40 protein-coding genes (1 of these 40 running past the window's edge) are annotated in these 57671 nt (G+C 35.1%); 17 read left to right on the top strand and 23 right to left on the bottom strand.

Features of this window, described 5'->3' with window-relative positions; all coding sequences use genetic code 11:
* Positions 1–3899: M14 family zinc carboxypeptidase (locus FNW21_RS05515; RefSeq protein ID WP_262710614.1), on the bottom strand; the 3899-nt coding region annotated here is incomplete at its 3' end.
* Between the two features lie 869 nt (positions 3900–4768).
* Between FNW21_RS05515 and FNW21_RS05520 the strand changes: the two genes are divergently transcribed.
* The 6 genes from FNW21_RS05520 (at position 4769) to FNW21_RS05550 (ending at position 8989) form a co-directional block, all read left to right on the top strand.
* Positions 4769–5266: a hypothetical protein gene (locus FNW21_RS05520; RefSeq protein ID WP_144255745.1), complete on the top strand. Its 498-nt coding sequence runs from the start codon at positions 4769–4771 to the stop codon at positions 5264–5266.
* Positions 5267–5841: 575 nt separating this feature from the next.
* Positions 5842–6090, top strand: coding sequence for a UPF0175 family protein (locus tag FNW21_RS05525; RefSeq protein ID WP_144255746.1), 249 nt, complete (start codon positions 5842–5844; stop codon positions 6088–6090).
* The gene (locus tag FNW21_RS05530) at positions 6068–6565 is read left to right on the top strand and encodes a DUF3368 domain-containing protein (protein WP_144255747.1); all 498 of its coding nucleotides are present in this window, start codon (positions 6068–6070) and stop codon (positions 6563–6565) included. Before FNW21_RS05525 ends, FNW21_RS05530 begins: the two co-directional genes overlap by 23 nt.
* 807 nt (positions 6566–7372) lie before the next feature.
* On the top strand, positions 7373–7732 hold the full coding sequence (locus tag FNW21_RS05535; protein WP_144255748.1) for a helix-turn-helix domain-containing protein: 360 nt from the start codon (positions 7373–7375) through the stop codon (positions 7730–7732).
* Between the two features lie 616 nt (positions 7733–8348).
* Entirely contained in the window at positions 8349–8690 is a 342-nt protein-coding gene (locus FNW21_RS05545) for a type II toxin-antitoxin system RelE/ParE family toxin (RefSeq protein WP_144255749.1), read from the top strand.
* Positions 8690–8989 carry a helix-turn-helix domain-containing protein gene (locus FNW21_RS05550; protein WP_144255750.1) on the top strand — a complete coding sequence of 100 codons (300 nt, stop codon included), beginning with the start codon at positions 8690–8692 and terminating at the stop codon, positions 8987–8989. The genes FNW21_RS05545 and FNW21_RS05550 overlap by 1 nt, the downstream gene beginning before the upstream one ends.
* A gap of 403 nt (positions 8990–9392) precedes the next feature.
* Here FNW21_RS05550 and FNW21_RS05560 read toward each other — a convergent pair whose 3' ends face one another.
* Entirely contained in the window at positions 9393–14837 is a 5445-nt protein-coding gene (locus FNW21_RS05560; protein ID WP_144255752.1) for a LamG-like jellyroll fold domain-containing protein, read from the bottom strand.
* 725 nt (positions 14838–15562) lie between these two features.
* Here FNW21_RS05560 and uvrB point away from each other — a divergent pair.
* The 3 genes from uvrB to FNW21_RS05575 are packed head-to-tail and all read left to right on the top strand — an operon-like array spanning position 15563 to position 18173.
* Positions 15563–17551 (top strand): excinuclease ABC subunit UvrB, encoded by a 1989-nt coding sequence (gene uvrB / locus FNW21_RS05565; protein WP_144255753.1) that lies wholly within the window; start codon positions 15563–15565, stop codon positions 17549–17551.
* A gap of 17 nt (positions 17552–17568) precedes the next feature.
* A complete protein-coding gene (locus FNW21_RS05570; protein WP_262710615.1) occupies positions 17569–17823 on the top strand; it encodes a DUF433 domain-containing protein in 255 nt (84 codons plus the stop codon).
* Positions 17823–18173: a DUF5615 family PIN-like protein gene (locus tag FNW21_RS05575; protein ID WP_144255754.1), complete on the top strand. Its 351-nt coding sequence runs from the start codon at positions 17823–17825 to the stop codon at positions 18171–18173. Before FNW21_RS05570 ends, FNW21_RS05575 begins: the two co-directional genes overlap by 1 nt.
* A gap of 196 nt (positions 18174–18369) precedes the next feature.
* On the opposite strand, the gene lysA is transcribed toward FNW21_RS05575, so the two are convergent.
* The 4 genes from lysA to FNW21_RS05595 all read right to left on the bottom strand — a co-directional run bounded on the left by lysA (position 18370) and on the right by FNW21_RS05595 (position 24409).
* Positions 18370–19587, bottom strand: a complete 1218-nt coding sequence (gene lysA / locus FNW21_RS05580) for a diaminopimelate decarboxylase (protein WP_144255755.1) — start codon at positions 19585–19587, stop codon at positions 18370–18372.
* 533 nt (positions 19588–20120) lie between these two features.
* Positions 20121–22988 (bottom strand): type I restriction endonuclease subunit R, encoded by a 2868-nt coding sequence (locus tag FNW21_RS05585; RefSeq protein ID WP_144255756.1) that lies wholly within the window; start codon positions 22986–22988, stop codon positions 20121–20123.
* 26 nt (positions 22989–23014) lie between these two features.
* A complete protein-coding gene (locus FNW21_RS05590) occupies positions 23015–23371 on the bottom strand; it encodes a four helix bundle protein (protein WP_144255757.1) in 357 nt (118 codons plus the stop codon).
* A 111-nt stretch (positions 23372–23482) separates the two neighbouring features.
* Positions 23483–24409 carry a site-specific integrase gene (locus FNW21_RS05595; protein ID WP_144255758.1) on the bottom strand — a complete coding sequence of 309 codons (927 nt, stop codon included), beginning with the start codon at positions 24407–24409 and terminating at the stop codon, positions 23483–23485.
* Between the two features lie 139 nt (positions 24410–24548).
* On the opposite strand from FNW21_RS05595, the gene FNW21_RS05600 reads away from it, so the two are divergent.
* Together FNW21_RS05600 and FNW21_RS05605 are read left to right on the top strand one after the other, a co-directional pair.
* Complete coding sequence (locus FNW21_RS05600) at positions 24549–25634, top strand: restriction endonuclease subunit S (RefSeq protein WP_185963890.1); 1086 nt, start codon at positions 24549–24551, stop codon at positions 25632–25634.
* 85 nt (positions 25635–25719) lie between these two features.
* On the top strand, positions 25720–26613 hold the full coding sequence (locus tag FNW21_RS05605; RefSeq protein WP_144255760.1) for a Fic family protein: 894 nt from the start codon (positions 25720–25722) through the stop codon (positions 26611–26613).
* Between the two features lie 3 nt (positions 26614–26616).
* Here the strand turns inward: FNW21_RS05605 and FNW21_RS05610 are convergent, their stop codons facing one another.
* From FNW21_RS05610 to gltB, 6 genes are all read right to left on the bottom strand, one after another.
* Positions 26617–27156, bottom strand: coding sequence for a restriction endonuclease subunit S (locus FNW21_RS05610; protein ID WP_185963891.1), 540 nt, complete (start codon positions 27154–27156; stop codon positions 26617–26619).
* Between the two features lie 66 nt (positions 27157–27222).
* Positions 27223–27768: a restriction endonuclease subunit S gene (locus FNW21_RS05615; protein WP_144255762.1), complete on the bottom strand. Its 546-nt coding sequence runs from the start codon at positions 27766–27768 to the stop codon at positions 27223–27225.
* A 98-nt stretch (positions 27769–27866) separates the two neighbouring features.
* On the bottom strand, positions 27867–28850 hold the full coding sequence (gene rhuM / locus FNW21_RS05620; RefSeq protein WP_144255763.1) for a virulence RhuM family protein: 984 nt from the start codon (positions 28848–28850) through the stop codon (positions 27867–27869).
* A gap of 10 nt (positions 28851–28860) precedes the next feature.
* Positions 28861–30417 (bottom strand): type I restriction-modification system subunit M, encoded by a 1557-nt coding sequence (locus tag FNW21_RS05625; protein WP_144255764.1) that lies wholly within the window; start codon positions 30415–30417, stop codon positions 28861–28863.
* Between the two features lie 217 nt (positions 30418–30634).
* Positions 30635–32089 (bottom strand): glutamate synthase subunit beta, encoded by a 1455-nt coding sequence (locus FNW21_RS05630; protein ID WP_144255765.1) that lies wholly within the window; start codon positions 32087–32089, stop codon positions 30635–30637.
* 69 nt (positions 32090–32158) lie between these two features.
* Positions 32159–36676, bottom strand: a complete 4518-nt coding sequence (gene gltB / locus FNW21_RS05635; RefSeq protein WP_144255766.1) for a glutamate synthase large subunit — start codon at positions 36674–36676, stop codon at positions 32159–32161.
* A 405-nt stretch (positions 36677–37081) separates the two neighbouring features.
* Here gltB and sucC point away from each other — a divergent pair, with 405 nt between their 5' ends.
* Both sucC and FNW21_RS05645 read left to right on the top strand, forming a co-directional pair.
* Positions 37082–38275 (top strand): ADP-forming succinate--CoA ligase subunit beta, encoded by a 1194-nt coding sequence (gene sucC / locus FNW21_RS05640; protein WP_144255767.1) that lies wholly within the window; start codon positions 37082–37084, stop codon positions 38273–38275.
* A 131-nt stretch (positions 38276–38406) separates the two neighbouring features.
* A complete protein-coding gene (locus FNW21_RS05645; protein ID WP_144255768.1) occupies positions 38407–39969 on the top strand; it encodes a protein adenylyltransferase SelO in 1563 nt (520 codons plus the stop codon).
* A gap of 62 nt (positions 39970–40031) precedes the next feature.
* Here the strand turns inward: FNW21_RS05645 and FNW21_RS05650 are convergent, their stop codons facing one another.
* From FNW21_RS05650 to FNW21_RS05660, 3 genes are all read right to left on the bottom strand, one after another.
* A complete protein-coding gene (locus FNW21_RS05650) occupies positions 40032–40496 on the bottom strand; it encodes a DUF1456 family protein (protein WP_144255769.1) in 465 nt (154 codons plus the stop codon).
* 102 nt (positions 40497–40598) lie between these two features.
* Entirely contained in the window at positions 40599–41609 is a 1011-nt protein-coding gene (locus FNW21_RS05655; RefSeq protein ID WP_144255770.1) for a dipeptide epimerase, read from the bottom strand.
* Positions 41610–41683: 74 nt separating this feature from the next.
* Positions 41684–42493 carry an alpha/beta hydrolase gene (locus FNW21_RS05660; protein WP_144255771.1) on the bottom strand — a complete coding sequence of 270 codons (810 nt, stop codon included), beginning with the start codon at positions 42491–42493 and terminating at the stop codon, positions 41684–41686.
* Between the two features lie 59 nt (positions 42494–42552).
* Between FNW21_RS05660 and FNW21_RS05665 the strand changes: the two genes are divergently transcribed.
* The gene (locus tag FNW21_RS05665) at positions 42553–42954 is read left to right on the top strand and encodes an excinuclease ABC subunit B (protein WP_144255772.1); all 402 of its coding nucleotides are present in this window, start codon (positions 42553–42555) and stop codon (positions 42952–42954) included.
* A 297-nt stretch (positions 42955–43251) separates the two neighbouring features.
* Here the strand turns inward: FNW21_RS05665 and FNW21_RS05670 are convergent, their stop codons facing one another.
* On the bottom strand, positions 43252–45759 hold the full coding sequence (locus tag FNW21_RS05670) for a M14 family zinc carboxypeptidase (RefSeq protein WP_235889595.1): 2508 nt from the start codon (positions 45757–45759) through the stop codon (positions 43252–43254).
* A gap of 282 nt (positions 45760–46041) precedes the next feature.
* Here FNW21_RS05670 and FNW21_RS05675 point away from each other — a divergent pair, with 282 nt between their 5' ends.
* A complete protein-coding gene (locus FNW21_RS05675) occupies positions 46042–47025 on the top strand; it encodes a polyphosphate kinase 2 family protein (protein ID WP_221932049.1) in 984 nt (327 codons plus the stop codon).
* A 337-nt stretch (positions 47026–47362) separates the two neighbouring features.
* On the opposite strand, the gene FNW21_RS05680 is transcribed toward FNW21_RS05675, so the two are convergent.
* The 5 genes from FNW21_RS05680 to FNW21_RS05700 all read right to left on the bottom strand — a co-directional run bounded on the left by FNW21_RS05680 (position 47363) and on the right by FNW21_RS05700 (position 54177).
* The gene (locus FNW21_RS05680) at positions 47363–48712 is read right to left on the bottom strand and encodes a DEAD/DEAH box helicase (protein WP_144255774.1); all 1350 of its coding nucleotides are present in this window, start codon (positions 48710–48712) and stop codon (positions 47363–47365) included.
* A 92-nt stretch (positions 48713–48804) separates the two neighbouring features.
* Positions 48805–49161 carry a response regulator transcription factor gene (locus FNW21_RS05685; protein WP_144255775.1) on the bottom strand — a complete coding sequence of 119 codons (357 nt, stop codon included), beginning with the start codon at positions 49159–49161 and terminating at the stop codon, positions 48805–48807.
* A 13-nt stretch (positions 49162–49174) separates the two neighbouring features.
* Complete coding sequence (locus FNW21_RS05690; RefSeq protein ID WP_144255776.1) at positions 49175–50602, bottom strand: glycosyltransferase family 2 protein; 1428 nt, start codon at positions 50600–50602, stop codon at positions 49175–49177.
* Positions 50599–51816 carry a HEAT repeat domain-containing protein gene (locus tag FNW21_RS05695; protein ID WP_144255777.1) on the bottom strand — a complete coding sequence of 406 codons (1218 nt, stop codon included), beginning with the start codon at positions 51814–51816 and terminating at the stop codon, positions 50599–50601. Before FNW21_RS05695 ends, FNW21_RS05690 begins: the two co-directional genes overlap by 4 nt.
* 198 nt (positions 51817–52014) lie before the next feature.
* Positions 52015–54177: a DUF4838 domain-containing protein gene (locus tag FNW21_RS05700; RefSeq protein WP_144255778.1), complete on the bottom strand. Its 2163-nt coding sequence runs from the start codon at positions 54175–54177 to the stop codon at positions 52015–52017.
* A gap of 530 nt (positions 54178–54707) precedes the next feature.
* On the opposite strand from FNW21_RS05700, the gene FNW21_RS05705 reads away from it, so the two are divergent.
* Together FNW21_RS05705 and FNW21_RS05710 are read left to right on the top strand one after the other, a co-directional pair.
* Positions 54708–56345 carry a GAF domain-containing sensor histidine kinase gene (locus tag FNW21_RS05705; RefSeq protein ID WP_144255779.1) on the top strand — a complete coding sequence of 546 codons (1638 nt, stop codon included), beginning with the start codon at positions 54708–54710 and terminating at the stop codon, positions 56343–56345.
* Positions 56338–56727: a response regulator gene (locus tag FNW21_RS05710; RefSeq protein ID WP_144255780.1), complete on the top strand. Its 390-nt coding sequence runs from the start codon at positions 56338–56340 to the stop codon at positions 56725–56727. The genes FNW21_RS05705 and FNW21_RS05710 overlap by 8 nt, the downstream gene beginning before the upstream one ends.
* Before the next feature lie 14 nt (positions 56728–56741).
* Here FNW21_RS05710 and FNW21_RS05715 read toward each other — a convergent pair whose 3' ends face one another.
* Positions 56742–57518, bottom strand: a complete 777-nt coding sequence (locus FNW21_RS05715) for a TIGR02757 family protein (protein ID WP_144255781.1) — start codon at positions 57516–57518, stop codon at positions 56742–56744.
* A gap of 6 nt (positions 57519–57524) precedes the next feature.
* Positions 57525–57671, bottom strand: partial view of an ABC transporter ATP-binding protein gene (locus tag FNW21_RS05720; protein ID WP_144255782.1) — the 3' end only. The gene runs 531 nt beyond the window's last position; only the last 147 of its 678 coding nucleotides appear in the window; the start codon falls outside the window, past its right edge; its stop codon occupies positions 57525–57527.

Consider the following 57671-nt stretch of genomic DNA (forward strand, 5'->3'; position numbering starts at 1 on the left):
GTTGTTGTGCCGGTTATGGTTCCCGAACAATTGTCGGTTGCTGTTGGCGCAGTGATGGACGCTACGCTACATTGAGCGGTTACGGTGGTTAGTGTCGCAGCATTGGCAACCGGCGCAACGGTATCGGTAATGGTTACGGTTTGATTTTGCGTAGCAGTATTTCCTTTAGCATCAGCATACGTCCATATCACAGTAGTTGTCCCTTGAGTTGTAATAGGGAAGGTAGTAGTTGTTGTACCCGTTATGGTTCCCGAACAATTGTCGGTTGCTGTTGGCGCAGTGATGGACGCTACGCTACATTGAGCAGTTACAGTGGTTAGTGTCGCAGCATTGGCAACCGGCGCAACGGTATCGGTAATGGTTACGGTTTGATTTTGCGTAGCAGTATTTCCTTTAGCATCAGCATACGTCCATATCACAGTAGTTGTACCTTGAGTTGCAATAGGGAACGTAGTGGTTGTTGTACCAGTAATGGTTCCTGAACAATTGTCGGTTGCTGTTGGCGCAGTGATTGAAGCTACGCTACATTGAGCGGTCACGGTAGTTAGTGTTGCCACATTGGCTACAGGCGCAACAGTATCAGTAATGGTTACGGTTTGATTTTGCGTAGCAGTATTCCCTTTCGCATCAGTATATGTCCAAGTAACAGTAGTCGTCCCTTGAGTTGTAATAGGGAACGTGGTGGTGGTTGTACCGGTTATGGTTCCCGAACAATTGTCGGTTGCAGTAGGCGCAGTGATTGACACTACGCTACATTGAGCCGTTACGGTGGTTAGTGTCGCCGCATTAGCCACAGGCGCAACGGTATCGGTAATGGTTACGGTTTGATTTTGAGTACTTGTATTTCCTTTAGCATCAGCATACGTCCAGACTACAGTGGTAGTACCTTGAGTGGTAATAGGGAACGTAGTGGTGGTTGTACCCGTAATAGTCCCTGAACAATTGTCGGTTGCTGTTGGCGCAGTGATAGACGCTACGCTACATTGAGCGGTAACGGTGGTTAGTGTTGCCACATTGGCCACAGGCGCAACAGTATCGGTAATGGTTACAGTTTGATTTTGAGTACTTGTATTTCCTTTAGCATCAGTATACTTCCATACTACAGTAGTCGTCCCTTGAGTTGTAATAGGGAACGTAGTAGTCGTTGTGCCGGTTATGGTTCCTGAACAATTGTCGGTTGCTGTTGGTGCAGTGATTGACGCTACACTACATTGAGCGGTTACGGTGGTTAGCGAAGCAGCATTCGCAACTGGTGCAATCGTATCAGTAATGGTAACATTAGATGAGCAAGTACTTGTTTGTCCATCAGCATCTTTTACGGTTAGTGTTACTGCTTTAACTGTACCAACATCGGTGCAAGAAAAAGTGTTAGGTGAAACCGTTAGTGTTGTAATTGCAATATCATCTGTTGAACCATTGTTTACATCGGCAGGTAGTACGGTTAATGTTCCTGCGCTATTTATAGTTAGGGTAGCATCTTTACAAATGGCTACAGGTGGTGATGATTTTATTTCAAGTACCTTAAAGTTATCAAATCTAAATCCTTTGAAAGTGGTGTTGTACCCATGAGTACGATTGTTAGAGTCAGTTCTTAAAATAAATCTAAATTTGACACTAGCTTTATTAAATAATCCTGAATTTTCAGTAGCATTAATAAAGTACTCTTCTAAAACCCATTTGTCGAATTTATTTCCGTCGTATATTGGTTGCCCATCGGGCTGGAATGCTTTGTCAGCAGTACTTTTGGATGTTGACGCTAACGTTGTTGAATAATCTGTCACATCTGTTGTTGTTCCCGGTTTTGTGTATTTTCCATTCATTGGAATCCAAGTAGTACCACCATCTGGGGATCCTTGTAATTGCACATAATCAAAACTTCTTTCTAAATCCCATTTGGAATTAAATTGAATTACAACTTGTTGTTTACTTGCTAATGAAATTGCTGTGGTTTGTGTCAAATTTGCGGTTGTAATGGCACTTGCATAAGAAGCTGCGGTATTTGTAGTAATACCCGCAGTTGCTCCAAAACCATCTGTAGTAGTTATAGCCCAAGATGTTGTTCCCGCTGCAGTCCATCCTGCCAATGCAAGTGTGGTTGGGTCTGCTAATGAAGTAAATAAACTGGTAGGATTATAGTACTTTTCTAATCTTGTTTTATAAATGATATAAGTACCATTAGATAAAGTTACATCGAATACAATTTTTTCTTTGGCAGTAATTCCAGCATTGAGGACATAGCCCACATTAAGATTTCGTTGTTCTAGAACTGTCATTCCAGTTTGAGTGGCTACATTTGTTACCGAGGTTATGTTAGACGAAACGGGTGTAACTGTTAGCGTAAAATCACCTGTAGTTTGTCCCATTCTTTCCAAACCAAAGTTCAAAGACCCAGTTGTAGTTGTTATATCGGATTTAGTTAAATCGTGTAATTTAGCATATACGCCACTGTAAAATCCAGCTATAAAATTCATTCTCATGGCTCTTTTTGAAATAGCCGTAATGTTTACTGGGTCTGGCCAAAAACCATTGTTTAAGTAAGCAGATGTTGACTCGCTTAATGCCCCATTTTCAGGTGTCCAACACAAAGTCGTTTTTCCTGACCCTCCAGACATCCAGTCATTGCAATTACCATTGTTCCAATAGCTAATGTTTGGACTAGAACCATAGGCATATCTGCTATATTGCGTCATATCATGCGAATACTGGTAATATTCATCTTCTCTTCCAGTTGGAACTGCAGCATTTGTTTCTATATTGTCTGTTCTGTAAAATGCGGCTCTTCCATGGAGTGCAGCGTTTTTGTAGGCATGGTGATTGACGGATGTTTTGATATCATGAAGCAAGAAAAAATCCCTGATAGCACTTGTTTCTGCTTCAGAGAATCCTGCTGTGCCTCTATACGTGTCACTGCACCCATCTGGAGATGATCCTGTGTCATCATACCCCCAATAGGTTCCCCAGTTTCTGTTCAAATCGATTCCGTCATAATAAGTTGTACATGCGGTACCTGTTTCTCTTCTATTTTTTCTTTGCATTCCTCCTCCCGCAGGAGATTGCGCTTGATTGTAAGCTAAACCATCAGGATTGACGATAGGTATAAAGTAGAGGTCATGGTTATCAACTAAATTTTTGACATCAGGGTCGGTTGCATAGTTTTCTAAAAGATACCACATGTAAAAGTTAAGATTCATCAAACTAGCAACTTCTCTTGAGTGTGTCATTCCAGTATATAAAGTTTCTGGTTTGGTTCCTGAAATAGCTGAATTTGAAATTTTAACTACATATACTGTTCTGCCCTCGAGTGTTAATTGATTTGTAGGGGATGCATTTGCCTTTACCGTAATTAAGTTTGGATACAAAGAATGCATTAAATCTAATTGTGCATTTGCCTCGTCTACCGTTAAACACCCTCCAAAAGAAGCTCCAAGTTGGTAATGGGAGGGAACAGCCCAATCTATTTCGGCACTTTCAAATCGGTGTGTTATGTTTCCGTATGTTGTTGTTTTTAAGCTACTATTTTTGCTTGCCGCTTTTTTTATCTTTAAAAGTGATAAATTTGATTTAGCAGTAGATAGATTTTTTACCGCTCTTTTGGCGTAAAATTGCTCTAAATTATCAATTACAACTTGATACGAAGTTACTTTTTTAATTTTTTCTTCTTCGTGTTCAGAAACTTCTATCAAGAAATCCCCGTTCGAATCAAATTGTGCACCACAATCTAAATCTAATCCGCATTTGGCTAATTTATTCATCAAATCGGGTGATGGACTGCTAATCTTGATTTTTCTATAGATTTCATTCGCTACTTTTTTTGTAGCTACTTGTTTGGCTACAGTTTGCGCAAACAAAAAAGAGGAAGAGAAAAAAAGTAGTAACAAACAAAGGGTAATTTTTTTCATAAAATTTAATTTTGGAACACCAAATTTAAAATTTATTTTTTAAAAAAACAACACTAAAAACCGATAAAACGCATATATTTTCGGTGAAAAGCATTTGTTTTGAAATAATTAAAGCTATTTCTGTTGTTTTTGCCCCGTTGAGGTTCGTTAAAATTGCCCCAAAGTTACCAAGTCCCCAAGAAAAAATACGCTCGAGAGAATAGACTTGATTCGTAGGGTATTCGCTTTTAACTCCAAACATTTAGCATTATATAAAATTTATCTACGGACGAAACGGATTTAAAAGATTAGCACGGATGTTTTTTGTTTAGTAAAGGATTTAGCCACGAATGGCACGAATTAACACAAATAAGTATCAAAATTTAATAGCACGAATTCTAAAGAGGTTTAATTGGATTTGTGTCATTTGTAGACATGGTTCTTTGGTACAAATTAGCGCAACTTGTGGCATCCTAATTTAGTGATTCTATAAAAATCTACACAATTTGTGGTAGCACCAATTAGCGATTGCATTCAACATCCTGTTTGTACTTTGTGTCTTTTTGGCAGCAAGTAACACCCCAGTTTCACCACCAAGATAGTTATTGCAATTGTCACGAAGTTCTAGAAGAAAAAAAACTTGGAAAACGGATCTGAAAAGAATAAACCTAGCGGCAAAATAAAATTGGTTTTTTAGGAGCTATCATTTAAAAAATACTTTTTTTGTGTGTTATTGTTTTGAAATACAGGTTTTTAAGCATAAAAAGCGTACTTTTTTAGTGCTTTGAAAAAAAATGAAAAATACCCATTTGTAGTGATGTTTTTGAAACTATTTTATTGGTAGCTTTGAAACTAACAATATTCATTTTTAACCCTTTAATTATTTATTTATGTCAAATTTAACCAACAATCGCATTAATGTTACGGCTACTGCAGCCCAAATCACCGCTGTAAAAGCGGCTTTTCAAACCATTTTGACCAACTTGCCTTTTTTGATAGGACTCACTATCGACGAGCGTTCGAGTTTGCCTAAAATGAATGTCAACAACAAGGCTTTTGTTGAAGATGCCATCAATGCGGGAATTAACAATGTAGCACTTATTCCGTCCTATTTGTCCGTTCCTCCTATGCAAAACGACAACATCCTTTTTAATCAATTAGACGAATTAGAGGGTATTGCAAATCAATTGTGTGAGCGTATTCAAGACACTAGAATCTTGGCAGGTAGCGAGGCGTATGTTTCGGCTTTGGCTTTGTACCGTCTTTTTGGTGCCGCCGCCGATGCGGGTGTTCCTGGTGCCGATGCTATTGTAGATCACCTCAAAGAGCGTTTTACGCAAACGGCAACGACAACCCCAACACCGGTAACTCCCACGCCAACGCTTTAATTATTTTTGAAGCTACTATTTTATTTTAAAATGGTTCAACGAGTACAGCACACTTTTTGTGTTTTGTACTCGTTTTTTTTTGTTTGTGGTAATACCAAAGCTGTTTATAGAATAGTCCAATCTACTCTTTCTTTTCCTCCAATACTTCCTCAAAAAATAATTTCGTAGTGAGGGCTATTTTTATATACAATTGTTTTAAAAGCGAATACTTTGAAGCTAAATGATAAGCACAATTTAATGTCGTTTTTTAAAATCTGACGAAATGATAAGTAAGTCGAAAGTTTTAATGTCGTAAAGTCAAAAGAAGCAATATTGTCAATAACAGTTCAAAATCAATCTATTAACATTTTTTCTAATTTTTAAAATACGTCATCATACAATGATTGTTACTTAAATCAATGAAAATATTTTTGATTGGTGTTACCTGTGTGTCATTATTGCATTGTTAGACTATCTAGCGGATTGTTCTATTGTATTTATAATGTGCGACAGCAGCCACGAAAATGGAGAATTCACGAACTTAAAGCTTAATCAATGAAAAATTTCAGTAAATTTGGAATATTAAATATAAAAAGATGTCACAAATCATATCGATAGAATATCCGGACTATTTGGCAAACTCCATGCGAATGAATAAAAGCGAATTTGGACGAGAAATTAAAATTTCTGGTCTTGTAAAACTTTTTGAATTGGGTAAAATTTCATCTGGAACTGCCTCGAAAGTTTTACAATTGTCTAGAATTGAGTTTTTAGAATTATTAGCCAAATATAATGTTGGCTTTTTAAATGTTGAAGACTTAAATGAAGATTTACAAAATGCTTAAAGTTGTTTCAAACACCACTCCTATTATTTCACTTTTAAAAATTGGAAAACTGAAAATATTTAAAGATTTGTACGGAGAAATTTTAATTCCTCAAGAAGTATTTAATGAAATCGAAGCAGGGCAGCATAAAGAATTCTATACCGATTTATCTAAAATCGATTGGATTAAAATCGAAAAAATAAATAATGAAAAGTCATTGTCCTATTTTTTAGATTTAGATAAGGGAGAAGCCGAAGCAATTGTTTTAGCAACTGAAAAAGAAGCTGACTTACTAATTCTTGATGAATCTTTAGGACGATTTCACGCTAAACATACTGGATTAAAAGTTACAGGAACAATTGGAATACTTTTAAAAGCGAAACAACTTGGACATATAAAGGAACTAAAACCTTTGCTTTTTGAATTAAGAACAAAAAACGTTTGGTTAAGTGATAGTTTCATTGAAAACGCACTAAAACTTGCAAACGAAAAATAAAACTGCTAATTTACCTTCACCTAATAGCTAGGGTTTCATTTGGTGCATAGCACCATGAATGAAACCCGTGTTGAACGGAGCCCAAGTACCTGCAGTTAACACTATGAAGTTATCGTAAAGTTATTAAAGAGAATTTCAAGAAGTGTTTACGTCTTGCACTAATATCGTACATAAGAAAGTCCAATCTACCCTTTCTTTTCTCCAATACTTCCTCAAAAAACAATTCCGTAGTGAGGGCTATTTTTATATACTATTGTTTTAAAAGCGAACACCCTGAAGCTAAATAATAAGCACAATTTAATGTCGTTTTTTAAAATCTGACGAAATGATAAGTAAGTCGAAAGTTTTAATGTCGTAAAGTCAAAAGAAGTAATATTGTCAATAATAGTTCAAAATCAATCTATTAACACATTTTTTCTAATTTTTAAAATACGTCATCATACAATGATTGTTACTTAAATCAACGAAAATATTTTTGATTGGTGTGCTATTATTGAATTGCTAATTCGTTTAGCGAACTGTTCTCCTGTTTATGGTTAGTAAAATTATAATTATAGTATAAGGCTCGTTTATTGTAGTTTTAAACTATAATTTAGGATTTTTAAACTATAATTAATTAGTATAAACCTATTTTATTATAGTTTAATCCTAATTAATTATAGTTTAATACTACATATATTGGAGTATAATACTCGGTTATTTAATGTTTATACTATAATAAAATAGTATAATACTTGTTTATTATAGTATAAACATCGTTTTTGATGAAATAAGAGTATATTTGGTTTAATTTTAAAAGAGATAGTTATGATAGATCGACGCAAGAAACACTTGATTGACACCCCGAGCCATTATCCGCATTGTGGGCAGCTGATACAATTTTATATGAAGGAGCACAAGATTACCCAAACTTATCTGGCCAAACAACTGGATGTTTCGCCCAATACAGTAAGGGGGTATCTTACGAATCCCTCGATACAGTTGGGTATTCTTTGCAAAATTAGCCAAGCCTTACACTATAATTTCGTGGCTATTGTAGGGCAACAAATAGGCGTGAGCTACACTACCCCCGAAACGGCAGCACTCCAAAAACTATTGGAACAAAAAGAGGCTTTACTCAAAGAATTAGAAATAAAAATTGGGGTATATAGAGAAATACGAATGTAGCATCCAAAAAAAATCAAGTAGTTTAATTCCAATAACACTTTTGGGGAAGGGGTGTTTTTTTTGATAAACAAAAGCCAAAAGCCAAAAGCCAAAAGCCAAAAGCCAAAAGCCAAAAAACAAAAAACAAAAGTCAAAAGCCAATAAACAAAAGAGAAACTTCATATTTCAAAAGACAGAAAACAATCTATATTTTTTTTTTTTAAACACATGGTACTACAATAGCACCCCCTCTCCTTTGGAGAGGGGGTGGGGGTGAGGTTAAATGTTATAAAAAACAAAAGACAAAAAACAATCTGTGGTATTCTTTTTTAAACACTTGGTACTACAATAGCACCCCTCTCCTTTGGAGAGGAGTTGAGGGTGTGGTAAAATGTTATAAAAGCGGAAAGAGGAAAATCAAATTTCAAATTTTCAAATTTCAAAAGGGACATCTTCAAAAAGCAAAAAAATAATATTACATCTTTTTCAGGATAAAATCAGGTAGGTTAATTATGCAACTACAATGATTGTACAATTGTTGTTTTACATGATTTTTTAAACATTCTACTAAAAAGAAACTTTCCTAAAAATTCGATAAAAATTTGTTAAATGTTAACTTTTAAGATAACTTTGTAAAATGAATAGAGAAATAATTTTTTATGAAAACCATTTTGTAGCATTTTACCAAAAACAAGACGAAAAGGTAAAAGAGAAAATAAAATATGTTTTAGAGCTTGTTAAACAAGTTGAAAAAGTTCCCGAAAAATTCTTAAAACATTTGACAGGAACAGAGGGACTTTATGAAATAAGAATTGAATATCAGTCGAATATTTATAGAATATTTTGCTGTTTTGATAAAGGAAATTTAGTCGTTTTATTCAACGGATTACATAAAAAGACGCAAAAAACACCAATTAATGAATTGGAAAAAGCGATAAAATTAAAAAATGAATATTTTGAAAACAAAAAATTAGGATAATGAAAAAGGATAACAACATAAGTAATTTCAATCAACTTATTGAAGTTGAACACGGAAAAATTGGAACTGAAAGCAGAAATACATACGAACAAAACTCACAAATGTTTATCATAAGTGAAATGCTAAAAGATGCCAGAAAAGAAGCCAAAATAACTCAAGTACAGCTAGCAGAAAAAACAGGAACTAAAAAAAGTTATATTTCAAGAATTGAAAACGGAAAAGGAAATATTCAACTTTCTACATTAATCAGACTTTTTGAGTTAGGTTTTAATAAAAGGATTGGATTAACATTTTTGTAAATAGTATTATATCGCACAACTGGGTAGCTGTTGTGCAATCCCTCCAAGAATTTAATAGTTACATTAAACCATAAAAATAACCTCGTTTAAAGCAATTTATACGAGGTTTTTTTTGGGGTGTAAGTTGTAGGTTTTAAAAATTGAGTTGCTTAAAATAAGTTTTTCAAGTCATAGAAAGAGGTTTTTTTGCGAAGTTGCTTTCAAAGTCAAAAGTCAAAAGACAAAAGACAAAAGTCAAAAGCCAAAAGACAAAAGACAAAAAACAAAAGACAAAAAACAAAAGTCAAAAAACAAAAGCCAAAAGCCAAAAGCCAAAAAACACCCTTCTCATCCCTGACAGAGTAACCACCAAAAAAAAGCTTCCCATTGCTGGAAAGCTTTTTTAACACTATTTAATTGAGCCTTATTTTACAATAAACTTTTTGTTCAAGACTCCTTTTGAGGTTTTTACTTTGGCGATATACACACCAGCAGGCATACCTTTGATTGGGATTTTGATGTTGGATTGCTCTTGGTTTTCTACTTTGTAGGTAGCCAAGGATTGCCCTAATAGGTTATAAAGAATCACTTTCTCGACAGTAATAGCCGTGATGTTGTTGTTTATAGACAGGATACTGCTCGCACGGGCATAACTAACTTTAATGTCGTCAGGATTGTTGTCCAAGAGACCTAATGCTTTGTCGGTAAAACGAAGGGCAAAACGGGTCGTGTTCTCTCCTTCGGGAAGGGTTACTTCATACGGCTCGGTTCTAATGTCGTGATAGGTTTGCGTCTCGTCATCGTATATAAATACGGGTTGGTTGGCATCAAAGTTTTCTAGCCCATCTACTATAAAGGTAACAACCCCCTCGGAATCTGATCGAACGCCTATTGGGTAGGAGGCGGTTTCATCAAAGTAGCCTTCTCCTTCTATGATTAGTTCTTTATCGCTATTGATAAGGAACATATCATTAGGAACATCGTCTATATTCTCGGCATCATAGCCAGGATTGATTTCGCCATTGGCTCTTTCGTCCATGAAGGCCACGACCACTTGACGGTGAAAAATTTCATTTCTATTATTAAACCCTAAACGCACTCGTTTGTAGGTGTCTTTTGCGGTGATATCATCAGTTGTATCTGTCCAATGGTCTAGTCCTTTGGGTTTTGTAGGGATGCGGTAGGTAATTTGCGAAGCGGCATTGTCCTCTTTCACAAACGCACGTTGGCTGTTTTTGAAGGTTACAGTGCCTCCATCTGCATCGCCTATTACAAAGAATCCTTGCCCTACAGGAATATATCGGTTGGGTGCCAAGCGTGTAGTCGCACCAGAAGTATTAATAAAATCGACTCCTACAGAACTTGGAGGCACACCACTAGCAGCATTGCGTACGGCATAGCCACCCTGATAAGCACTCAAATTATGCGAATTATTTGCTGCATAATGCTCCCAGAAATACAACGCACCATCCGTAGAAGCAGGTGTTGTTGTGTCTATGCTTGTGGCATTATCCGCTATGAACGCACTGGCATCCAGAGCTGATGGGTAGGGGTTGCCTACGAGCAATAATTGAGCAGCACCTACCGTACTGGTTATGTTACCGTTATTAGGCTTACCTACAAAGGTTAGGTTTTGTGTGGCCGATGCTGCTCCGCTTCCTTTTAGGGTAAATCCTTGTCCTACAGGAACAGTTCCCGTTTCGTAAATGCGTTGCCAATTGGCATAATCGTTTATGGCATTATCAAACTTAAAAATCCATTTGCTTGCTAAACTAATAGGTGTTGTTGGCGAACCATCATTTCCTGTAACCCAGGTTATTGCTGCAGGAGTTGCAGGAGTGGTACCGTCCTTTAAAACGCCACCCACAGTATACGCTACATTGTTAGCCGTAGTGCTCAATGTTCCTACAGGTGAACTCCAGTAATTGTAATTGTATTTATTGCTTTGCCCTTGTTGGTCTCTTTCTACAGATCCAGAACTGGTTATTTCTAGATCACTACCTAATGATTGTACTAGTTGGGAACGACCTACAAGGTCTAATTTCCCGTTTAGTTTTAGGTAATGCGACACTTCTATTTTGGAACCCGTAGTTTGAGATGGAGAAGCGGTAGTTGCGGTAAGTTTGCTAGCTGTGGTAACCCCCAATGGGGTAACCCCTACATACAATCCCAAAACGGTTTTGTCTCCCTCTGAAGTAATGTCGTGTGTTGCTACTACAATATTCCAATTCACAGGTACCGATGGTGTTACAATAGACATACTATTAGGTAAATCTTGTACGGTATTGTTTAGCCAAGTTCCTGATGTTTGCCATAAACCGCTGGCTTGTGATTCATAAGGTAGTGGAGCAGTTTGTCTGTCTACGGTAGTCAAATTACGCAAAGCGGCTGTATAGCCATATCCTGAAACATCTTTGGCATTGGTATACGCATAGGTTGACATAGGGTAGTAGGCATTCAAATTAGTCCATAAAATGCTACTAATATCATTTAGGGTTATGGTATTTGGTATAGTTACACCATTAGTCAAGGTGCTGTTTTTCAAAATTTCTTGATTCATAACATATCGAAATTGTGCTTCGGTTAGGGCTACTTTCCAAACACGAACTTCATCTATAGACCCTTTGAAAAAAGCTGTTGTAGCAGTTGAAAGGCCATCAGCAGCACCAATTAAAAAGGATTGGGTACTGGCTGCAAGTACATTGCTTAATGCAACCGTTTTGTCCAGAACGCCATCAATATATAATTTAGCATTGGTACCATCATAAATTACTCCAACATTATGCCATATTCCTGACGGAATTGTTGCGTTAGAAGTTATGGTTTGAGTGGTTCCGTTTTTCCAGCTCATTTCAACTTTACCCGTGCTGTTTATTTTAAAATCATAACCCGAGGTAAAAGCAGCATCTTTTTTGGACAAGATGCTTTTGTCAAGCGTTGTAGCATCTCTATTGATCCATGCCGAAACTGTAAAAGAGGTGTTTAAATCCAAAACCTTACCTGCATCTAAATAATCGTTTGTACCATCAAAGTTAATACAGCGAACAAAGGTTCGTTCTGGGGCATAGCCAAAAGTAATGTATTTAGTACCGTCAAAATCATAAGTAGTTTCTAGGTTTGACCCGTTTACTGTCATAACACGATAATCAGCTGTTGGGCTAAAGGTTGGGGTAGTCGAAATAAACATCAAGAAATCTCCAGGAGGAGTAATGGTATTGGTCAACATAGTGGTTGGGATGGATACCTTGGTTGCGGGCATATTTCCGCCAGTTTCTACTACTTTCCATGTTCTACCAATGGAAATAAAATCAACATTAGTTGTTAGTGCTGAAGGACTAGTAATACCAGAGCTTATGTTTACGGTAACTGCGGGTTGTGCGTTTAAACTGCCATCATTATTACCCCAACACAAAAAGTTTTTATTGATACCAAATGTATTCGTGTTTAAATTATTGGTTGTAGCTATATCGGTTAATCCAATGGTTATGTCATCATCAAATGCGGTACTAGTATGTGGGTTAACACTTTTTGACTGCTTTTGGTTGAGTTGTGAATCATCGTCTTTACCGATTCCTGTAATATCATAATCAAAACCAGAATTAGCTGCAGTATCCCATATAATATTTCCTGCCGAATCTATATAATTAACATCATTGAGTCTAGTAGTTGCTAGTGAACCCGTAGTTGCATGTAGTGTTATACCGTATTTTAAGCCTAAATAACTTTGAATTTTTTGCTGGTTAAGCGCACTGTTGGGAGCTGTATATACCACAACCTCTGAAAGTCTTCCGTTTAGACATGAATTTGTTCTACCACTAATTCCGCTTCGTCCAGTTCCTAGATAAAAAGGAAGGTCGTAATAGTCGCTAAAGTTTAGTGGGGTAACGTCTCCACCTGTACCCGTTTTTGCTGTTGTATTATCTATTTTAATACCATTTTTATAAATTTCAGTTTGCGTACTGGTACTATTATTTTTTACATTAATGATTAAAGGCTCGCTGAATGATTGTGTTGTTGAGGTATAGGCTCTACCGTAAGAGTCTGTGCCTGGTATTGCGTCAGTAGCATTTGCTCCAGCAAAGCTCCCTATTGCATGAGAGATAACTTCATCTGTATATCTAGATGAGGTAGCACCTAGACCTAAACCTGTAGGGTCTTCGTGAAATTGATCGTGAGAAGTTTTTCCACCCAAAGGAATTTGTCTTCCATTTGCTCCTGTACTATTATCGACTACATCATTTGAATAAACGACTACAAAGTAATCTTGAGAATACAATCCCCCTTTTCCTTTCATGTAATCTACAGTTGTTAGACTAAAATCAGCTACAGGGTTAAAGTTGATATTTTTGGTGGCATTATCTCGATAAGTAGGAGCGTCAGTAGCTAATGCTTTGACGCTTTCTTGGTTAACCAAATCACTTCTTGTAGTGTCATAGGCTTGGTCATCCCATGTTGTTAAAGCAGTACCGTCAGTTACTGCAATTCCTGCATTGGTTTTGAACCATAAACTTAAGTTTTGGTTTACTTTAGCGGGTGCTACAGGCGATGCCACAATAGCTACAATTGGTTCTCCTTTTACGGAAACATTATCAAATGCAACTCCATCATCAGTATTAGAGTTATTTGACTTAAATTGTATTTTAAACCGCACTTTGGATTGATTCTTAAAAACGGCATCATTTAATGGAGTTGATGCTCTAAAAAATCTATTTGCGGGTCCGAAACCTAGTGGATTTGTTGTGTCAACATTGTTGTCGCTCCAGCCATTTGACCCTAATGCACTAACTGTTGTAGAGTTATACCAATTGTCTCCAGTTCCATTTGCTCCTAGTTGTAAGTATGCTGCGTTGTTTATAGAATACAAAATACGCATTCCATCAACATCTTTTTCAGTATCTCGTCTTATGTCTATATCGAATGATAGGTTTTGAAATCCAGTAAAATCATATTCTTTACTAATTATTTCAATAGTCGCATTGTTTGCGTAATCATTGTAATTATTGATTCTCCAAAAAGAATTTTCTCCAATTTCGTTGATTGTTAATGATGGAAATGCTGTGGTTAAAAGCCATGAGCCATTAACATTTGTTGCCGTCTGATCGGTCCAGCCATTACTACCAGCATCAAAGTCTTCATAGAATAAAGTATAAAGCTGTGGTGCAGTCCAAGATATTTTTACCCATCCATTTGCTCCAGCTCCACCTATTTGGGTACCACTAACTCTGTAACAACCGCCGCCGCCGCCGCCAGGAATAACGCCTACTACACCACTTCCGTTGGATCCACCAGCTTTACCGTTACCACCATTACCACCTCCAGTAGGTGCTATAGCTCCAGTTGCTGTTAATGCTGTGGTTCCAGTTCCAGTAGTAGAAGAAGTACCACCAGAAGAACCACCTCCACCACCAAATGTCGATACTACTACAGTCGCTCCTGCACCTCCCGAATTAGTAAACGTTCCAATACTCGCTGCTGCTGAACCACCAGTGCCCCCTACTAAACTATTATCTGCAGCACTACTACCTCCTTTAGCTAGTACTGTTGTTGCTGTCCCAAACCAAGAGTCACCTCCAGCGGCAGTTGAAGTACTCCCAGTACCGACAGTAACCGTATAGTTGGTACCCGCAGTAACGGCTATGATTTTTTGTGCATAAGCACCACCACCACCACCAGCACCACTTGTTCCATTATTTCTTGAACTACCTCGACCACCAGCACCCCAAGCTTCTACAGTTAAGGAGGTTACTCCAGTAGGAACTACGAATGTGCCAGTACCTGCATAAGTTTGAGATTGCCCAAACCCAAACGCAGTTAGTAATAAAAAAGAAAGGGTCAGCAGTATTTTAGTAAAAAGAGTAAAATTTCTCATATTGTTCCAAGGTTAAAGCTATTCGTTATGTAAAATCGTTTCTTGATATAGTGTTTTTTGTTGGGTAAGTTTTTTTTATGTTTTACGACTTACGATCAGGATATTACAGTATTTATAGAGGCGAATTTAATGTACAAATATACTATATTATATGGGTAAAAAACAAATTTTTATCGACTAAATACGGTTTTTACCGTTAAAAAGTTGTCTTTTTGTTTTTTGTTTATTTTTTGTAAATAAAATAGGTATTTTTTGAACTGGATATTTACACAAATAATGTGAAGTAATAGTTACTAGTTGAATATGTAAAAAATACAATTAATTACATTATTGAAAAGAAAAACTAAATTTTGATACTGATTTTTTTACCATTTCGAAGAAAGAGTATAAAAAACAGGAAACACAACAATACACAATTGTGAATCCCCGCTTTCTTTACAAAAAAAACGCATTACTTACAATCATACCCACAAAGCCAAAGACTATCAATCCTTAAATTGTATCATTTTCTAAACTCACTTTTCAGGATTTCCTTTGTAAGACTATTTACCCATAGAATTTACCGCAATAAAATGTTCTTTTTTTCTTTTCTTTTCAAAATAAAAAGATACCGTTGCGATGCTATGCTAGATTTTTCTTTTCGGATTAAAGAAAAAAATCTTAATTTTCTTCACAGTAAATTTTACGGTTAAATGGTATAACTTTGTGCTTCTGAAAAACGTTAAATGAAATTCCAAGTAGTATCTGATTACCAGCCCAAAGGCGACCAACCCCAAGCCATTGCTAAATTAGCACAAGGCATCACAACAGGCGAGCAATACCAAACGTTGTTGGGAGTTACGGGTTCTGGAAAAACCTTTACGGTGGCCAATGTGATTCAAGAAGTCCAAAAACCCACTTTGATTTTGGCACACAACAAAACTTTGGCGGCGCAATTGTACTCGGAATTTAAGCAGTTTTTTCCCAACAATGCCGTAGAATATTTTGTTTCCTACTATGATTATTACCAGCCCGAGGCTTTTATGCCTGTTTCGGGTGTGTTTATCGAGAAGGATTTATCCATCAATGAGGAGTTAGAAAAAATGCGCTTAAGCACCACATCGTCCCTACTTTCTGGGCGACGGGATATTATTGTGGTAGCCTCGGTTTCGTGCATATATGGTATTGGAAACCCCGTAGAATTTCAAAAAAATGTGATTGCCATAGAGAAAGATCAAATTATTTCTCGTACCAAATTACTGCATAGTTTGGTGCAAAGTTTGTATTCCAGAACCGAAGCGGAATTTACTCCCGGCAATTTCCGCATCAAAGGCGACACGCTTGAAGTCTATCCCAGTTATGCCGATGATGCCTACAGAATCCATTTTTTTGGTGACGAAATAGAAGAAATCGAAAGCTTTGATTTAAAAACATCCAAAGTTATCGAACGTTTTGAAAAACTCACTATTTATCCCGCCAATATGTTTGTGACTTCGCCTGATGTGTTGCAAAATGCCATTTGGGAAATCCAGCAAGATTTGGTCAAACAAGTGGATTATTTCAAGGAAACTGGCAAACATCTCGAAGCCAAAAGGCTGGAAGAACGCACTAATTTTGATTTGGAAATGATTCGGGAATTGGGCTATTGCTCTGGAATCGAAAATTATTCCCGTTACCTTGACGGGCGAGAAGCAGGTACAAGACCGTTTTGTTTATTGGATTATTTCCCCAACGATTATTTAATGGTCGTTGACGAAAGCCACGTCACACTCTCGCAAGTCCACGCTATGTATGGTGGCGACCGCAGTCGAAAAGAAAATTTGGTGGAATACGGTTTCCGACTTCCTGCCGCAATGGACAACCGCCCGTTGAAATTTGATGAATTTGAGGCGATGCAAAATCAAGTCATTTACGTTTCGGCAACACCGGCTGATTACGAATTGCAAAAATGCGACGGCGTCTATATTGAACAAGTGATTCGTCCCACGGGATTATTGGATCCAATTATCGAAATTCGGCCGAGCTTGAACCAAATTGATGATTTAATTGAAGAAATCCAAACCCGAGCCGAAATGGACGAGCGTGTTTTGGTTACCACTTTAACCAAAAGAATGGCCGAGGAATTGGCTAAATATTTAGATAAAGTAGGCATTCGTTGCCGTTATATACATTCGGATGTGGACACTTTAGAACGCATTGAAATCATGCAGGATTTGCGAAAAGGAATTTTTGATGTCCTAATTGGTGTGAATTTATTACGAGAAGGATTGGATTTACCTGAAGTTTCGTTGGTTGCTATTCTTGATGCTGACAAGGAAGGATTCTTGCGAAGCCATCGGTCACTGACTCAAACCATAGGTCGTGCGGCCAGAAATCTCAACGGAAAAGCCATTATGTATGCTGACAAAATTACGGCAAGTATGCAAAAAACCATTGACGAAACCAATTACCGCCGAACCAAGCAAATCAATTACAATACCCAAAACAACCAAGTTCCTGTTGCTTTGAACAAAAAAATAGAAAGCGCTTTTACCAAAAATCCTTTGGTCGAATACGAATTAGGGCACACTTTAAACACCGCTGCGGAACCCATAACGGAATATTTAGCAAAACCAGAAATCGAAAAACGCATTCGCGAAAAACGAAAAGCGATGGAGAAAGCCGCCAAAGAGCTAGATTTTATGCAAGCCGCCAAGTTGCGAGACGAAATTAAGGCATTGCAGGAAAAGATATAGCAACTTTTTTTGTAAATTTGTTACTTAAAGATACAGAAATCATCGAATTTATAGAAATAAACGCTAAAATAATGGCTGGAAAACCTGTAATAAAAGGCACAAGAATTACTGTTGAGCACATTCTTTCTTTACTCTCTCAAGATATTAGTATACCAGAAATTTTAACTGAATATAAGGGATTAGAAAAACAGCAAATTTTGGCTTGTTTGCAATATGCCGAAAATATTTTAGAAAAAACCACCACTTTTGATTTAGATAAAATGGCTTCCTAATGCGTTTCTTGGTGGATGAATGTGTAGGAACTACTGTTGCAACATTCTTAAAATCAAAAAACCATACTGTGTTTTCGGTATTTGAGGAATCAAGAGGTGCATCTGATGATGAATTGTTAGCCAAAAGTTATGCTGAAAATTATATTCTAATTACCTCTGATAAAGATTTTGGAGAAATGATTTTTAAAAATAAAAAACTACACAAAGGAATAATATTAATACGATTCGCACCTAATAATTTCAAACAAAAAATAGTTGTTTTGACTAAATTATTATCCAATTATCCAGATAAATTAGAAAACAATTTTGTTGTTGTAACTAATGAAAATGTTAGAATTATAACGCCCTAACATAGTACACGAATCACACGAATTTAAACTATAAAACGATATTATAAAATCAGTGAAAGTTTGCCTAATTTGTTTGATCTGAAGGCGATTCGTGCATTAGGAGTCCGTTTAGCGAACAGCTAATACTATAAATACTTTCCAGTCAGCCAAAACAAAAAAATCCCATTTCAAAATAGATATGAAATGGGATTTATTTTTATACGACTGCCTCAACTGGCAACGGAATCTGATTTTGAAGTAAATCTTCGAATTTTTCATGTGCCCGAATCAAATGCCCTTCGCCTTTCCACCAAAGCACTTCGGCGGGTTTGTAGCGCGAGTTATAATTAGACGACATAGAGAAACAATACGCTCCTGCATTACGGAAGGACAAAATATCTCCTTCTTTAATTTCCGAAATTCTTCTGTTGGTTGCAAACGTATCTGTTTCACAAATATATCCCACCACGGAGTAAAAACGCTCTTTCCCTTTTGGGTTAGAAATGTTCTCTATATAATGTTGTGAGCCATATAACATGGGACGAATTAAATGATTAAAACCACTATCAACTCCAGCAAAAACGGTAGAAGTAGTTTGTTTGACAACATTTACTTTTGCCAAAAAGAATCCTGCTTCACTAACCAAAAATTTTCCTGGTTCAAAAATCAATGTCAATTCCTTGCCATATTCAGCACAAAAAGCATTGAATCTTTTAGAAAGTTTTTTTCCTAATTCTTCGATATTCGTTTCGATATCGTCTTTTCTATACGGCACTTTGAAACCGCTTCCAAAATCTAAAAATTCTAAATTTTTGAAGTTTTTTGCAGCATCAAATAAGATTTCGGCAGCATATAAAAATACTTCAATGTCTAAAATATCCGACCCAGTGTGCATGTGAATCCCAACAATATTCATTTTCGTATTCTCAACAATACGCACCAAATGCGGCAATTGATGGACCGAAATACCAAATTTACTATCAATATGACCAACCGAAATGTTAGCATTTCCACCTGCCATCACGTGAGGATTTATGCGGATGCAAACCGGAACATTAGGATGTTTTGCACCAAATTGCTCTAGTATCGATAAATTATCAATATTAATTTGAACACCCATCTCCGAAACCTCTTCGATTTCCTCTAAAGAAACACCGTTTGGGGTAAAAAATATTTTTTCGGGTGCATACCCTGCATGAAGACCTAATAAAACTTCTTGAATAGAAACGGTATCTAGACCAGATCCCATCTCTTTCAACAATTGAAGGATAGCAATGTTAGACAATGCCTTCATCGCATAATTGATGCGTAGATTGTCAACTTTAGAAAAAGCTTTGGTTAATCGGGTATATTGAGATTGGATTTTTTCGGCATCATAAACGTATAATGGACTTCCAAATTTTTCGGCTAATTGTAATAAATCTTTTCCTTGCATTTTGAATTAATTTTCAACAAATTTATTGTTCTTTATCAAGAGAAACAAATAAAAATATCTTTTTAACAAAATATAACAAAATGTTTAAAAAATAAATATTTAAATTGTTTTTGTGTTTTTTTAACGTGAAATATAGCAAAAAGCAACTTTTTATTAAAAATAGAAGTTCTACCACGAATTGAGTGGATTTCTAAAAGTCATACCAATAATTTATGTATGAGAGTCCATTTTGTATGTTCGAGCGCAGTCGCAAACCATTTGAGCATCTCGACTTTTGGCTGTCTCGAGCGAAGTCGAAAGGCTCGATGTGACAAAAATAGGATTGGACTATATTGCAAGAGTGTTTGGTATTATTTAAAAAAAACACTTCGAATTTTACGAATTTTCACAAAAAAATATAGTTTTTAATTACACAAATCCAATTAAAATCATTAAAATTCGTATAATTGCCTCGCTTATTCGCTATCGCTCGAGTCGTGGCGAAAATTTTTGCCCACACAATTCGTGGTAAAACCAAAATAGATATTCCTATTTTAACTTCCTGTTACCCCGTTAACAAAAGTATCTGCAAAATTTATAATCTTACTCAAAATTCGATTCCCGATTTCTTTATATTTCAAAACGCTTGGTCTTCCTTCTATTCGAAGTCCTAAAATTTCATCTAGTAATGGCTCTCTTTCTGCGAAAAGGTAATTTTCGAGTAACTTTTCTGTTTTTTCTTCCGAAAGGTTTTCTTCGGTCACTAATGTTTTGAATGCTTTTATTTGTTCTTGGTTCCAAAATTTTTCAAACTCGTCTGGAATGGTGTCGGTGTCGTTTATTGCGGGTAAATGCTCCTGAATGAATTTATCAATTAATTCTCGTTTGCTTCTTAAGGTAACTTGGCTGTTCAATAAATTAGCCACTTCTTTTTCGATAGCTTCTTTATCTGCTGTAGTGTTTTTAGACCTTAATTTCATCAATAATTGAATGATGTAAGTTACATTGATGGTGTCTCTTTGTATCAATTCTAATTCAAAATCAATATCATTCAATATTGATGTTTTTTCGGTGACAAGATGTGTAGGCGGTTTTAAATCTTGATATTTACTACTATAATCGGCAAAAAGTTGTTCGTCAATAGCCAAATCATCCCAAGTAAATTCTGTATAATGACTCATTTTTTTATACAATCTCATCAGATTTCTAAAGGCGATGATAAATTGCATTTTGTCTTCTTCCGTCAGCAAATCATCAACAGAACGTATTTCGGGGACTAATTCCAGCATTTTTTGTGTCGCCTCATTAAATTTTGCCACATATTGCTCATAAGGTTCTACAATGATTTCGTCAATGGCTTCTTTGTTGCTAAAAAGTGTTATCGCTTCATCGGTTTTATCCTTTAAATTTCGAAAACACACAATGTTTCCTTGTGTTTTGTTTTTGTCGAAAGTACGGTTGGTGCGACTGAAAGCTTGAATCAGTCCGTGGTATTGAAGGTTTTTATCCACATATAAAGTATTTACAAATTTGCTGTCAAAACCAGTCAAAAACATATTGGCAACTAGCAATATATCGGCTTCTTTATTCTTTGCTTTTTTGGCTACATCATTGTAATAATTATAAAAACTCTGGCTGTCTTTAGTGCTATGAGCGGTGCCAAATGTGTTGTTAAAATCGACTATATAATTGTCTAATATTTCGCAACGATGTGGCTTGGGATTGCCATATTGCGTTTCGGGTTCGGCAGCCATATCCAATTGTGATTCTTCTATACTGTATTCGATTTCTTCTTCGTTTTGTGCAAAACTAAAAATGGTAATTATTTTTAAATCGTGTTCGTCTCGTAATTTCTTGGCTTTAAAAATTTCGTAATATTGAATCACAGCATCAATATCTTGAACACACATCATAGCCGAAAAGTTTTTGTTTTGTGTCTTTTGAACGTGATGTTGTAAGATATAATCAGCAATGGCATTTTTGCGTTCGGGTGCTTCAAATACTTCGGCTTCGTTGATTTGCTCAATTTTCAAATCTATTATTTGTTCTTTCTGCTTGAAGGTTTTAATATATTCTACCGAAAAACGCAGTACATTTTCATCCCGAATAGCGTCAGTAATGACGTATTTGTGTAAACATTTGCCAAATAAACTTGTGGTTGTTTTTTCTCCATTAGCATTTTCTGCCAAAATAGGCGTACCCGTAAATCCAAAAAGTTGAATATTGGTAAAATAACTCACTATGTTTTTATGCGTCTCGCCAAATTGTGAACGATGGCATTCATCAAAAATAAAAACCATTCGTTGGTGCTGAATGTTCTTCATTTTGTAACTATTTCTACCCGAAGAAATGGTATTGTTTAATTTTTGAATCGTAGTTACAATAACTTTTACATTGGGGTCATTAAATTTTTGAATCAGGTCATCTGTATTTACTGCAGAACTCACGCAACCTTTGCTAAATTTGTCGTATTCCTGATTGGTTTGATAATCCAAATCTTTTCTATCCACTACAAAAACCACTTTTTGAATTGCTGGAATAGTCGATAAAATCTGGCTTGCTTTAAAGCTGGTTAATGTTTTTCCAGAACCTGTTGTATGCCAGATATAGCCGTTTTTCTCGATGTCGTAACCGTTTAAAATAGTGTTTTCAGTTACCTTTTTGATGATATTTTCTACCGCAAAATATTGGTAGGGGCGCAAAACCATTAATTTTTTTTCGGTTTCGTTCAATACAATATATTTGCATATCATTTTGCTGATGTGGCAAGGTTCTAAAAATGTATTGGCAAATTCGGTTAAAATATTATTGAGTGGTTTATTGCTTTCGCCTGTCCAATGAAAAGTTTGCAGAAATTCTTGCTTGTTCGAGCCAAAATTGCTAAAATATTTGGTGTTCACTCCGTTGCTGATAATGAATAATTGGACAAAATGAAACAAACCTTTTCCAGCACCAAAACTGTGTTTTTGATAGCGATTGATTTGGTTAAAAGCTTCCTTCATCTCCAAACCTCGACGTTTGAGTTCTATTTGTATCAATGGCAAACCGTTGATGAGCAAGGTAACATCATAGCGATTTTCATAAGTCCCTTTCATCGTTATTTGTTGCGTAACCTGAAACTGATTTTGACACCAATGTTCACTTTGGATAAACTCAAAATATAGATTATCGCCATTATCTCGTACAATATGCTGTTTTTGACGCAACGTTTTTGCTTTTTCAAACACCGAACCTTTGTTGAGAATATGAATCACTTTTTCAAATTCGGAATCGCTAAACTGAATGCGATTGTGTTTTTCCAATTGCGTTTTCAGATTGGCTAATAACGATTTTTCGTCGGGAATAGTCACATATTGATAGCCTAATTTTTGTAATTGTTCAATGAGTTGCTCTTCTAAAACTTGTTCGGATTGTTTGGACAAAATAAATGGGAATTATGAGTTATGAATTATGAGTTTTTTTTCTTTGTGGTAATAATGATACTTCGAATGATTTTTAAAACCTCTGTAGCATCTCTATACATACTACTAAACTCTATTTCGGTAATATAATAGGTCTCTTTTAATAATTCCAACCAATATAATGTTTCATCGCACTCTTTTTGGGAAATAGATAATTTATGAATAAAATCAGCCGAACTTTGTGCATTACCAGCTTCCCGAACATTTGCTCCGACAGAAGTTCCAGAACGTAACAGTTGCTTACTCATTACAAACTCTTTTCGTTCAGATGTCAGTAGTTTGTATAAATTAACTATCCGCAAAGCAAATTGAAAACTCTTTGTTTTAACAATACTATCACTCATAATTTATAAAATCGATACAATTACAAACTTACAATAAAATGAACAATATTCGTCTGTTCCAATTCATAATCCACAACTCATAAATCATAACTCATAACTCATAATTCATAACTATTTAAGCGCTCTAAACATTTGGTCAATCGCTTTTTTCTTTTGTTCCATATTGGGATGAACATACAGGTTCAAAGTCGTACTGATATTCGAATGCCCAAGCAAAACGCTGACCGTTTTATAATCGCATTTGCTTTCAATGCATCTGGTGGCAAAACTGTGGCGTAGCCCGTGAAACTTGAGTTCGGGCATATTTAATTCTCGCATTAGGTTCTTGTAATAGCTTCTGTAAGTTCTGGGTTCGGTGGGTTTTTCGTCGTTGGTCAATACAAAAAAGGAGCTGTTTACAATTTTTTTGAAGGGTTTCAGCAGTCGCAATAAATCCCTGCTCATGGGAATATCACGGATGGAATTCTTGGTTTTGGGTGTGTCCAAAAGAACTTCCGTCTTGCGAATGTTGTCTTCAATGACATAAATGCGTTGTATCGTTCTTTTTACGCTTATAATTCCTCTGTCGGTGTCGATGTCTTCCCAAGTGAGAGCGCAAACTTCGCCAATGTGTATGCCAGAACTCAAGCAAATGAAAATCCCTAAATTCCTAAAAGTAAAATGCTCTTGAATGTAGTTCATTATCTTTTTTTGATTGGTTCTACTCAAAACTTCAATGTCGTGTTTTTCTCGTTCTGTCGGGAATTGAATATCAAAGGCTTGATACTCTAACCATTTGTTTTTAGCACCAAATTTGAGTACCATTTTCAGTACAATCAAAATATCTTTAATAGTTTTGTGGCTCAATCCCTGTTCTATTTTTTGAAATACAAATTGTTGCACTTCGGCTTCTTCAATAGTGTATTGATTCCCAAAAACAGGTACTAAATGATTTTCTGTTAAAAGTACATAGGCCGAGAAACTCGATTTTTTTACATACTGCTTTTTGTCTGTTTTCCATAGGTTGATGACTTCTGAAATTTTCTTTTGTTCGTTCATAATTTGATTTTTAAGATTATTAATCTCAAAGGAAATAAATTAAGGATTGCGGATTTTTAATCTTTTCTAATGAGGACGAGGAATCTTTAATCTTAAGGTTCCAAATTTAAGATTTCCTGAATTTTCAGATGAATGGGAAGTGAAGAAATTGGGGGATATTGGAGATGTAAAAATGTGTAGAAGAATCTTTAGTGATGAAACTTCATCTATTGGAGATATACCTTTCTTTAAAATCGGTTCATTTGGTAAAGAAGCTGACGCTTTTATTTCTAAAGAATTATATTTAGATTACAGAAAAAGATTTTCATATCCTAAAAAAGGAGATGTTTTAATTTCCGCAGCTGGAACAGTAGGAAGAACAGTTGTATTTACAGGAGAAGATGCTTATTTTCAAGATTCTAATATTGTTTGGATAGACAATGATAATGCAAATGTCAATAATGATTTTTTGTTCTATATTTTAAAAATCGTGAAATACAATACAGAAGGTGGTACTATTCAACGATTGTACAATAGCATTTTAAAATCAACTAAATTTAATAGTCCTAAAATTTCCGAACAAAATAAAATATACAATTTCCTTAATCTAATCGATGATAGAATTCAAACCCAAAACAAAATAATTGAGGAATTGAAAATACTGAAATCTACGCTAGCACAAAAGCTATTTTCTCAACAGTTACGATTCAAAGGCGATGATGGAAATGATTTTGGTGTTTGGGAAGTAAAGAAGTTGGGTGAATGTTTAGATTATATTCAACCGACAAAATATTTGGTTTCAAGTACAGAGTATGATAATTCATATAAAACGCCAGTTCTCACGGCAGGAAAGACTTTTATTCTTGGTTATACAAATGAAACTAATGGAATATTTGAAAATAATTTACCTGTTATAATATTCGATGATTTCACAACAGCAACACAATTTGTTGATTTTCCTTTTAAAGCAAAATCATCAGCTATGAAAATTTTAACAGCAACAAAAGGAGTTTATATAAAATTCATTTTTGAAGCTATGCAATTTATGAATTATGAAATAGGTGGTCACGAAAGACATTGGATTTCTAAATTTGCACCAATTGAAATCCTCGTTCCTTCTATTGACGAACAAACCAGAATTGCCGATTTCCTTTCTTCTATTGATGAAAAAATTAAAACAGAAAATGAAATTTTAGAACAATACAAAAACCAAAAACAATATTTACTATATAATCTTTTTATATAATTTCCTGCCTTTATCGGCAATAAATAGCTAAATTTGGAGTGTTAATTTATTAATTGTTGCCGATATAGGCAACTTCAAAGAAAAAATGAACTATATTTCAGTAAAGGAATTTGCGAAAAAATGGAATATTCCAGAAAGAACGGTGCGAAACTATTGTGCCAAAGGCAAAATAAAAGGTGCTTTCTTGACGGGAAAAACTTGGAATATTCCGAAAGATGCTGGCTTACCTGAAAAAGAAAACAAGAAAAAATTCAGCAATAATATACTGCTCAATCAACTCAAAGAGCAAAAAGATATGAAGTTGAAAGGTGGAATTTACCACCGTACTCAAATTGATTTGACCTATAATTCTAACCGTATCGAAGGAAGCAAGCTTACCCAAGAACAAACCCGTTTTATTTTTGAGACCAACACCATTGGCATCACCGATGAGAGTGTGAATGTCGATGATATTATTGAAACCAATAACCATTTTCGCTGTATTGATTTGATTATTGAAAAAGCAAATTCTAAACTCACAGAATCGTTTATAAAAGAATTGCATTTTTTGCTAAAATCAGGAACATCAGACAGTCGAAAAGATTGGTTTAATGTTGGCGATTACAAAAAGTTACCAAATGAAGTAGGTGGCAACGAAACCTGTTCGCCTAAAGAAGTTGCTGCAAAAATGAAAAACTTGCTCTTAAATTATCATAATAAAGAACAAAAAACTTTTGAAGATATAATTGATTTTCATCAGAAATTTGAAGTTATTCATCCTTTTCAAGATGGCAATGGTCGTGTGGGAAGATTAATACTATTCAAGGAATGTCTAACTAATAACATTGTTCCGTTTATTATTGATGATGAGTTAAAATTATTCTATTATCGTGGATTACAACAATGGGATGATGTAAAAGAATATTTAATGGATACTTGCCTTTCCGCACAAGATAATTACAAAGCTATTTTAAAATATTTTGAGATTGATTTTGAGTAAATACTATATAAAAAGGTTCTGTAACAAATACTTTTTCTGATTTTTATATTGAATTAATAGTTGTTTTTCTATTTCAATTTTTTCATCTATTTTGGATAAAAAATCTGCAATTTTAGTTTGTTCTTCCAAAGAAGGAATTCCAAAATTTTCATTTTTATAATCTTTGAAATAGATATGCGGAATTGTACTGCCTGTTATATATTTTGTGAAATCAATATTGCTTAACAGGTAAAATAAAAAATGAGTATTTGTATTTACCAATGGTTTAATAATATCCATCGTTCCTAAAACAGAAGATTTTCCTTTGCAATAAAAAAGTCTACCAACACCTGCTCCATCTTTTACAATACTTATGTAATCGCTTTTTTCTTCATAGAAATCAACTTTCTTTAAAACTCCCGATGCACCATAGATAATATATTTACCAAAATTATCTTCTATTTTATTTGCAGAAATATTAGAGGATTTTTTTTCGCAAATTTCTCCCAAATTCTTATTCTTCCATTCGGGAAAATCATTCCCATAATCATCTTTAAATCTCAATTTTTGCTTAAATATCTTATCTCTGAGATTTTGAATTAAGGATTCTAATCGTAGAATTATTTTGTTTTAGGTTTGAATTCTATCATCGATTAGATTAAGGAAATTGTATATTTTATTTTGTTCGGAAATTTTAGGACTATTAAATTTAGTTGATTTTAAAATGCTATTGTACAATCGTTGAATAGTACCACCTTCTGTATTGTATTTCACGATTTTTAAAATATAGAACAAAAAATCATTATTGACATTTGCATTATCATTGTCTATCCAAACAATATTAGAATCTTGAAAATAAGCATCTTCTCCTGTAAATACAACTGTTCTTCCTACTGTTCCAGCTGCGGAAATTAAAACATCTCCTTTTTTAGGATATGAAAATCTTTTTCTGTAATCTAAATATAATTCTTTAGAAATAAAAGCGTCAGCTTCTTTACCAAATGAACCGATTTTAAAGAAAGGTATATCTCCAATAGATGAAGTTTCATCACTAAAGATTCTTCTACACATTTTTACATCTCCAATATCCCCCAATTTCTTCACTTCCCATTCATCTGAAAATTCAGGAAATCTTAAATTTGGAACATTGCTCATACTCTTATATTTTTCTTGCATCTTGGCTATTGTGTTTCTTAATGCTAGACATTAAGGATTTTATTTTTTTTGTATCGTCTTCCTGATGTTAGGAAAATGGCAAATTATTTCTTCTAATTTTATTTGCCCTTTAGTTTTTTGGTGTCATTTTCTAAATGTTGGATAAAATGTTTTTCGGCTTCAGAAAGGTCGTTTAGGGTTTGTTGGTTGTATTTTTCATATTCATTATGTGCTTTATCAATAGCTTGTTGGTGGCTTATAGTGCCGCCGTGTAGTAAAATTTCATTGCCCGAAATTTTTATAAATTCATCTAGCTTTTCTATCCAATTCTTCATATACATTGGCTTGCGATTGAGCGCCTGTATTTCTGCCAACTCCAAATAAGCCGATACAATTCGGTTTAAAATATTCAGTTCTTCAGCGGTTAAATAGTTTTTGGCTATTTCAGCTTCCTGTTTGGTCGGTTTATTGCCTTTAAAATTGGTTAAACCCAGATTGGGTTTGGTAGCATCTATTCTTTTATAAACAATTTCAGCCGCTGTATTTCCGTGGGCTGCCCAGTGCATTTTGTTTTGTATGATTTGAAAAAATAACAAACTGCTTTCTGATTTTGGATCATAATCGATACTTGTAGCATAAATATCAAGCACTTTTCTCCAAAAAACTTTTTCAGACGAACGGATATCTCTGATACGAGACAAAAGTTCTTCAAAATAATTGCCTCCACCTGCTTGTTTCAGCAATTCATCATTCATTGTAAAACCTTTTACAATATATTCTCGTAAACGAGCAGTTGCCCATTGCCGAAACTTTGTTCCTTGCAAACTTTTTACCCTGTAACCTACGGATATGATAACATCCAGGTTATAGATTTTTACGGGTTTGTCTGAATTTGCAATGTGCAAAATTTGCACATTGCTTTTTTCATCAAGCTCATTTTCTTTAAAAATATTAGTAATGTGTTTGGTAATTACGGTTCTGTCTTTACCAAAAAGTATTGCCATTTGAGCTTGTGTAAGCCAAACAGTTTCATTTTCGAGTCGGGTTTGAATCTTTACCGAACCATCTTCTGAATTATAAATAATGATTTCACTTTTACTCATAATTCACTTTTTAAATCACCAATCCTAATTCTTTGAAATACACTTCAATTTGAACATCTAAATCGGCTCGTTTGGCTTCCAATTCTTTTATGCCACTCATTACGGCTTGAATATCAATTTCTTCCTGTTCTTCAAAAGTATCGACATATCTTGGAATATTTAGGTTGTAATCGTTGTTGGCAATTTCCTGTAAGGTGGCTTTGTAACTGTATTTTTCGATGACGGTTCTGTCACGATAGGTTTGCACAATTTTATCAATATGCTCATCACGAAGCATATTCTGGCTTTTTACCTTTTCGAATCCTTTGCTGGCATCAATAAATAGAATATCATCGGGTGTTTCCCTGCATTTTTTGAATACCAAAATACAAGTAGGAATTCCTGTGCCGTAAAAGATATTGGCTGGTAAACCAATCACGGCATCAAGATAATTTTTTTGTTCAATCAGATATTTTCGAATGTGCAATTCGGCTCCTCCACGAAACAAAACGCCGTGTGGCAAAACAATTGCCATAATACCATTTTCTGCCAATTGGTAAATCATGTGTTGTACGAAAGTAAAATCGGCTTTGCTACTGGGAGCTAATTTTCCATATTGACTAAAACGATCATCGGATGTGAATAGGGGATTGGCACTCCATTGTGCCGAAAATGGCGGATTGGCAACGATGGCTTCAAAACGCAAATCCAAATGTTGTGGATGCTCAATGGTATCTTCTTGCTTAATGTCAAATTTTAGGAAATGCACTCCGTGTAAAATCATATTCATTCGGGCAAGATTGTACGTGGTACGATTCATTTCTTGACCGTAAAAGTTGTTGACATCATCTACCTCTTTTGCCACACGAAGTAGTAAAGAGCCCGAGCCACAAGTAGGATCATAAACCGATTTTAGTCTGGTTTTTCCTGTGGTAACAATTTTAGCCAATATTTTACTAACTTCTTGCGGAGTGTAAAATTCGCCCGCTTTTTTTCCTGCTCCACTGGCAAATTGTCCAATCAAATATTCGTAAGCATCGCCCAAGACATCCAATTCGGTATCGCCTAACTTGAAATCGATTTGGTCAAGGTGCATCAACACTTTTGCGATAATTGCGTTTCGTGCTTCGGCAGTTTTTCCAAGATTGTTACTGTTTAAATCCATATCCGAGAAAAGGTCTTCAAAATCCTCTTCACTTTGTGTACCCATGGTACTCAACTGGATATTGGTTAGAATTTTTTGTAAATCTTCAAGGATAAAAGTATTGGTATCGCTATTGCCTCGTTTGGCAACTTCACTGAACAATTCAGAAGGTTTCAAGAAATAACCCAAAGTTTGCAATGAAGCTTCCTTGATGGCTTCTATATATTGTTGTCCGTCTTCGGTATTTTCTTGTATATCTCTAAATTGTATTTTGTCTTGTTGTAAAATAGTGTTGGCATAAATCTCCATTTTTTCAGCGAGATATTTATAAAAAATAAATCCTAAAATGTAATCACGAAACTCATCTGCATTCATTTTTCCTCTTAAGGTGTTTGCAATATTCCAAAGTTGTTGTTCGAGTTGTTTCTTTTGGTCTTCTGACATTTTGTATAAATTAGGCTTAAAATTGAGGATTTATAATCTTTTAAAATTGACTAAAAGTAATCCTTTTCGGTTGTATAATATACCTTGATACTGAAATATTTTTGAAGGATTTGTTTTTTGTATTTCTAAAAAGATACTACTCTATAATGAGTTTTTTAAAACAAAAAAAATCCCTTGACAAAGTATCAAGGGATTAAAAAAAAATATTTTAAAAAGACTACAAGCCTGGCAAATCACCTGTACCTTTAGTGGGTAAATTGGTAAAACCCATCAGGTATAAATCGACTTCTCTTGCCGCTTCACGTCCTTCAGAGATTGCCCAAACGATTAAAGATTGTCCTCTTCTCATGTCGCCAGCAGTAAATATATGTGGTACATTCGTTTGATAATTGGTCGCTTTATAATTGCTTCTAAAGTCGGTTTCTAATCCTAATTGGTCGCTTAACGTTTTTTCAGGCCCTGTAAATCCAAGTGCTAATAAAGCCAAATCACAAGGCCATATTTTCTCTGAACCTTCTTTTTCTATCAACTCTGGTCTTTGACCTGGTGTCATTTTCCAAGCCACTTCAACGGTTTTTAATCCTACTAGTTCCCCTTTTTCGTTGGCAAGGAATTCTTTGGTGTTAATCAACCAGTTTCTGTTGCAGCCTTCTTCGTGTGAAGAAGAAGTCTTCAATTGCAATGGCCAGAAAGGCCATGGTGTGGTTTTGCTACGCCCAACTGGTGGTTTTGGCATAATTTCAAAATTAGTCACTGATTTTGCTCCGTGTCTATTTGATGTTCCTACACAATCCGATCCAGTATCTCCACCACCTATTACGATGACGTCTTTTCCAGTAGCCATTACTTGATCCGCAATGGTTTCTCCGTACAACGCTTTGGTTTGTTGTGACAAAAAGTCCATGGCTTGAACAACACCTTTGCTATCGGCACCTTTGGTAGGCAAACCTCTTCTTTCGGTCGCTCCACCGCATAATACGATAGAATCAAAAGAATTCAACTCTTCTACACTATAATTAACCCCTACGTTTACATTGGTTTTGAAAATAACACCTTCAGCTTCTAAAACTTTTACACGTCTGTCGATAATTCCTTTTTCTAATTTGAAATTTGGAATTCCGTAACGTAATAATCCACCAATAGCGTTATCTCTTTCAAAAACAGTAACGGTATGACCTGCGCGATTCAATTGTTGAGCAGCGGCAAGTCCAGCAGGGCCAGAGCCAATAACGGCAACCGTTTTTCCTGTTCTTACTTCTGGGGTTTGTGGTTTGATCCAGCCTTCGGCAAAACCTCTCTCGATAATATTTTTTTCAATATTTTCGATAGCAACTGGTTCGCTGATGATGCCCAACACACATGATTTTTCGCAAGGAGCAGGACATAAACGACCTGTGAATTCCGGAAAATTGTTTGTAGATTGTAGAATCTTCAAGGCACTTTCCCATTCTTCTTGGTGCACCATGTCATTAAAATCAGGAATTAAATTTCCTAACGGACAGGAGCTATGACAAAAAGGAATACCACAATCCATACATCTAGAACCTTGTTCTTTGATTTTGTCTTTGGTTAATGGAACTGTAAATTCATTATAATTCGACACTCTTTCTAGAACAGCAACGTTACTTTCGTCGGCTCTATTATATTCTTTAAATCCACCTATTTTACCCATGATTTTTTTATTAAATTTCAAATTTCAATTTGACTATTCCTTTTCTTAATTGCCATTGAAATTGTTATTTTACAAAGCTATTAATTCTTCAACTTGCTTTTCATTTGCCAATCTTTGCAATGCTTTTTTGTAATCTGTTGGCATCACTTTAATGAAATGTTTGCTTTCATTTTCCCAATCAGTCAAAATTCTTTTGGCTAAAGGGCTATTGGTATACATGGAATGATTTCTAATTAAACGTCTTAATTTAGTCAAATCTTCCTCTTCTAATGTTTCTAATGCTACCATTTCCATGTTGCACAAACCGTTTTCAAATTTCTTTTTGGCATCATACACATACGCAACACCACCACTCATACCTGCAGCGAAGTTTCGACCTGTTTTACCTAGAACTACTACCGTTCCTCCAGTCATGTACTCACAACCGTGGTCTCCAATTCCTTCTACAACTGCTGTTGCACCAGAATTTCGTACCGCAAAACGCTCTCCAGCCATACCGTTAATGTAAGCCTCTCCAGTAATTGCGCCATAAAGGGCCACGTTTCCTATGATAATGTTGTCTTCTGGACTAAAGGTAGCAGTAGGAGGGACTTTGATAATTAATTTCCCACCTGAAAGTCCTTTTCCTAAATAGTCATTACAGTTTCCGTGAATTTTAAACGACAATCCATTAGTAGCAAATGCTCCAAAACTTTGTCCCGCTGAACCTGTAAAGTCAACAAGAATAGTGTCTTCTGGTAATCCTTGTGCTCCGTAAATTTTTGAAATCTCATTACTCAAAATCGCACCTACGGAACGATCTGTGTTTTTGATATCAAAAGTAACTCTTGTTTTTTCTTTTCTATAAATAGATGGAATAGCCGCTTTGATGATGGCAAAATCCAATACGTTTTCTAATGCGTGATCTTGCGTTGTTGTATTGTGATTAGGAACTGTTTTGGCTTTTTCTGGTTTGTATAATATCATTGACAAATCCAATCCACTCGCTTTATAATGTTTGATTGCTTTGTTGACATTCAGTTTTTGTGATTGTCCCACCATTTCTTTTAAGGTTCTAAAACCAAGTTGAGCCATAATTTCTCTTAACTCTTCGGCGATAAAATACATAAAATTGATAATGTGTTCTGGCGTTCCTTTGAAATTTTTTCTTAATTCAGGATCTTGTGTAGCAATACCTACGGGGCAGGTATTCAAGTGACACGCACGCATCATGATACAACCAGATGCAACTAGCGGTGCAGTGGCAAAACCAAATTCCTCGGCTCCAAGCAAGGCAGCAATAGCTACGTCACGACCTGTTTTTAATTGACCGTCACATTCTAGAACCACACGACTTCTTAAATCATTTAAGATTAACGTTTGTTGTGCTTCGGCAAGACCCAATTCCCAAGGAATACCTGTATGTTGTAGCGAAGTTAAAGGTGCAGCACCTGTTCCTCCATCGTATCCAGAAATCAAAATCACATCGGCTTTTGCTTTGGCAACACCAGCAGCAATAGTACCAACTCCCACTTCCGAAACTAATTTTACATTCACTCTTGCTTCACGATTGGCATTTTTTAAATCAAAAATCAATTGTGATAAATCCTCAATAGAATAAATATCGTGGTGAGGTGGTGGTGAAATAAGTCCTACATAAGGGGTAGAATTTCTTGTTTCGGCAATCCAAGGCACTACTTTTTCGCCTGGTAATTGTCCACCTTCTCCTGGTTTTGCACCTTGAGCCATTTTTATTTGAATCTCTTTGGCATTGGTCAAATAATTGATCGAAACTCCAAATCGTCCAGAGGCTACTTGCTTGATGGCACTATTTCTAGAATCCCCATTCAATTCTTTTTGAAAACGTTTTGGATCTTCTCCTCCTTCTCCAGAGTTACTTTTTCCACCAATTCTGTTCATGGCAATCGCAAGATTCTCATGCGCTTCTGAACTGATTGAACCATAAGACATGGCACCCGTTTTGAATTTTTTTACAATTTCGGTCCAAGGTTCTACTTCATCAATTGAAATTGGATCCAAGTTGTTGAATTCAAACAAACCTCTAATAGTCATTAAGTTTTCACTTTGATCGTTGACCATTTTGGAGTATTCCTTATAGCTTTCTGGGCTGTTCAATCGAACGGCTTGTTGCAGTTTTGAAATAGTCGTTGGATTAAACATGTGTTTTTCACCGTTTCGTCTCCATCTGTAAATTCCGCCTATTTCTAGTGGCAATAAGTTTGCAATTTCCGATTTTGGAAACGCGTTTTGGTATCTTTTCTTAACTTCTCTTTCAATTTCCATTAGTCCAATACCTTCAATTCTAGAAGGCGTGTATGGAAAATATTTAGAGGTGAATGTTTTATTTAAACCTAAAATCTCAAAAATTTGTGCCGCCCTATACGAATGTAACGTAGAGATACCAATTTTGTTCATGATTTTCAGAATCCCTTTTGCAATCGCTTTGTTGTAATTACCAATAGCATAATCTGCTTTTACACCAGTAATAAAACCTTGATTTACTTGGTCGTGAATAATCTCATTGACCATATACGGGTTGATAGCACTCGCTCCGTAACCAAATAATAATGCAAAATGGTGTGGCTCACGTGGCTCTGCCGATTCGATTATGATTCCAAATTTTGAACGAACTTTTAGAATGTTCAAAGAATGATGAATATAGGAGGTAGCTAACAACATTGGGATTGGCGCCATTTCTTCGCTCACTCCTCTATCAGAAAGAATCACAATATTGCATCCTTCAGAAACTGCTTTGAAGGTAGCTTGTACACATTTTTCTAAAGCGCGTTCCAATCCGTTTACTCCTTTTTCTATTTTATATAAAGTAGAAATAGTTACGGACTTGAAATCGGCGTGATCGATATGTCTTATTTTATCCAAATCCTCATTAGAAATAACCGGATTTTGAATTTTTATTTTCTTACAATGTTGATCAGTAATGTCAAAAACGTTGTGGTCACCACCAATTGCCAAACTAGTATCGGTAATTATTTCTTCCCGAATACCATCCAAAGGCGGATTGGTCACTTGAGCAAATAATTGTTTGAAATAGTTATACAACAGTTGCGGTTGGTCTGACAATACAGCAAGAGGCGTATCGTTACCCATTGAACTCAAGGCTTCGTTTCCTTGTGCTCCCATTGGGTTGATGATCGTTTTTAAATCTTCTATAGTGTAACCAAACAAACGTTGTCTGGTTTCAAAATCAATTTTTTCAGTTGGAATTTGATTATTGGTATACGGGATTTTGGCTAATTGCAACAAATTGTTGTCCAACCATTCTCTGTAAGGACGTTTAGTTACGATAGCGTGTTTTATTTCGTCATCTTCAATAATACGTCCTTCATTCATATCAACAAGGAACATTTTCCCTGGTTCTAATCTTCCGTGTTGTATTACATCTTCTGGCTTAACGTCAAGAACACCAATTTCTGACGACATGATTACAAAACCGCTTTTGGTCAACGTATAACGCGATGGACGCAATCCGTTTCTATCTAACAAGGCACCAATAACGTTTCCATCAGTAAAAGGAATCGAAGCTGGACCATCCCAAGGTTCCATGATACAAGCATTGTATTCGTAGAACGCTTTCTTTTCGTCCGACATCGTTTGGTGTTTTTCCCAAGCTTCTGGAACCACCATCATCATCACTTCTGGAAGTGAACGACCAGTCATTAATAACAACTCCACCACCATATCCATAGAAGCAGAATCTGATTTTCCTTCTAAAATGATTGGGAATAATTTTTTTAAGTCGTCACCAAAAACATCACTTTTCATCAATTCCTCACGAGCACGCATTCTGCTTACGTTTCCTCTCAAAGTATTGATTTCACCATTGTGACACATGTATCTAAACGGTTGTGCCAAATCCCAAGACGGGAATGTATTGGTAGAGAAACGTTGGTGAACCAAAGCTAATCTGGTGACCAAATCGCTATCTAATAAATCAGTATAGTAACGGCTGATGTCTTCTGGCATCAACAATCCTTTGTATATTATAGTAGTAGTAGAACAACTTGAAAAGTAAAACATGTGACTTTCGGAAGTTCTTGAGTTGCGAATCGTGTGTTCGGCAATTTTTCGAGCCAAGAATAATTTGGCATTGAATTGTTGTTCGGTAATATCCAAACCATTTTTGCCCACAAATACTTGTTTAACCGTTGGTTCTTTTTCGGCAGCAATTTGACCTAAATTAGAAACATCAACAGGAACATCTCTCCATCCTAAAACGGCAAGATTTTGATCTTTTATCGCTTTTTCAAAAGTAGTTTTACAAAAAGTGACTTGATTTTGACTTTTTGGCATAAAAGCCATCCCAACTGCATATTCTCTCGCTTCAGGTATTTCGAAATCACATACTTTCTTAAAAAAAGCATGGGGAATATCAAATAAAATTCCGGCACCATCTCCAGTTCTACCATCCGAGCTTACTGCTCCTCTATGTTCTAACTTTATAAGGATATCTAGAGCCTTGTGAATGATGTCGTTCGACTTGATTCCATTCAAATTACATATAAATCCTGCGCCACAGTTGTCGTGTTCAAATTCGGGCAAATAAAGACCTTGTTCTTTAACTCTCATGCTGATAATTTTTTTACAAAATTAAAGATTTCATAACATATAACGAATGGAAATGACTTTTAAGCCCCATTTTTGCTATAAAAGTAAAATAAGCTTAAATAAATGATAATAATCTCAATTAAGTAGGTTTGAATTGTAAAATCAATAATAAAATCAAAAATTAAGTCCTAGCAAAAGTGGTTTTTGTACTATTTATTCTGTTATAAGTTTGGGTTTGAAATTTATAACAAAATTTTATAGATTCTTTATATTTTTTCTTTAAAACAGTACTTTGAAGCTCATTTTATATAATAGTTTTGCGTTGTCATTAAATTTCAAAAAAAAAATACAGTTCCGTTTAATTTTGCTATTTTTGTGCCACTTTTATTCTGAAATAAATTCAGAAACCAGACAAATTCTTTTATTATGAACATACACGAATATCAAGGAAAAGAGATTCTAGCTAGCTATGGCGTTCGCATTCAACGCGGCATTGTAGCTAATAGTCCAGTAGAAGCAGTAGCCGCTGCAAAACAATTAACTACTGAAACAGGTACCAGCTGGTACGTTGTGAAAGCACAAGTACACGCCGGTGGTCGTGGAAAAGGTGGTGGTGTGAAATTAGCCAAAAACTTGCAACAAGTAGAGGAAATTTCAGAACAAATTATTGGTATGCAATTGATTACGCCTCAAACATCTGCAGAGGGTAAAAAAGTACATAAAGTTTTAATCGCCGAGGATGTGTATTATCCAGGTGAAAGCGAAACTTCAGAATTTTATGTTTCTGTCCTTTTAAATAGAGGTACAGGACGAAATATGATCATGTATTCTACCGAAGGTGGTATGGATATCGAAGAAGTGGCGGAACATACACCTCATTTAATTTTTACCGAAGAAGTAGATCCTTCAGTAGGATTACAAGGTTTTCAAGCTAGACGAATTGCCTTTAATTTAGGTCTTTCCGGAAATGCTTTCAAAGAAATGGTGAAATTTATTGATTCATTATACAATGCGTATATTGGTTCAGATGCTTCCATGTTTGAAATCAACCCCGTTTTGAAAACATCTGACAATAAAATTTTGGCAGTTGATGCCAAAGTAAATATCGATGATAATGCGTTGTACAGACAAAAGAAATATGCTGATATGCGTGACATTCGTGAGGAAAATCCAATCGAAGTAGAAGCAAAAGAAGTAGGATTGAACTACGTAGATCTTGACGGAAGTGTAGGATGTATGGTAAATGGTGCAGGTCTAGCCATGGCAACTATGGATTTAATTAAATATGCTGGTTTTGAACCTGCAAATTTCCTAGACGTAGGTGGAACTGCCGATGCAAAACGTGTAGAAACGGCTTTCCGTATTATCTTAAAAGATCCAAACGTAAAAGCAATTTTGATCAATATTTTTGGAGGAATCGTTCGTTGTGACCGTGTGGCACAAGGAGTTGTTGATGCTTATAAAAACATGGGTGACGCTATAAAAGTGCCAATCATTGTTCGTTTACAAGGAACTAATGCTGTTGAAGCAAAACAAATTATTGAAAATTCTGGGATGCCAATTTTATCAGCTACAGAATTCCAAGAAGCTGCTGACCAAGTAAAAGTGGCACTTTCTTAATTAGAAAAATAATATATTCAAAAATCCTGTTCGCTCTAGTGAACAGGATTTTTTGTTTTTAGGAATTATATCGAATACCTTTACCTCAAACAATTGCTGTTTTTTTTTGAACATTAGCATCCTTTCAAGACATGAAACTTCAAATACAACATAATTTTATATCCCAATTACCCGCTGATCCTATCGAAATCAATATACCGAGACAGGTGGAGCAAGCTTGTTTTTCTTACGTAGAACCCAAACAGCCTTCCAATCCTTCTTTGATGCATGCTTCGAAGGAAGTAGCTGCATTAATAGGACTTGAGCAAGACGCTATTTTTTCAGCCGATTTTTTGACTATTTTTTCGGGAAAAAAGGTGTATCCGGGCACGAAGCCTTTTGCATTAGCGTATGCGGGACATCAATTTGGGAATTGGGCGGGACAACTCGGCGATGGACGTGCGATTAATTTAACCGAAGTTACTCATAATAACCAATCCTATATTTTACAACTAAAAGGTGCAGGCTCAACACCCTATTCTCGAACTGCTGATGGTTTTGCCGTTTTGCGTTCTTCGATCAGGGAGCATTTGTGTGCCGAAGCCATGCATTATCTGGGGATTCCTACCACTCGGTCGCTCTCGCTTATCCTTTCTGGTGATCCCGTTTTACGTGATGTTTTGTATAATGGTAATCCTGCTTACGAAAAAGGGGCAATTGTATGCAGAGTTGCGCCATCGTTTATTCGTTTTGGCAGTTTCGAATTGTTTGCTTCACGCAATGACGATGCCAATCTCAAGTTATTGGCTGATTTTTCTATCAAACATCATTTTCAGCATATAACCGCAACAGGAACAGCAAAATACCTAGCTTTCTTTGAAGAAGTAACCCAAACAACTCTCGAAATGATTCTCCATTGGCAACGAGTAGGCTTTGTTCATGGCGTAATGAATACGGATAATATGTCTATTCACGGCATCACCATTGACTATGGTCCCTACGGCTGGCTGGAGGATTACAATCCTGACTGGACACCCAATACTACTGATAATCAATACAAAAGATACCGTTTTGGGAACCAACCTGAAATGGCACTTTGGAATTTATACCAATTGGCAAATGCATTGTACCCACTGATAAACGATGCCAAACCACTCGAAGCAATTCTAAATGCGTTTAGCACCCGTTATGAAAAAAAGTATTTGTTGATGATGCAGGAAAAATTGGGTTTGCATATCCCAAAAGAATCAGATGCGATTCTAATACAAAACCTAACGCAACTGCTGCCAGTTGTAGAAACAGATATGACGATTTTCTTTCGGAATTTAGCCAATGTAACCAAGGACGATGCAGCAGCTACCGCTTTCGACAAAATAAAATACGCCTTTTATAACGAAGAGATCAACGAAACGGTCTTGAAAAACTGGCACGATTGGCTCGCAACCTATTGCCTTCGACTTCAAGAAGAATCGCTATTGGATACCGAAAGAAAAGCAGTAATGAATGCTGTAAATCCCAAATATGTTTTACGCAATTATATGGCGCAACTCTGTATTGATGACGCTGACAAAGGCGATTACGCTCTACTGAACGCCCTTTTTGAAATGCTTAAAAATCCCTACGCAGAGCAGCCCAATTATGAAAAATGGTTTGCCAAAAGACCCGATTGGGCAAGAAATAAAGTAGGTTGCTCAATGTTAAGTTGCAGCTCTTAAGACTTGTTTTAAACTAAAAAATCCTGAAAATATTCAGGATTTTTTGATATTAGGTTAATTTTTTATTTTTTATTTTTCCCGAAATTAAACTTTACTTTTTCGACAACTTGTATTTTATTATTTCCTTTTGGGAACTCTTTTTTTGAGATTTTCTTTGCAGCAGGTTTTGATTTTGAAGGACTTTCGTCGCCTCTTGATCGTTCTTCGTCTTTGGGTTTTGGCTTGAACTCTGCTCTTTTAGCATCGCCATCTTTTACCGGGATTTCGGCTTTATGTTTGGCTAAAACGGCGTTTGGATTTTTTGGGTTTTCTTTGGTTCCACGCAAGTGAATAACCAATCCATTAAGGAAATTTCGCAATACTTGATCGCCACATTCCATATAATTTTCATGCTTTTCGTCTCTAAAAAAAGCACCCAATTCTGATTTTGTGATTCTAAAATCTACTAATTCTAAAATTTCAACTATTTGGTCATCACGCAACATGAGTGCTACACGAAGTTTTTTGAAAATATCGTTATTTGTCATTTTATTTATTTTTTTACAAAGGTAAGACTAAAAAGCAATTGGTACACGTTTTTAGATTTAGAATTGGTTGTTCTTTAGCGGATTTGGATTTTTTTAAAACCATTAGAGTAGTTTTACGCCTGTTCCGTTTTCGGTAGCGTACCTGATTTTACCATAATCTATGGTGATTCCGCTAGCAATATCTTGCGCTAATAGCAGCGAACCGTCCATATCCACATAATCCAATTGAGGCAGCAAATGTGCAATTGCCGAAATCCCAACGGTAGATTCTGTCATGCAGCCCACCATGGTTTTTAGCCCTAATTTCTTGGCTTCTTCAATCATTCGTTTGGCGGGAGTTAGTCCGCCACATTTGGCTAATTTGATGTTTACACCATGAAAACACGGATGGCATTTGGCTACATCGGTTTCGATAATACAACTTTCATCGGCAATGATAGGCAATACCGAATGTTTAAAAACTTCGGCATGAGCGTGCCAATCATCTGCTTTTAGGGGTTGCTCTAGGAATTCGACACCCAGTTTTTGGAGCGCAATAGCATTTGTAATGGTTTCATCAACATTCCAACCGCAATTGGCATCGATTCTAAAAATGGCGTTTGTATGTTTTCGCAATTCGGTAACAATGGCAATATCTTGGGGCGTTCCTAATTTTATTTTATAAATAGGCCACGGCAATTCTTTCATTTTTTCGACCATTTTTTCGACAGAAGCAATACCAATCGTATAATCGGTTACTGGATTATTTTGAGGGTTATACTGCCACAATTCGTATAGTTTTTTTCCTTTTTTACGAGCATATAAATCGTTGTAAGCAATGTCTAATGCACACAAGGCGAATGTATTTTCTTTTAAATAAGGGTGTATTTTTAACCAAAAAACTGCTGGCGTTTCATCAGTAATAGTTTCAATTAGAGTCCTAATTTTTTCTAAATCCTGCACCATCATGGGCACAGTTATGTGGTAATACGGATTGGATGTTGCTTCCCCAAAGCCCGAAAAGCCATCACTTTGTAGCTCCACAATCAACGAAGGTTGTACATCTATTGATTTTCTTGAAATGGTAAACGTATGCTTGAGTTTAAGATTATAGGTTCGTATGATGAGTTGCATGCTAATTTATTTTAGGTTCAAAAAAAGTATAATTAAGTTTGTTCCATCACTTCATTCATAGTAAAAACATTCCGTTAATATCCCAACCATAAAATTGCTTTTACAAATCCGTCACGCCAGAGTTTTTCGTTGTGCTGTCCCCCTTTTACAATTACTTTTCGGTTTAAATTGAGGCAGTAACAGCGTTTGGTATTTATGAGGTATTCCATTTTGTTGAGATCACGAACCATATCTTCATCCCCTTCGGAATCTCCGCAAAGGAAATAATACTTGGTTTGCATTTTTTTAGTGTTTTCCGCCAATTCAAAAATAGCATTCCGATTAATCCAAAAAGAAGGCGAAAACACACCCGCTTTACCAAAAACAGCAGGATATTGGAGCGTTGCATAAAAAGACGTCAACCCGCCTAGGGAACTTCCCATAATGCCCGTATGTTTCTTGTCAGGTTTAGTTCTATACGTGGCGTCAATTTGCGGTTTTAGGGTATTGACAATGAAATCCAAATACAAATCGCCTTTTCCGCCGCCGTATTTTTCGTTTTTAAAAGGTGTTAATTCAGCCAATCTATTTTCGTTACCATGTTCAATCCCCACAATAATAACTTGTGCTTTCAAACTGTCTAATTTTTCATCGATATTCCATTCGCCTACAAAAGAAGTTTTGGCATCAAACAAGTTTTGGGCATCGTGCATGTAAATTACAGGATATTTTTTGGTCGTTTTAGCATAATCTAAAGGCAAATACAACCATATTTTTTTGGCAGTACCCAGTTGTGGAGCAGCAATTGTAAAAGTGGATACTTGCTTGGAAGCAGTACTTTCTTGCGCTATGCAAATGGGAATTGTTGCCCAAAAAAGAAAAAAAAGTAACAATGGTCGAATCATGGGTTGGCTTTTTGTATTTTAACTTTAAAAACGATATTTTAGCTAAAAATAATAAATTGATGAATAGCTTTGAAGAAAAAAGAAGTTTACTTTTAGAAATGATCGCTTTCTCTACCGTTGATGGGAGGTTGCATGGGAGAGAATACCAGTTTTTAAAAATTGTCGCTACCGAATTAGGAATCGAAAAAGCGGTTTTCAATGATTTATTTCATCAAGAATTGCCTATTTTGAACATAAAATCCGAATTTCAACGTATTCAACAGTTCTATAGATTGGCCTTGTTAATGTATTGCGATGGCGTTTTGCACGCCAAAGAAGCAGTTGCTATTTCTCAAATTGCCATTGATATGGGACTAAATCCTGTTGCCACAAAGCGGGTACTGCAAATGATGAAAGAAGCACCAAACGCTATGGTGGATCCCAAGATTTTGTTACACGTTTTTCAAGAGCAACACAATTAATACCTTTTACAGATTAGCCTTTCCGTTTCCAAAAACGGATATGCTGACCTCTTGAACACAAAAATGAAATTTATGGGGCTCAAAAATAGGTTAAAACTATGTGCTTGGCTATATTTCGTTTTTCTGTATCTAAAACTTTTTTAACCACAAATTGCACCAATTTCCAACAATTAATTGGTGCAATTTGGGTTTAAAATTAAGCTTTCAATAAGTCTCCCAAACCAAATCTATGGACTTTGATTCCATACTGATTTGGTTAAAATCAGATTAGTTTTTTATTGATTTCGGTATGTGTTTTTAGTTAACCAAAAACAAGGCGTTGCTAAACAATAAAATTCCGTTTTCCCAAAAGCATCTAAATAAAGGGTTATCAACCATATAAATTAACTTTCCGTCTCCTTTACTATCAACGGCAAAACTTACGGTTTCATTTAATTTTTTCTTGATTTCATGTCCAACAAAACCATAACTTTTGAAATTTTTGGGTACATAAACTACATTGGAAGCATTTTTGAGAAGCGAATAATGCCTATCATCTGTTTTTAAACTAAAGTAAGTATCCCCTAGACCAAAAGCCATAGGATGGGATTTATCAAGAATGTTCTCTATAATAGCTCCAGGAATTGAAGCCGAAATGGCGCGTCGCTCTTCGTTTCCATAATCCAAAAATCGTGCTTTTAGCTCTAAATCAGCGGCATCTTTTTCGGCTTTTACTTTTTCGTCATCACTGGCATACGAATTCAACGCAAATCCTTCTTTTCCTTCAAAAAGACTCAAAGCACCGTTCATGGCTATAATTTTACCTCCATTTTTTACCCATTCGGAAAGTTCTTTTTGCTCGGCTTCCGTAAAATCGTAATACCCATCGGCCAAAATTAGCGTGTTGTATTCGTGAAGTTTAATTCGTTTAAATTTATCTACATCAACTATGCTTACTGGATATCCCAATATTTGATCCAGATAAAACCAAACCGAACCAAACTCTGTAGATCCAACTCCTTTTCCTGAAAACAAAATAATTTTGGGTGCTGGCAATAACACAAAATTTTCGCCTCCTAAATCTTTAGAATTTGCCGAAAAACCAGTAGTTATTACCGTATAATCAGATTTTATTTTGATAATAGCACTAACTGTTTTTTCGAAATCAACAATTTTTGGATTATCACCTTTGGTAACAATTAAACTTCCCGGCGCAATAGTCGTACTCCCAAAAATAGCTTCCTTCATGGCAGATCGCACTTTGATATTATTTTGATGCAACTGCGATAAAACTTGAGCAGAGGTTCTATTGTTCCAAGGAATATGAAAAGCGTAGACCGTTGCTGGAACGTTTACTTCAGGAATAGCAATTGCGGATTTTGTTTTAATTCCAATGCTATTTTTTACAGCATATCCTTTAACTCCATAAGCCAGTGGTAGTGTCCAAGCGGTAATATCGTAGGATAAGCTATCATTTAATTTCTGATTTGGTTCCAAAAGCACTTGGGTCATAACAGCTCTTGGTTGGTCGACTTTTATAATTAAATCATTAGGTTCTATAGCAAAAGGATGCTCTTTTTGGGTTTGATAATCGTAACCAAAAGCATTTTGTTTGGCATCGGCGTAGCTGTATTCGATTCCGTTTTTTTGTAATAATTGCGTCATTTGATCCAACTTTGGATTGCTTTTCATGACATAAGTAGCGTATTTTCCTTTGGTATTTTTTCTAAAATCAGTCATGAAACTTCTAAATCCTTTAAGCAATTGCTCGGATTGCGAAGCGGCAGTTTCTACAACCGTCAAAACCGTTGTGGCATGATGCGTCAAGCGATCTTTGATGGTTAAATTAGTCCCATTCGACATTGTAATTTCGCGTCCCGCCCCAATACCTCCTTGCTCTAATGTCATGCCAACAGCCCCATTATAAGTAGGATATGTATCGCCATAACTAGGGTAAAACAAATCGTAGCGTTCTCTAGTATTGTACATCCAATTTTCCTTGTCAAACTTGGCGGAAATATTTTTGCCTAAAAGGGTATGGAAATCTCTTTGGTATTTTTCTATAAACTCATGCAAAGGCTCCGCTGAAGGAGGAAAAAAATAAGGAGAATTATACCCCATTTCATGCACATCGGTATGTACTTGTGGCATCCATTGGTTGTATAATGCAATGCGTTGTTGGGTTTCGGTTTGAGTTTGCCACGCCCAATCTCTGTTTAAATCAAAAATATAATGATTGTAACGCCCGCCCGGCCACACCTCCATATGCTCCCTATCAGTCAATCCTGGATGGGTATTCTTGCCTGAAATTTCTCTTAACCAATTTCCATATCGAGAATAGCCATCTGGATTAATGCAAGGATCCAAAATTACAATCGTATTTTTAAGCCATTCTTTAGTGGTAACATTCGAGGGATTAACTAGCTCATAGGCAACCGTCATAGCACTTTCGGTACCTGCGAATTCGTTTCCATGAACATTAAAACTCAACCAAACAATTACTTTATCTCCAGTAGTTTGCGTTTTCTGACTCGACATACCAATAGCTGCTAGATTATTAGTTCTAATTTGCTCTAAATGGGCTAAATTTTCTGGAGTCGAAATGAAGTACACATTCAAATCCCGTTGTTCATTGGTTTGCCCGTATTTTTGTTTTTTTATAAAAGTCGATTGCTCGGTAAGTTGCTTAAAATAAGCTTCCACTTGATGGTAATGGGTGATTTGTTTTCCGTAATTTGGCAAAAATTCCGAAGGACTTTGTACTTGTGAATAGTTCGAACTTAAGAAAGTAAAGAAGAGAAAGAAGGCAAAAATTATTTTTTTCATACGAGAAGGAATTACTATTATTACAAAATTCATGACAATTAAAAGAGAGAACTAAAAAAAACAAATATATCATAAAATGTTATAAATTAACCCTATTCCTAGCGATTTAGTCTAAAAAAAGGGATTTTTGAATTTAGTACAACTAGCAGCACCATAAAATGGGAACTCACAAAAAAAAGCTTCTTTTATTCCTAATTTATAGGTATTTTATTAAATTTGATTAGAAAACAAGACCATTTTGTGTTTTTAAACCCTAACGATTGCCTCTAAAAAACGAAAACAATGGGAAAATCCAAATCATCCGAAGACAAGAATTCTAAAAACGAAAAATCAATTCCTGATTTTCATCTTTTCAAAACCTTGAGTAAAAGTGAAAAAATGAAGAAAACCAAAGATTTTTCGAAGCAATTTCGTGTTATGGAATCTAAAAATTTTGCTTTAAAAAACTACGATACTTCCGCCTCATTTGATATCGATCCCGAAAACAAAATGCTTCTTGCTGAAACCTTGCAATTGGGAGTCGAAGCCTTATCTGGCATGCAAGATATTTTGTATGCACAGGATAAATGGTCGGTACTTTTAATTTTTCAGGCCATGGATGCCGCTGGAAAAGATGGTGCTATTAAGCATGTGATGTCAGGTGTAAATCCGCAAGGTTGTCAAGTTTCGTCCTTCAAAGCGCCGAGTCCAGAGGAAATAGACCACGATTTTTTGTGGCGTTGCCAAAAACATTTGCCAGAACGAGGTAGGATTGGTATTTTTAATCGTTCCTATTATGAGGAAGTTTTGGTGGTGCGCGTGCACCAACAAATTTTGCTAGGACAAAAACTCCCCGAAGAATTGATAACCAAAAATATTTGGGAAGAACGTTTTGAAGACATTCGGAATTTTGAAAAATACCTGCATCGCAATGGCACTATTGTGTTGAAATTTTTCTTAAATGTTTCCAAAGAGGAACAAAAAAAACGCTTTATAGAACGAATTGAAAATCCAGATAAAAACTGGAAATTTAGTGCCGCTGATGCCAAAGAACGCGGTTATTGGGACGATTATATGGCTGCTTATGAAAATTTAATTCAAAATACAGCTACCAAAAACGCACCTTGGTATGTGGTTCCAGCCGATAATAAATCGTATGCACGAATTGTAATTGCCTCGGCGATTATTCATGCGCTCGACGATTTGAATTTAGAATATCCAAAAGTAAATGCTGATAAAATAGCTGAATTAAACGAAATAAAAAAAGCATTACTAGCCGAAAAATAAATCGCTATAATCTTTGTGTCTTCTTAAACAATTCAACCGCCTATTAGCCGATTTTTGTAGATTTAAGTAATAGCCATGGTATAATGGTGTGTTTTGAAATCAGATGATGTTTTTTAATTAGCTCATTTATAATTGTTTTCATTGCAATTGCTTCTTTTGACTTTATGACATTTAAACTTTCGACTTACTTATATCCATAAATCGTAACGAAATTTATAGCTAAAAGTAAACTGCTACTTGATTTGAAATAATAAATCCTTTAAATTTTCGACTGATTGGTTTGGTATTAATCAGTGGAAAATTTAAAGGATTATTATAGAACAAGTAATTGAAAAGACTATTTTTTGTCCTTACGTTTCTTGGCTTGGTTTTTCAACATATTTCTATTGACTGAACCGTGGGTTTTTTTCTTGGTAACACCAGGACCACCAAGGTTTACTTTTTTATTCTTTTTGCTTTTTTCGTGAAAAGCGCCATCTCCCTCCAATTTTTGTTTTTTCATCAAAAATTTAATGGCTTGTCGGTCTTTTTCAGGTTCGATAAGTTTGGCCGAAACTTCGACCGTTTCTGGAAAAATTTCATAAGGAAGTTCTTTATTCATGAGGACTTCAATCTCCACTTTAGATTCTTCCTCACGCGGCGTTATAAAGCTAATTGCTGTCCCAGTGGCATCTGCACGCCCTGTCCGACCAATGCGGTGCATGTATAATTCGGGCATTTCGGGCATTTCAAAATTGATTACATGGGTAATATTCGAAATGTCTAATCCTCGAGCCATAATATCGGTTGTGATTAATCCGCGAAGATTTCCTTCTTGGAATTCAGCCATCGTGCTCAATCGATAATTTTGGGATTTATTAGAGTGGATAACACCAAATTGTCCTTCAAAATCTTCCTCGATACGCTCGTGAACCATATCCGAAATTTTTTTGTTATTGACAAAAACCAATATGCGACTCATGTCTTCGTTGGTATCCAAAAGGTGTTTTAGTAAATTTATTTTGGTGTTAAAATTCGGAACTGGAAAGGTAACTTGTTTGATGTTTTCGAGTGGTGTTCCTGATGCCGAAAGGGTAACTTCCTCTGGATAATCAAAAAAGTCGTTCAAAATAGCATCAACTTCATCAGTCATGGTTGCCGAAAAAAGGATGTTTTGGCGTTTTTTTGGCATCATGGCCAAAATTGCAGTAAGTTGAGTTCTAAAACCTAAATTGAGCATTTCGTCAAACTCATCGATAACCAGTTTTTGCATTTCTTCAAACCGGATTACATTGTCTAATGTTAAATCCATGATGCGTCCTGGAGTTCCTACAAGGATATCGCAGCCTTGATAAACAGTCGTTTTTTGAGTATTTATGTTCACACCACCAAAGATTCCAATGGTTCGAACAGACATGTATTTAGTCAGTTTCTCCACTTCTTCGACCACTTGAACTACTAATTCTCGTGTGGGAACTAGGATAACAATTTTGGGTGTATGTCCAAGTGTAAATTTGTAAAGTTTCAATAAAGGCAAAAGGTAAGCAAAGGTTTTCCCTGTACCTGTTTGCGCAATTCCCATCATGTCACGACCCGACATAATTACCGAAAATGATTTTTGTTGAATAGGTGTTGGGGTTACAAAGCCTAAATCATCAATTGCTTTTTGTACGGATTTTGGGAGATTGAATTTTTCGAAAGAAGTCATAAAACGTATATTTTGTGCAAAGATACGTTTTTTATAAGGATACTGATTTATCGTTTTGTTATCTACTGTATTATGCCCATTCCGTATGGAATTTAAACAAACCGTTTTACTCTTAAAACCAATTCAATAGGATTAAACGGTTTGGCTATAAAATCATCAACACCTAACTTGAAGCCTTCTATTACCGTTGAATCTTCTTTTCCTAAAGCCGAAACAATGATAACTGGTATTTTCGGGAAATTCTTTTTGGCATAGCCCGTTATTTCTAATCCTGATTTATACGGCATCATCACATCCGTGATTATTAAATCAGGAAGGATTTCGCTAATTTTTGCAATTCCATCATTACCATCTTTGGCTATAAATGTTTCGTATCCTTCTCGTTTCAATATAAAATCAAGAATTTTTACAATTAAATTATCGTCTTCTATTATTAATATTTTTTTCATGATTTTGACTATTTTATTTTTGAACATTATTAAAACCTTGCCGTACCATAACGCCCCAATGTTGTTCTTTTTGCCTCAAGAAATGAAAATAACCTTTTATCGAGGCAAAAACATTTATGGGATGAAAAACGAGAGGTTCTATAAAAACCATAGCAATTAGAATAATTATTTCTTTAATTCCGGAGTAGTGTTTGTAAATTAATTGGTCTAATAACACCGAAATTAAGGTGATTGTAATATAAAAAAGGTAAACAAATCCGCTTGCTACCAATAGAAAAGGGAAGTTAATATTAAAAAAGAAAAAATCAACAAGTAATACCAGCAAACCAATTACTTCTAAAATGGGCACTGCAAACTCAAAAAAGATATAATAAGGCAAAACAAGAAAACCTGTTGCGCCATATTTAGGATTAAAAACGGTCGTTTTGTGTAAATATAAAGTTTGAATTAATCCTCTTGCCCAGCGAACTCTTTGTCTTAAAAAGATAGTCATACTCGAAGGAACTTCTGTCCAGCAGAGTGATTCTGGAATATAAATGATTAGGAATTTTTCTTTTTTGGTGTGCATTAATTTTCTCATTCGGGTAATGAGTTCCATATCTTCGCCGAGTGATTTATGCCAATAACCGCCCGCTTCGATAACGGTTTCCTTGTCGAACATTCCTAATCCACCAGAAACCAATAATAAACCGTTTACTTTACTCCATGCCATTCGACCAAATAAAAACGAGCGTATGTATTCTAATTCTTGAAATCGTGCAAAAAAATTATCTGGAAAATGAGATTGATACAGCATACCATCTTTGAACTCACAGGAATTAGAAATCCGGATTGCAGCACCAGTTGCAATCACTTTTTCAGTATTTTCCATAAAGGGTTTTGCTAGCATTGCGATGGTGTCTTTTCGTAAAATACAGTCCACATCAGTACATAAAAATAGTCCGTATTTTGCCGAGTTAATGCCTGCATTTGAGGCATCGGCTTTGCTTTTTCCATTTTCTTTATCAACTACTAATAGTTTAGAATAGATTGGATTAGTTGACTTATAATGACCTCTTACGGGTTGTGTGGGGATTTTTTCTTGATAAAAAAAGTCCACTTTTATCAAACTAAATTCGGCTATTAATTTATCGAGCGTTTGATCCGTGCTACCATCGTTTACAATAACTACTTCAAATTTTGGATACTCTTGAAAAAGTAATGATTTAACGTTGTACACAATAGTCGTTGCCTCATTGAATGCTGGTGCAACAATAGAAACGCCAACAACATGATTTGATTTTACCAATATTTCCTTCAGCAAATAATACTTTGATTTGTAATATCTTTTGATGGCAACCCACGATAGAATGGCCAAAATTAAATACACAAAAATGTATAGGATCGCATAAAATGATATTAATTTTTCGTAGCCTGTCAGTATGTCTTTTAGAATATTCAATTTAAATAGGGTGTATTTACGTGTAAAATGATTTTGGATATAATTTCTTTTTCGGTAGCGTCTTGAGTTTGGTAAGTGTCAAAAAAGTGTTCGTCTAGTTTGATGATACTTTTTACGATTTCAAATTTTATTTCTAAATCTTTTTCATCCTTAAAAATACTCACTATGAATTGTTTTGCCTCTAGATCGCCAACACTACCAATTGTTTTTAATGCCGAAATCTGACATCTTTTATCGGTTTCTGTTTTGTAATAATCGATTAAAATGGCACTAGTTTCAATTATATACAAAGTCCGTATGGCTAGTAATGTTTCCTTGCGAACTTGCGGATTTTCATTTTTCAAAAGATAGCGAATTTGCTCTTTGGTCAATGATTCTCGATACCGAATCATTAATTTTATAGCCAATGTAACAATAGAACTATTTTTATTATAAATCCAGTTGTTGATATTTTTGGGTAACTCTGCTTTTTTTTGATGAATGATATCTAGAATTTTCAGTTCATCTGCTGTTGCTATTTTTTTTTCATAATTGTTTAAAAATTCAAATTTTTCGTCAGAAAGCGAAATAACGGCTACTAAAGCATTTGATTTCAAAAATTTGTTTTTTACATAAATATTGGGTCTAATTCGTCCTTTTTTAATTTTATAATCTAAAATTTGATAGTGGTAAATTCCCAATAATTTTTTCTCCCAACTGCGACTTTTTATGAGTTTATCGCTGTAAATATTAAATCCAAAATACTTATAAATCAATAGCATTTGGTTTGGATTAACACCATTAATGTTTCGTTTTACGGTAATAATGTTTTTTAGAATAATTTCTCGGCACCATTTTTTGTTAAACGGAACTTCTACGGTTATAAACGCTTTGATTTTTTCTTTAATTTCCTCCGTAGTACAATTAGAAAAAATAATTTCAGTCAGAAAATCATTTATTTTTTGTTCTACTTCTTTTTTGATTTGGATTTTTTTCTCAAAACCGTATCGATTTGCAATTAATAAAACAACAAGAACTATAACTATAAATAGTAAAAAAGGATTGACATAGTACTTAAATAATGGATATAAAAATTCTGAACTGAAAACAGTGTTGAAATTTGCTGTTAGTGTTGTTTTTAGGGAACTCGAATAAAGTGAATTATTTAATTTTGATAAGATAAAACCAGTAAATGCAGTTTTATTTTTTATCAAAAAGCATAGAAAATCAATCATTTTTTAATTTTATTTATTCGGTTTTTACAATTGAGTATCAAAAAAAAGACTGCTTTTTTTATTTTTGGTGAACACAAAGTTAACTCTTAATGCACTAAAACCGAATTAATTGCTAAAGAACGACCATTTTTGCGAAATAAAAACTTTAAAAACCATATCGCATTGTTATTTTTAATAATTTATCGATTTTTATACGATTTAATTGCTTTTTGGACTATAAAATTCAATTTCGTCTAGCATTACCATTGGTTTCTTGTTTTTTCTTTTTCGCCATGGTGGTAATTCGTCTTGGTTTTCAACCGTTATCTTAAGGATTTCAAAATCTTTAAAAAGTGGATTTTCTATTACAATTGTTTTAGTTTCAATAGTATTTTTTTCCTCTATTGGTGCGCAAACGCTTTCATTTAAGACTACCCATTTTTCATTTTTCAATCCACATACTGTTACTTTTTTTGGAATAAAAATCCAATGGCGTTGGTCATTTAAAAAATTTATTTTTAATTGATTGAATTGCAATTGATTCGTTTTTAGTTCTATTTCGGGATTGTTTCCATACCAGCCAATCCAGTTGCTATTGTAATTTTTGTAGCCTCGGGTGCCATCAACGAGTCCATAGCTTCCTTTTCCTTTGTAGTCATCAGCAGGAGGGGTCAAAAAAGTTGTTTCCATATTTTCGCCAAGATGTTCTGCTGGATTATTGGCAATCGCTAACCATTGCTCGTAATACTTTTCAGGCGATAAACCCCCTTCACTTAATTCATAAATTCCGTTTTTGGTGCATTGTTGTGTAAAATCAAACACTCTTTCGGTAAGTCCCGCTTTTACTACTTTATGTCCGTTTTCGGTATAAATGAACATACCGTGTTGGTCTTTTCCATAAAATTTTGATTGCTCAAAATAGGCATATTCTAATGCTAATCGTAATTTTTGAACTCGTGCTGCCAAAACAGAATCAGGACTAATTTTGTCAAAAGCTTCGTCTAGTAATTGATCGTACTGATTCATGGCATTTGGTGTCAAAAAAGTAGCTCTACTTTGAACTGGACCAGAATAAATGTCTAAATAAGAATTTGATTCTTGCTGGTTTTGTGCCAAAAGATTCAAATATTTTTTGATTATTACTGCCGCTTTTCCATAAAAACCTCTCAAGAAATCATTGGTCGTGGCGTCACAATCAATGTTTGTATTCCACATTAATTTAGCTAATACATACTGCCTTAATTCTGTAAAATCGCCGGGCACATCCGCATAACCTTGCGAAAATATTCCTTTTACCTTATTTTTCTTGAATAGTTTATAATTATCTGAAAAAGTTTGAATATTGGGAAAGGGCGATAAATAGTTTGAGAATTGCACCGTATAATCCCATAAATAAAGATGTGAAGTTGTTGCACTCCATTTTTGAAGTGTTTTTATAAATGAAGTATTTGGATCGTTTATTAGCGAAATCCCTCGGTTTAATTCAATTGGACAAAAAAACGTGTAGATATTAGGTGCGATTTTTAAGTTTTCGGGTGCTTTGTAAGTATGTAAATAGGCTAATGTGGTAATTTTTGTTTTTGGAAAATGAGCAGCAATTTTATTCAAAAAAACATAAAGAGATCCCTGTGAACCACCCAGTTTTTCGTTCAAAGCTTTACATTTTTCACATTCACAATAAATCATGCTATCGTTTTGACTCACGGAACAAAAGGTAGCATTAGGATTATCGGCAATAATTTGCTTCATCTTTTCTAGGATGATAGGCACAACACTATCATTACTCATACATAATGATTCGGCATTTCGATGACCTTCGTATAAGGCAAAAAAAGTTGGATTTGATTTAAAATAGGTTTTTGGAGGCACAAGCATATCAAAGGAATGTCCCCAAATACTAAAATCATCTTGATACCAATCTAATTTATGCCAGTCTCTAAAGTCTTCATCATAAGCATCTGGGTACAGGAGGACTCGGTATTCAAATGAGGGTTTGTTGATTTGCAAAGTTTTTTTTGGGAATTCAACCGTTTTTAAATTAGGAATGTAATCTACTTGGGCAGTAAATTTTCTAAAACCCCAGTTTTCTAATAACGTATAGATGGCATAACGCAACAATTTTTCGTTTGGAGCTATTAGGAATATGTTTTTCGAATCACTTTTTATAAGGAATCCATTATTGGGAATGGTGTTATTATGATTGGAAAGCTCAAGCCGAATTACTGTTTTTTTATCTTTAATTTCCTTCTCCAATTGAATGACAAAAGGGCTTGAAAATCCTTTATCCAAATAGGTTTTTAATACTATTGCTTCTGGCTTTAGTTTATTTGAGGAGATGCTAATTGCATTTTTTGCGTTGATGACAATTTGAGATTGTGCCATGGTTAAAGTACTTAAAAAAAGTAAAAAAAATGGTGTGACAAAATGTATGAATTTAGTATTCATTGATTGTTTTTGAGGAAGTATTTGGTAAAAAAGAATCACTAAATTATACTATTTCAGGAACATAATTACTCGAAAGTTTGCTACAATCAAAGGCTTAATAGCTAAACTATCCCTTTAGTTGTAGGGATTTTAAATAATGGAATGTTTCAATACTCTTTATTTGCTTGATTTTTTTAACAAAGCTACGTTATTTTTATGGGGTTTTTAGAGCTTAATTTTCAATAGGTTGTGAATTTTAATTCTAAAAAAAGGATTACAAAAAAAGCTTAACGTATTGATGTTGCTTAAAAGTGGTTTATAAAGAACTGTTTTTGTATTGTTTTTTGTAATTGTACAATAAGGAATATTAAAATTATAAAAGCAATTGATTAGTAATTGATTATAAATAGTTTTATTTTTTTTAAATGTTAAAAAAATAACATACTTTTATAAAATAAAAACAAAGACACGCCTATTTGTATATTTTTATGAAAAAAAGCAACATCAGTAAAAACTTATTATTTACACAAAAACACTTTGATTTATTGGTACAATTGTATCAAAATTCGTTTGTAGATACTGTTTTAGTTGCTGATTTTTATAACATAATAACTGAAACATTAGTCGACGGTTTATCAATAGACCGAGCTAGTTATTGGGAACTTCTGGAGGACAGGCTGGTTTGTATTAATTTATTCGATAAAAATAAAGGCTGTCATAGTTTGTCTAATGATATTCAAGCCAGAGATTTACCCAACTATTTTCAGGCTTTGAATAACGGAATTGCAATTGTTGCTGATGATGCTCGAACTAACGATTACACCAAAGAACTCAAATACAGTTATTTGATCCCTAACGGAATAACGGATATGCTTGATTTGCCCATTCGTGAAAATGGTAGTATTACAGGAGTTTTGTGCTGTGAGCATCGGGATCAAACACGAAATTGGAGCGAATCTGATTTGGCTTTTGCAAAAGCAATTGCGGATATTTTAATTGTTATGATTGCGCAATATAAGCGCCGCAAAACCGAACTTAAACTTATTGATAGTGAGCGCAAATTAAGCTTAATTACGGATAATTCTACTGATGGGTTTGTTGTGTTTGAAAACAGTATTGTGACTTATATTTCGCCTTCCTACAGGAAATTATTAGGCTATAGCGAGAATGAATTACAGCATTTTTCCTTGCAAGAAGTATATTCCCATATTCATCCTGATGAAGTAGAAGGGGTCAGGGAATTTATAAATGAACATTTAGCTAAACAAGCGGCCAATTTTAAGTATGAGTTTAGAATTAAAGGAAAATTAGATAAATATTTTTGGCGAGAAGATACCGCAAGTGTCCTTTATGAGCACGGGCAATATACTAAATACATTCTCATTTCTAGAGATATTACAGCTCAAAAAAACGCCGAAATAAAAATTCAAAAATTGTATTCGATTTCTAAAATTCAGAACAAAAAACTACTGGATTTCACGCATATCATTTCGCATAATATTAGATCTAATACTAGTAATATGGCTATGATTATTGAACTCATGGCGGATACGACTGATGAAGTTGAGAAAAAAGAGTATTTTGAATTATTGAAAGAAAGTAACTACAAACTTTCGGAAACCATTCAATATCTTAACGACACCATAAGTTTAAAACTGAATGTAAAACAGCAAAAAGTAGTCGTAAACCTAAAATCCATTATCGAAAAAAGTCTGATAGGAATAAATGTAATTATTCGCAATCAACGCGTTCTTGTAAACGTAAATATTGCCGAGGATATATTTATACGAACAATTCCCTCATATTTTGAAAGTATTATTTTTAATCTTGTTACTAATGCAATTAAATATAAATCGCCACATTGCGATCCTATAATTACCATTAATACCACAAAAATAACCGCACAACAATATCGAATTTCAGTAATTGACAACGGTTTAGGGATTGATATGACAAGGAATGGTGATAAGATTTTTGGAATGTATAAAACCTTTCATGGGAATCCTGATGCTGTAGGATTGGGCCTTTTTATGACTAAAAATCATGTCGAAGCGCTAGGTGGAACTATAGCTGTTTCCAGTGAAGTAGGTATTGGTTCTGAATTCAAATTTACATTATATGAATAAATTTGACTTAACTTATATTGTAGATGACGACGCTATTTTTGTTTCCATTTTCAAAAAAATACTATCTAAAATTCAAAATTTCAGTGAAATTAAACATCTAAAAAATGGTGCAATTGCCCTGTCAGATCTCAAGAAACGATTTGATAACAAGCAGGTTTTTCCAGATATTATTTTTTTGGATTTGAATATGCCTGTCCTTGATGGTTGGCAGTTTCTCGAGGAATTGAAGCAGTTGCCTTTCAAAAATCAATTAGCGATTTACGTTATTTCATCCACTATTGATAAAAGAGAAATTAAAAAATGTAGAAAGTATAAAACTGTTTTGAATTTTATACAAAAACCAACCAATGAATCCCAATTGAAAGCAATTTTAGGAATTTAGAGTCCTATATATTTTTAAAATCCCTCAAAAACGCCTAATCCAAACAATGCAAAATCATATTTTACAGGATCATTTGCATCAAGTTCCCGTAGTTTTAGGTCTAGTTCTGCCAATGCTTTAGCATCATTTTGTTTACGAGTAAGCAACCCTAATTTCCGAGCCACATTGCCCGAATGTACATCTAATGGGCAGGATAACAAGGAGGGCGATATGTTTTTCCAAATCCCTAAATCCACCCCTTTGTTGTCTTGACGCACCATCCAGCGCAAATACATGTTGATGCGTTTTGCGGCCGAACCATTTAATGGATCCGAAATGTGTTTTTGGGTTCTATAGTGATGCGGAATCTCAAAAAAAAGTTGCTTGAATTCGTGAATGGTATTTTGCAGATTAATTGTTTTGCCATTGTCCCCGTCTTTTTTTGTAAAAACAGTTTCTAGCCCACCGTGATTTTTATAAATATGTTGCAAGCCTTTTATAAAACTAGCAAAATCAGTCCCGTTGAAGGTTCTGTGTACAAAATTTTCCAATCGCTCCAAGTCGGTTTCCGAATGGGACAGGACAAAATCATAAGGTGTATTCCCCATCAAATCCATCATTTTATGGGCATTTTTGATAATCATCTTGCGATTTCCCCAAGCAATGGTAGCACTCAAAAAACCTGCAATTTCGATATCTTCTTTTTGTGTAAAAAGATGCGGAATTTGCACTGGATCGCTTTCTATAAAATCACAATTGTTGTATAAAATTACTTTTTCGTCTAGGAATTCTTTGAGTTCAACTGTAGTCATGCGGTATCACTTTTGGAACGATTGATTGCTTATTTGTCCATCAACCATCACAAGTTTTCTATCCGCCATATTGGCAAGTTCCTCGTTATGGGTTACAATGACGAAAGTTTGCCCCAATTCGTCCCGAAGTTGAAAGAATAATTGATGCAAGTT

Source organism: Flavobacterium restrictum (assembly GCF_007097245.1).
GTDB classification, from domain to species: Bacteria; Bacteroidota; Bacteroidia; order Flavobacteriales; family Flavobacteriaceae; genus Flavobacterium; species Flavobacterium restrictum.

Bases quoted from the DNA above. Each gene is read 5' to 3' on its own strand.
- FNW21_RS05520 (WP_144255745.1), top strand. From the start codon at position 4,769: ATGTCAAATTTAACCAACAATCGCATTAATGTTACGGCTACTGCAGCC.
- FNW21_RS05525 (WP_144255746.1), top strand. From the start codon at position 5,842: ATGTCACAAATCATATCGATAGAATATCCGGACTATTTGGCAAACTCC.
- FNW21_RS05530 (WP_144255747.1), top strand. From the start codon at position 6,068: ATGAAGATTTACAAAATGCTTAAAGTTGTTTCAAACACCACTCCTATT.
- FNW21_RS05535 (WP_144255748.1), top strand. From the start codon at position 7,373: ATGATAGATCGACGCAAGAAACACTTGATTGACACCCCGAGCCATTAT.
- FNW21_RS05545 (WP_144255749.1), top strand. From the start codon at position 8,349: ATGAATAGAGAAATAATTTTTTATGAAAACCATTTTGTAGCATTTTAC.
- FNW21_RS05550 (WP_144255750.1), top strand. From the start codon at position 8,690: ATGAAAAAGGATAACAACATAAGTAATTTCAATCAACTTATTGAAGTT.
- FNW21_RS05560 (WP_144255752.1), bottom strand. From the start codon at position 14,837: ATGAGAAATTTTACTCTTTTTACTAAAATACTGCTGACCCTTTCTTTT.
- uvrB (WP_144255753.1), top strand. From the start codon at position 15,563: ATGAAATTCCAAGTAGTATCTGATTACCAGCCCAAAGGCGACCAACCC.
- FNW21_RS05575 (WP_144255754.1), top strand. From the start codon at position 17,823: ATGCGTTTCTTGGTGGATGAATGTGTAGGAACTACTGTTGCAACATTC.
- lysA (WP_144255755.1), bottom strand. From the start codon at position 19,587: ATGCAAGGAAAAGATTTATTACAATTAGCCGAAAAATTTGGAAGTCCA.
- FNW21_RS05590 (WP_144255757.1), bottom strand. From the start codon at position 23,371: ATGAGTGATAGTATTGTTAAAACAAAGAGTTTTCAATTTGCTTTGCGG.
- FNW21_RS05595 (WP_144255758.1), bottom strand. From the start codon at position 24,409: ATGAACGAACAAAAGAAAATTTCAGAAGTCATCAACCTATGGAAAACA.
- FNW21_RS05605 (WP_144255760.1), top strand. From the start codon at position 25,720: ATGAACTATATTTCAGTAAAGGAATTTGCGAAAAAATGGAATATTCCA.
- FNW21_RS05615 (WP_144255762.1), bottom strand. From the start codon at position 27,768: ATGCAAGAAAAATATAAGAGTATGAGCAATGTTCCAAATTTAAGATTT.
- rhuM (WP_144255763.1), bottom strand. From the start codon at position 28,850: ATGAGTAAAAGTGAAATCATTATTTATAATTCAGAAGATGGTTCGGTA.
- FNW21_RS05625 (WP_144255764.1), bottom strand. From the start codon at position 30,417: ATGTCAGAAGACCAAAAGAAACAACTCGAACAACAACTTTGGAATATT.
- FNW21_RS05630 (WP_144255765.1), bottom strand. From the start codon at position 32,089: ATGGGTAAAATAGGTGGATTTAAAGAATATAATAGAGCCGACGAAAGT.
- gltB (WP_144255766.1), bottom strand. From the start codon at position 36,676: ATGAGAGTTAAAGAACAAGGTCTTTATTTGCCCGAATTTGAACACGAC.
- sucC (WP_144255767.1), top strand. From the start codon at position 37,082: ATGAACATACACGAATATCAAGGAAAAGAGATTCTAGCTAGCTATGGC.
- FNW21_RS05645 (WP_144255768.1), top strand. From the start codon at position 38,407: ATGAAACTTCAAATACAACATAATTTTATATCCCAATTACCCGCTGAT.
- FNW21_RS05650 (WP_144255769.1), bottom strand. From the start codon at position 40,496: ATGACAAATAACGATATTTTCAAAAAACTTCGTGTAGCACTCATGTTG.
- FNW21_RS05655 (WP_144255770.1), bottom strand. From the start codon at position 41,609: ATGCAACTCATCATACGAACCTATAATCTTAAACTCAAGCATACGTTT.
- FNW21_RS05660 (WP_144255771.1), bottom strand. From the start codon at position 42,493: ATGATTCGACCATTGTTACTTTTTTTTCTTTTTTGGGCAACAATTCCC.
- FNW21_RS05665 (WP_144255772.1), top strand. From the start codon at position 42,553: ATGAATAGCTTTGAAGAAAAAAGAAGTTTACTTTTAGAAATGATCGCT.
- FNW21_RS05670 (WP_235889595.1), bottom strand. From the start codon at position 45,759: ATGAAAAAAATAATTTTTGCCTTCTTTCTCTTCTTTACTTTCTTAAGT.
- FNW21_RS05675 (WP_221932049.1), top strand. From the start codon at position 46,042: ATGGGAAAATCCAAATCATCCGAAGACAAGAATTCTAAAAACGAAAAA.
- FNW21_RS05680 (WP_144255774.1), bottom strand. From the start codon at position 48,712: ATGACTTCTTTCGAAAAATTCAATCTCCCAAAATCCGTACAAAAAGCA.
- FNW21_RS05685 (WP_144255775.1), bottom strand. From the start codon at position 49,161: ATGAAAAAAATATTAATAATAGAAGACGATAATTTAATTGTAAAAATT.
- FNW21_RS05695 (WP_144255777.1), bottom strand. From the start codon at position 51,816: ATGATTGATTTTCTATGCTTTTTGATAAAAAATAAAACTGCATTTACT.
- FNW21_RS05700 (WP_144255778.1), bottom strand. From the start codon at position 54,177: ATGGCACAATCTCAAATTGTCATCAACGCAAAAAATGCAATTAGCATC.
- FNW21_RS05705 (WP_144255779.1), top strand. From the start codon at position 54,708: ATGAAAAAAAGCAACATCAGTAAAAACTTATTATTTACACAAAAACAC.
- FNW21_RS05710 (WP_144255780.1), top strand. From the start codon at position 56,338: ATGAATAAATTTGACTTAACTTATATTGTAGATGACGACGCTATTTTT.
- FNW21_RS05715 (WP_144255781.1), bottom strand. From the start codon at position 57,518: ATGACTACAGTTGAACTCAAAGAATTCCTAGACGAAAAAGTAATTTTA.